This window comes from Pseudomonas syringae group sp. J248-6 (assembly GCF_032586995.1).
Classification (GTDB): Bacteria; Pseudomonadota; Gammaproteobacteria; order Pseudomonadales; family Pseudomonadaceae; genus Aquipseudomonas; species Aquipseudomonas amygdali.
The window spans coordinates 299,770-353,466 of sequence record NZ_JAWHOP010000004.1; the positions used below are offsets into that span (position 1 = coordinate 299,770).

At 58.6% G+C, this 53,697-nt stretch carries 61 protein-coding genes and 1 other RNA gene (1 of these 62 only partly in view); 34 read left to right on the top strand and 28 right to left on the bottom strand.

Annotated elements, in window-relative coordinates; translation table 11 throughout:
- Positions 1 to 273 precede the first annotated feature (273 nt).
- On the top strand, positions 274 to 1,437 hold the full coding sequence (locus RYC17_RS07700; RefSeq protein ID WP_005731470.1) for a putative zinc-binding metallopeptidase: 1,164 nt from the start codon (positions 274 to 276) through the stop codon (positions 1,435 to 1,437).
- Positions 1,438 to 1,489: 52 nt separating this feature from the next.
- Here the strand turns inward: RYC17_RS07700 and RYC17_RS07705 are convergent, their stop codons facing one another.
- Positions 1,490 to 1,978, bottom strand: coding sequence for a GNAT family N-acetyltransferase (locus RYC17_RS07705; protein WP_058401979.1), 489 nt, complete (start codon positions 1,976 to 1,978; stop codon positions 1,490 to 1,492).
- A gap of 226 nt (positions 1,979 to 2,204) precedes the next feature.
- On the opposite strand from RYC17_RS07705, the gene ffs reads away from it, so the two are divergent.
- Both ffs and RYC17_RS07715 read left to right on the top strand, forming a co-directional pair.
- An RNA gene (gene ffs, locus RYC17_RS07710) (signal recognition particle sRNA small type) lies at positions 2,205 to 2,301 on the top strand.
- A gap of 303 nt (positions 2,302 to 2,604) precedes the next feature.
- On the top strand, positions 2,605 to 3,729 hold the full coding sequence (locus tag RYC17_RS07715; RefSeq protein WP_004665849.1) for a mechanosensitive ion channel family protein: 1,125 nt from the start codon (positions 2,605 to 2,607) through the stop codon (positions 3,727 to 3,729).
- A 17-nt stretch (positions 3,730 to 3,746) separates the two neighbouring features.
- On the opposite strand, the gene acpA is transcribed toward RYC17_RS07715, so the two are convergent.
- Together acpA and RYC17_RS07725 are read right to left on the bottom strand one after the other, a co-directional pair.
- Positions 3,747 to 5,432, bottom strand: coding sequence for an acid phosphatase (acpA, locus tag RYC17_RS07720; RefSeq protein WP_058409757.1), 1,686 nt, complete (start codon positions 5,430 to 5,432; stop codon positions 3,747 to 3,749).
- Between the two features lie 93 nt (positions 5,433 to 5,525).
- Positions 5,526 to 6,311 carry a substrate-binding periplasmic protein gene (locus RYC17_RS07725; protein ID WP_193600937.1) on the bottom strand — a complete coding sequence of 262 codons (786 nt, stop codon included), beginning with the start codon at positions 6,309 to 6,311 and terminating at the stop codon, positions 5,526 to 5,528.
- A gap of 109 nt (positions 6,312 to 6,420) precedes the next feature.
- On the opposite strand from RYC17_RS07725, the gene dnaX reads away from it, so the two are divergent.
- The 4 genes from dnaX (at position 6,421) to pdxB (ending at position 10,669) form a co-directional block, all read left to right on the top strand.
- Entirely contained in the window at positions 6,421 to 8,634 is a 2,214-nt protein-coding gene (gene dnaX, locus RYC17_RS07730; protein ID WP_058401983.1) for a DNA polymerase III subunit gamma/tau, read from the top strand.
- 61 nt (positions 8,635 to 8,695) lie between these two features.
- Positions 8,696 to 9,022 (top strand): YbaB/EbfC family nucleoid-associated protein, encoded by a 327-nt coding sequence (locus RYC17_RS07735; protein ID WP_002552818.1) that lies wholly within the window; start codon positions 8,696 to 8,698, stop codon positions 9,020 to 9,022.
- 156 nt (positions 9,023 to 9,178) lie between these two features.
- A complete protein-coding gene (gene tusA, locus RYC17_RS07740; protein WP_058401984.1) occupies positions 9,179 to 9,433 on the top strand; it encodes a sulfurtransferase TusA in 255 nt (84 codons plus the stop codon).
- A 93-nt stretch (positions 9,434 to 9,526) separates the two neighbouring features.
- On the top strand, positions 9,527 to 10,669 hold the full coding sequence (pdxB, locus tag RYC17_RS07745; RefSeq protein WP_316902708.1) for a 4-phosphoerythronate dehydrogenase PdxB: 1,143 nt from the start codon (positions 9,527 to 9,529) through the stop codon (positions 10,667 to 10,669).
- 72 nt (positions 10,670 to 10,741) lie between these two features.
- Here the strand turns inward: pdxB and RYC17_RS07750 are convergent, their stop codons facing one another.
- Complete coding sequence (locus RYC17_RS07750; RefSeq protein WP_002552821.1) at positions 10,742 to 10,912, bottom strand: PA1571 family protein; 171 nt, start codon at positions 10,910 to 10,912, stop codon at positions 10,742 to 10,744.
- A gap of 281 nt (positions 10,913 to 11,193) precedes the next feature.
- Between RYC17_RS07750 and RYC17_RS07755 the strand changes: the two genes are divergently transcribed.
- The gene (locus RYC17_RS07755; protein ID WP_058401986.1) at positions 11,194 to 12,963 is read left to right on the top strand and encodes an ABC transporter transmembrane domain-containing protein; all 1,770 of its coding nucleotides are present in this window, start codon (positions 11,194 to 11,196) and stop codon (positions 12,961 to 12,963) included.
- A 63-nt stretch (positions 12,964 to 13,026) separates the two neighbouring features.
- Here the strand turns inward: RYC17_RS07755 and RYC17_RS07760 are convergent, their stop codons facing one another.
- The gene (locus RYC17_RS07760; protein ID WP_004658419.1) at positions 13,027 to 13,308 is read right to left on the bottom strand and encodes a pyrimidine/purine nucleoside phosphorylase; all 282 of its coding nucleotides are present in this window, start codon (positions 13,306 to 13,308) and stop codon (positions 13,027 to 13,029) included.
- A gap of 112 nt (positions 13,309 to 13,420) precedes the next feature.
- On the bottom strand, positions 13,421 to 13,963 hold the full coding sequence (locus RYC17_RS07765) for an exonuclease domain-containing protein (protein WP_005744336.1): 543 nt from the start codon (positions 13,961 to 13,963) through the stop codon (positions 13,421 to 13,423).
- Positions 13,964 to 14,212: 249 nt separating this feature from the next.
- Here RYC17_RS07765 and RYC17_RS07770 point away from each other — a divergent pair, with 249 nt between their 5' ends.
- Entirely contained in the window at positions 14,213 to 15,049 is an 837-nt protein-coding gene (locus RYC17_RS07770; protein WP_080396353.1) for a substrate-binding periplasmic protein, read from the top strand.
- A gap of 36 nt (positions 15,050 to 15,085) precedes the next feature.
- On the opposite strand, the gene RYC17_RS07775 is transcribed toward RYC17_RS07770, so the two are convergent.
- On the bottom strand, positions 15,086 to 15,253 hold the full coding sequence (locus tag RYC17_RS07775; protein ID WP_002552826.1) for a DUF2897 family protein: 168 nt from the start codon (positions 15,251 to 15,253) through the stop codon (positions 15,086 to 15,088).
- A 119-nt stretch (positions 15,254 to 15,372) separates the two neighbouring features.
- On the bottom strand, positions 15,373 to 16,737 hold the full coding sequence (eat, locus tag RYC17_RS07780; RefSeq protein WP_058402063.1) for an ethanolamine permease: 1,365 nt from the start codon (positions 16,735 to 16,737) through the stop codon (positions 15,373 to 15,375).
- A gap of 291 nt (positions 16,738 to 17,028) precedes the next feature.
- Here eat and pyrF point away from each other — a divergent pair, with 291 nt between their 5' ends.
- On the top strand, positions 17,029 to 17,727 hold the full coding sequence (pyrF, locus tag RYC17_RS07785) for an orotidine-5'-phosphate decarboxylase (RefSeq protein ID WP_058402064.1): 699 nt from the start codon (positions 17,029 to 17,031) through the stop codon (positions 17,725 to 17,727).
- Positions 17,728 to 17,794: 67 nt separating this feature from the next.
- On the opposite strand, the gene RYC17_RS07790 is transcribed toward pyrF, so the two are convergent.
- Positions 17,795 to 18,802 (bottom strand): NADP-dependent oxidoreductase, encoded by a 1,008-nt coding sequence (locus RYC17_RS07790; RefSeq protein WP_058401988.1) that lies wholly within the window; start codon positions 18,800 to 18,802, stop codon positions 17,795 to 17,797.
- A 231-nt stretch (positions 18,803 to 19,033) separates the two neighbouring features.
- Between RYC17_RS07790 and RYC17_RS07795 the strand changes: the two genes are divergently transcribed.
- Positions 19,034 to 19,969 (top strand): LD-carboxypeptidase, encoded by a 936-nt coding sequence (locus tag RYC17_RS07795; RefSeq protein ID WP_058401989.1) that lies wholly within the window; start codon positions 19,034 to 19,036, stop codon positions 19,967 to 19,969.
- 30 nt (positions 19,970 to 19,999) lie between these two features.
- Here the strand turns inward: RYC17_RS07795 and RYC17_RS07800 are convergent, their stop codons facing one another.
- Together RYC17_RS07800 and RYC17_RS07805 are read right to left on the bottom strand one after the other, a co-directional pair.
- Positions 20,000 to 21,193, bottom strand: a complete 1,194-nt coding sequence (locus RYC17_RS07800; RefSeq protein ID WP_058401990.1) for a benzoate/H(+) symporter BenE family transporter — start codon at positions 21,191 to 21,193, stop codon at positions 20,000 to 20,002.
- A gap of 116 nt (positions 21,194 to 21,309) precedes the next feature.
- Positions 21,310 to 21,780, bottom strand: a complete 471-nt coding sequence (locus RYC17_RS07805) for a MarR family transcriptional regulator (RefSeq protein WP_004658431.1) — start codon at positions 21,778 to 21,780, stop codon at positions 21,310 to 21,312.
- A gap of 82 nt (positions 21,781 to 21,862) precedes the next feature.
- Here RYC17_RS07805 and RYC17_RS07810 point away from each other — a divergent pair, with 82 nt between their 5' ends.
- Genes RYC17_RS07810 through RYC17_RS07820 form a run of 3 tightly spaced genes read left to right on the top strand, consistent with a single transcriptional unit; the run spans position 21,863 to position 24,088 of the window.
- Positions 21,863 to 23,029 (top strand): PLP-dependent aminotransferase family protein, encoded by a 1,167-nt coding sequence (locus RYC17_RS07810; protein ID WP_058401991.1) that lies wholly within the window; start codon positions 21,863 to 21,865, stop codon positions 23,027 to 23,029.
- A gap of 39 nt (positions 23,030 to 23,068) precedes the next feature.
- A complete protein-coding gene (locus tag RYC17_RS07815) occupies positions 23,069 to 23,671 on the top strand; it encodes a glutathione S-transferase family protein (RefSeq protein WP_058401992.1) in 603 nt (200 codons plus the stop codon).
- Positions 23,672 to 23,701: 30 nt separating this feature from the next.
- Entirely contained in the window at positions 23,702 to 24,088 is a 387-nt protein-coding gene (locus RYC17_RS07820) for a lysozyme inhibitor LprI family protein (protein WP_058401993.1), read from the top strand.
- A 21-nt stretch (positions 24,089 to 24,109) separates the two neighbouring features.
- On the opposite strand, the gene RYC17_RS07825 is transcribed toward RYC17_RS07820, so the two are convergent.
- The 5 genes from RYC17_RS07825 to RYC17_RS07845 all read right to left on the bottom strand — a co-directional run bounded on the left by RYC17_RS07825 (position 24,110) and on the right by RYC17_RS07845 (position 27,236).
- Positions 24,110 to 24,487 carry a glutathione S-transferase N-terminal domain-containing protein gene (locus RYC17_RS07825; RefSeq protein ID WP_080396354.1) on the bottom strand — a complete coding sequence of 126 codons (378 nt, stop codon included), beginning with the start codon at positions 24,485 to 24,487 and terminating at the stop codon, positions 24,110 to 24,112.
- A gap of 75 nt (positions 24,488 to 24,562) precedes the next feature.
- The gene (gene folE / locus RYC17_RS07830; RefSeq protein WP_002552836.1) at positions 24,563 to 25,108 is read right to left on the bottom strand and encodes a GTP cyclohydrolase I FolE; all 546 of its coding nucleotides are present in this window, start codon (positions 25,106 to 25,108) and stop codon (positions 24,563 to 24,565) included.
- Positions 25,109 to 25,565: 457 nt separating this feature from the next.
- A complete protein-coding gene (locus tag RYC17_RS07835; protein WP_002552837.1) occupies positions 25,566 to 26,123 on the bottom strand; it encodes a Smr/MutS family protein in 558 nt (185 codons plus the stop codon).
- A 45-nt stretch (positions 26,124 to 26,168) separates the two neighbouring features.
- On the bottom strand, positions 26,169 to 26,486 hold the full coding sequence (locus tag RYC17_RS07840; RefSeq protein WP_058401994.1) for a hypothetical protein: 318 nt from the start codon (positions 26,484 to 26,486) through the stop codon (positions 26,169 to 26,171).
- A gap of 159 nt (positions 26,487 to 26,645) precedes the next feature.
- Complete coding sequence (locus RYC17_RS07845) at positions 26,646 to 27,236, bottom strand: cysteine hydrolase family protein (RefSeq protein ID WP_002552839.1); 591 nt, start codon at positions 27,234 to 27,236, stop codon at positions 26,646 to 26,648.
- A 262-nt stretch (positions 27,237 to 27,498) separates the two neighbouring features.
- On the opposite strand from RYC17_RS07845, the gene prmB reads away from it, so the two are divergent.
- Positions 27,499 to 28,407 carry a 50S ribosomal protein L3 N(5)-glutamine methyltransferase gene (prmB, locus tag RYC17_RS07850; protein ID WP_058401995.1) on the top strand — a complete coding sequence of 303 codons (909 nt, stop codon included), beginning with the start codon at positions 27,499 to 27,501 and terminating at the stop codon, positions 28,405 to 28,407.
- A 44-nt stretch (positions 28,408 to 28,451) separates the two neighbouring features.
- Here the strand turns inward: prmB and RYC17_RS07855 are convergent, their stop codons facing one another.
- Positions 28,452 to 29,255, bottom strand: a complete 804-nt coding sequence (locus RYC17_RS07855) for a hypothetical protein (protein WP_080395078.1) — start codon at positions 29,253 to 29,255, stop codon at positions 28,452 to 28,454.
- A 111-nt stretch (positions 29,256 to 29,366) separates the two neighbouring features.
- Positions 29,367 to 30,386: an alpha/beta hydrolase gene (locus RYC17_RS07860; protein WP_058401996.1), complete on the bottom strand. Its 1,020-nt coding sequence runs from the start codon at positions 30,384 to 30,386 to the stop codon at positions 29,367 to 29,369.
- 141 nt (positions 30,387 to 30,527) lie between these two features.
- Here RYC17_RS07860 and aroC point away from each other — a divergent pair, with 141 nt between their 5' ends.
- The 6 genes from aroC to RYC17_RS07890 all read left to right on the top strand — a co-directional run bounded on the left by aroC (position 30,528) and on the right by RYC17_RS07890 (position 35,731).
- A complete protein-coding gene (gene aroC / locus RYC17_RS07865) occupies positions 30,528 to 31,619 on the top strand; it encodes a chorismate synthase (RefSeq protein WP_005744350.1) in 1,092 nt (363 codons plus the stop codon).
- A gap of 30 nt (positions 31,620 to 31,649) precedes the next feature.
- Positions 31,650 to 32,813, top strand: a complete 1,164-nt coding sequence (locus RYC17_RS07870; RefSeq protein ID WP_058401997.1) for an MFS transporter — start codon at positions 31,650 to 31,652, stop codon at positions 32,811 to 32,813.
- On the top strand, positions 32,810 to 33,424 hold the full coding sequence (locus RYC17_RS07875; protein WP_058401998.1) for a methylthioribulose 1-phosphate dehydratase: 615 nt from the start codon (positions 32,810 to 32,812) through the stop codon (positions 33,422 to 33,424). The genes RYC17_RS07870 and RYC17_RS07875 overlap by 4 nt, the downstream gene beginning before the upstream one ends.
- An 82-nt stretch (positions 33,425 to 33,506) precedes the next feature.
- On the top strand, positions 33,507 to 34,052 hold the full coding sequence (locus tag RYC17_RS07880; RefSeq protein WP_054076416.1) for a 1,2-dihydroxy-3-keto-5-methylthiopentene dioxygenase: 546 nt from the start codon (positions 33,507 to 33,509) through the stop codon (positions 34,050 to 34,052).
- A gap of 16 nt (positions 34,053 to 34,068) precedes the next feature.
- Positions 34,069 to 34,752 carry an acireductone synthase gene (mtnC, locus tag RYC17_RS07885; protein ID WP_058401999.1) on the top strand — a complete coding sequence of 228 codons (684 nt, stop codon included), beginning with the start codon at positions 34,069 to 34,071 and terminating at the stop codon, positions 34,750 to 34,752.
- 256 nt (positions 34,753 to 35,008) lie between these two features.
- Entirely contained in the window at positions 35,009 to 35,731 is a 723-nt protein-coding gene (locus RYC17_RS07890) for a response regulator transcription factor (RefSeq protein ID WP_058402000.1), read from the top strand.
- A gap of 110 nt (positions 35,732 to 35,841) precedes the next feature.
- Here RYC17_RS07890 and RYC17_RS07895 read toward each other — a convergent pair whose 3' ends face one another.
- On the bottom strand, positions 35,842 to 36,120 hold the full coding sequence (locus RYC17_RS07895; protein WP_002552849.1) for a DUF3509 domain-containing protein: 279 nt from the start codon (positions 36,118 to 36,120) through the stop codon (positions 35,842 to 35,844).
- Between the two features lie 347 nt (positions 36,121 to 36,467).
- Between RYC17_RS07895 and RYC17_RS07900 the strand changes: the two genes are divergently transcribed.
- Positions 36,468 to 37,013, top strand: coding sequence for an ankyrin repeat domain-containing protein (locus tag RYC17_RS07900; RefSeq protein WP_058402001.1), 546 nt, complete (start codon positions 36,468 to 36,470; stop codon positions 37,011 to 37,013).
- Between the two features lie 95 nt (positions 37,014 to 37,108).
- Positions 37,109 to 37,627, top strand: a complete 519-nt coding sequence (locus tag RYC17_RS07905; RefSeq protein WP_058402002.1) for a hypothetical protein — start codon at positions 37,109 to 37,111, stop codon at positions 37,625 to 37,627.
- Here the strand turns inward: RYC17_RS07905 and RYC17_RS07910 are convergent.
- Positions 37,624 to 38,550, bottom strand: a complete 927-nt coding sequence (locus RYC17_RS07910; RefSeq protein ID WP_004665830.1) for a ZIP family metal transporter — start codon at positions 38,548 to 38,550, stop codon at positions 37,624 to 37,626. The two genes, RYC17_RS07905 and RYC17_RS07910, sit on opposite strands and share 4 nt — an antisense overlap.
- 152 nt (positions 38,551 to 38,702) lie before the next feature.
- Between RYC17_RS07910 and RYC17_RS07915 the strand changes: the two genes are divergently transcribed.
- The 8 genes from RYC17_RS07915 to RYC17_RS07950 all read left to right on the top strand — a co-directional run bounded on the left by RYC17_RS07915 (position 38,703) and on the right by RYC17_RS07950 (position 46,982).
- Positions 38,703 to 38,894 carry a PLDc N-terminal domain-containing protein gene (locus RYC17_RS07915; protein ID WP_002552853.1) on the top strand — a complete coding sequence of 64 codons (192 nt, stop codon included), beginning with the start codon at positions 38,703 to 38,705 and terminating at the stop codon, positions 38,892 to 38,894.
- A 189-nt stretch (positions 38,895 to 39,083) separates the two neighbouring features.
- Positions 39,084 to 39,944: a polyamine aminopropyltransferase gene (gene speE / locus RYC17_RS07920; protein ID WP_058402003.1), complete on the top strand. Its 861-nt coding sequence runs from the start codon at positions 39,084 to 39,086 to the stop codon at positions 39,942 to 39,944.
- Positions 39,945 to 40,206: 262 nt separating this feature from the next.
- Entirely contained in the window at positions 40,207 to 42,294 is a 2,088-nt protein-coding gene (locus RYC17_RS07925; protein WP_316902709.1) for an LTA synthase family protein, read from the top strand.
- A 192-nt stretch (positions 42,295 to 42,486) separates the two neighbouring features.
- Positions 42,487 to 42,723: a hypothetical protein gene (locus RYC17_RS07930; protein ID WP_002552856.1), complete on the top strand. Its 237-nt coding sequence runs from the start codon at positions 42,487 to 42,489 to the stop codon at positions 42,721 to 42,723.
- A gap of 247 nt (positions 42,724 to 42,970) precedes the next feature.
- On the top strand, positions 42,971 to 43,312 hold the full coding sequence (locus RYC17_RS07935) for a ribonuclease E inhibitor RraB (protein WP_058409741.1): 342 nt from the start codon (positions 42,971 to 42,973) through the stop codon (positions 43,310 to 43,312).
- A 461-nt stretch (positions 43,313 to 43,773) separates the two neighbouring features.
- Positions 43,774 to 45,183, top strand: a complete 1,410-nt coding sequence (locus RYC17_RS07940) for a circularly permuted type 2 ATP-grasp protein (RefSeq protein ID WP_002552858.1) — start codon at positions 43,774 to 43,776, stop codon at positions 45,181 to 45,183.
- A gap of 12 nt (positions 45,184 to 45,195) precedes the next feature.
- Complete coding sequence (locus RYC17_RS07945; RefSeq protein ID WP_003378609.1) at positions 45,196 to 46,155, top strand: alpha-E domain-containing protein; 960 nt, start codon at positions 45,196 to 45,198, stop codon at positions 46,153 to 46,155.
- Positions 46,152 to 46,982 carry a transglutaminase domain-containing protein gene (locus RYC17_RS07950; protein ID WP_002552860.1) on the top strand — a complete coding sequence of 277 codons (831 nt, stop codon included), beginning with the start codon at positions 46,152 to 46,154 and terminating at the stop codon, positions 46,980 to 46,982. The genes RYC17_RS07945 and RYC17_RS07950 overlap by 4 nt, the downstream gene beginning before the upstream one ends.
- Positions 46,983 to 47,041: 59 nt before the next feature.
- Here the strand turns inward: RYC17_RS07950 and RYC17_RS07955 are convergent, their stop codons facing one another.
- Positions 47,042 to 47,413, bottom strand: a complete 372-nt coding sequence (locus tag RYC17_RS07955; protein WP_002552861.1) for a rhodanese-like domain-containing protein — start codon at positions 47,411 to 47,413, stop codon at positions 47,042 to 47,044.
- 608 nt (positions 47,414 to 48,021) lie between these two features.
- On the opposite strand from RYC17_RS07955, the gene RYC17_RS07960 reads away from it, so the two are divergent.
- On the top strand, positions 48,022 to 48,750 hold the full coding sequence (locus RYC17_RS07960) for an amidotransferase (RefSeq protein WP_058402005.1): 729 nt from the start codon (positions 48,022 to 48,024) through the stop codon (positions 48,748 to 48,750).
- A gap of 40 nt (positions 48,751 to 48,790) precedes the next feature.
- On the opposite strand, the gene RYC17_RS07965 is transcribed toward RYC17_RS07960, so the two are convergent.
- The 3 genes from RYC17_RS07965 to RYC17_RS07975 form a co-directional block, all read right to left on the bottom strand.
- Positions 48,791 to 49,762 carry a magnesium and cobalt transport protein CorA gene (locus RYC17_RS07965; RefSeq protein WP_058402006.1) on the bottom strand — a complete coding sequence of 324 codons (972 nt, stop codon included), beginning with the start codon at positions 49,760 to 49,762 and terminating at the stop codon, positions 48,791 to 48,793.
- A 124-nt stretch (positions 49,763 to 49,886) separates the two neighbouring features.
- Complete coding sequence (locus tag RYC17_RS07970; protein WP_044343812.1) at positions 49,887 to 50,576, bottom strand: crotonase/enoyl-CoA hydratase family protein; 690 nt, start codon at positions 50,574 to 50,576, stop codon at positions 49,887 to 49,889.
- A gap of 125 nt (positions 50,577 to 50,701) precedes the next feature.
- Entirely contained in the window at positions 50,702 to 50,995 is a 294-nt protein-coding gene (locus tag RYC17_RS07975) for a DUF6388 family protein (RefSeq protein ID WP_004664517.1), read from the bottom strand.
- Positions 50,996 to 51,157: 162 nt separating this feature from the next.
- On the opposite strand from RYC17_RS07975, the gene RYC17_RS07980 reads away from it, so the two are divergent.
- Positions 51,158 to 51,487 (top strand): EthD family reductase, encoded by a 330-nt coding sequence (locus RYC17_RS07980; protein WP_005731513.1) that lies wholly within the window; start codon positions 51,158 to 51,160, stop codon positions 51,485 to 51,487.
- A gap of 1 nt (position 51,488) precedes the next feature.
- Here RYC17_RS07980 and RYC17_RS07985 read toward each other — a convergent pair whose 3' ends face one another.
- The gene (locus tag RYC17_RS07985; protein WP_058402007.1) at positions 51,489 to 51,908 is read right to left on the bottom strand and encodes a DUF4124 domain-containing protein; all 420 of its coding nucleotides are present in this window, start codon (positions 51,906 to 51,908) and stop codon (positions 51,489 to 51,491) included.
- A gap of 151 nt (positions 51,909 to 52,059) precedes the next feature.
- Here RYC17_RS07985 and RYC17_RS07990 point away from each other — a divergent pair, with 151 nt between their 5' ends.
- A complete protein-coding gene (locus tag RYC17_RS07990) occupies positions 52,060 to 52,230 on the top strand; it encodes a DUF6021 family protein (RefSeq protein ID WP_054072234.1) in 171 nt (56 codons plus the stop codon).
- 52 nt (positions 52,231 to 52,282) lie between these two features.
- Here RYC17_RS07990 and RYC17_RS07995 read toward each other — a convergent pair whose 3' ends face one another.
- The 3 genes from RYC17_RS07995 to RYC17_RS08005 all read right to left on the bottom strand — a co-directional run.
- Entirely contained in the window at positions 52,283 to 52,651 is a 369-nt protein-coding gene (locus tag RYC17_RS07995) for a c-type cytochrome (protein WP_031599503.1), read from the bottom strand.
- Positions 52,652 to 52,717: 66 nt separating this feature from the next.
- Positions 52,718 to 53,248 carry a hypothetical protein gene (locus tag RYC17_RS08000; RefSeq protein ID WP_058402008.1) on the bottom strand — a complete coding sequence of 177 codons (531 nt, stop codon included), beginning with the start codon at positions 53,246 to 53,248 and terminating at the stop codon, positions 52,718 to 52,720.
- Between the two features lie 261 nt (positions 53,249 to 53,509).
- On the bottom strand, positions 53,510 to 53,697 hold the end of the coding sequence (locus RYC17_RS08005) for a cupin domain-containing protein (RefSeq protein ID WP_058402009.1). The gene runs 316 nt beyond the window's last position; the window shows 188 of its 504 coding nt (coding positions 317-504); its start codon lies off the right edge, out of view; it ends in the stop codon at positions 53,510 to 53,512.

A 53,697-nucleotide genomic window follows, 5' to 3' on the forward strand; every position in this document is an offset into this window, starting at 1 on the left:
CCGTGCGACGCTCTGCTTAGGCATTTGATCATCGTGCGACGCTCCGCGTCGCATGCCGTTCTGGACGCTCTGCGTCCGGTCTTGAATGTGATGGTGCGGCGTAGACTGTGACCACGCTGGAGCATGCGGAACGATAATCCCAACTACCGTGCGACGCACCGTTTTCGCCCATGCAAACGCCGTCGACGCTATCCGTCCCCGCCGTTCGATAATATTTTGAACCCCTGAAGCGTAGGCATGATCTAGTCCATGCAAGGCCAACGGGAGATCGCCATGTATCGCTTTTTCGAGCAATTGAGTTCACGCATTACCGCCCCATTTGTCGGCGAATCCAAACGTAACAGCAAGGTCTGGCAGTGCACATGCGGCCAGTCGGTGTTTTTCCCCAATTCCCAATGCCTGGCCTGTTCGGCTGCGCTGGGTTACCTGCCCGAGCAGGGTCGCGTGGCTACGCTTGAAGCAGGGCCTGAGCCTACCTGGCGCCTGAGCGACGAACCGGGTGCGGGTCTGTATCGGCGTTGCGCTAACCTCGATACCCCGGCAGCCTGTAACTGGCTGTTTCCGGAGCACAACGCCGGTGAGTTCTGCGTTGCGTGCAGCCTGAATCGCACCATTCCCGACCTGTCCATCGCCGAAAACGGCGAGCGCTGGCGCAAGGTCGAGACCGCCAAGCGTCGTCTGGTTGCGCAGCTGATTTCCCTGGGGTTGCAGGTCATCCCCAAGAGCGTCGATGAAGAAGCCGGCCTGGCCTTTGACTTTGTCGGTGTCGATCTGGAAGGCAAGCTGCCGACCACTGGCCACGCCAATGGCCTGATTACCCTGAACATCGAGGAAGCCGACGACGCACACCGCGAAGCGATGCGCGTGCAGATGCACGAACCCTACCGCACCTTGCTCGGCCATTTCCGCCATGAAGTCGGCCACTATTACTGGGATCGACTGATCGCCAATACCCACTGGCAGGACGGCTGCCGCAATCTGTTCGGCGACGAGCGCGCCAGCTATGCCGATGCGCTTGATCACCACTATAAAAACGGCGCGCCCGACAACTGGCAGGAAAGCTTCGTCAGTGCCTACGCCACCATGCACCCGTGGGAAGACTGGGCCGAAACCTGGGCTCACTACCTGCACATGATGGACGCGGTCGACACCGCCCTGGGTTTTGGCATGAGCGCCCGCGACATGGAGCTGGACTACCAGCCATTCCCGCTGGAAGTGCTCTACGATCCACAGCATCCAGGCGGCCCGGCGTTCCTGTCGTTCGTCAACGCCTGGATCGAACTGGCCAGCATGCTCAACGAGCTGTCACGCAGCATGGGGCAGCCGGACTTCTATCCGTTCGTGCTGCCTCCGGCGGTAATCGCCAAACTGCACTTCATCCACCTGGTGATTCAGGATGCGGGTGGCAAGGCCGACGAGGTGTTGCAGGCTCAGTAACCCAGGCAGCGTCTGACATCGCTGGATGTCAGGCGCGTGTTCAAACTCCGTATCAAAGCGTCAGCACCAGCCTGCGCTCAAAACCGATCCTTCCGCGGTAAGCCTCTCCGGTGTCCACCCAGCCCTGACCTGCATAAAGCCCGATAGCAGCGCTATTGTCTGCATCGACCGAGAGCATCAAGTGCGTGATGTCCGGCCACTTCAGGCGCAGCGCCGCAGGCAATGCCTGCAAGCATGCTTTGCCTAAACCCTTGCCCTGTTCGCGGTGATCGATCTGCAACGCATGCAGCGTCGCAGCCAGCGTCTCCTGAGCCCAGTTCGGCAGACAATCCCCGCGCTTGAGCAGGAAAAACCCCACCGGTTTATCGTCGCCCAGAAGCACAAAGCCGCAAACATTCGGGTTGGGGTTGACCAGCAGAGTATTGAGCGCGGTGTAAATATCGCCGGAGAACTGCACTTGCTCCTGCGTTACTTCAAGGTGTTCGAGCTGTTGACGTTGAGAGGCGTTGAGATCGTGGTAGCCGACCAATCGAGTCTGCATGGGCAACCTGCTGGCTGATTATTATTGAGGCGGGCAGGGTACAGGATCGAATGAGGGTGTTTCGAGGATTTGTCACACCCACGGCCGATACCGCTTTGCGTTTCAGCCCCGGCACACAAGTGCTTGAGCCTCCTCGAAATTTTTATCCGAACCAACGGTTGTAAACTCACGCCAGACCGGTACAATGGCGCGGCTCGCCAACTGGTGAGTGTCGTTATGGTGACCCCATCGGTCCCCCCGCAACGATTACCCGTGAACCTGGTCAGATCCGGAAGGAAGCAGCCACAGCGGGAACATTGTGTGCCGGGGTGTGGCTGGTGGGGGCACCACCTTAACGAATCCTTAGTCGGCCCTCGACGCAGTTGCACTGAAATCTCCACATCCCCGATTACCACCCAACCGTCTCCGTATGCCGAGTGCATTAGCTGTTCCTGCGCCTGCATGCCATGCCCGATGTGAAAGCTGCTGATAATGCGATCCGAATTCGTCTGAACCCTCGGCGTCATGTGCCACCTAACCCCTTACGCGTCGCTTGAAACCGTTTTACGGCAAGGGGCAATTCAAGTCGCTGCGGGTGTCACGGGCTTTTCGGTCAGGCGTCTCGTAGCAGTGGAGCCGGGGGCCGGATGGAACAGGACATCATCAGATTTTTCACAGACTCGCAATTTCTGGGCATTTCGCTCGCCAACTGGATACTCGCTGTGTTCGCCTCGACCATGAGTTTTATTCTGGTCAGGGGGGTTATCGGTTTTGTCCTCCGAAAGATGCGCTCGCGGCCTGATTCGCCCAGCACGCATATGCGCTACATCGTGGTGCAGGTGCTGTCGGGCACCAGCAATACACTGTTACTGCTGGCTTCGATTCTGATCGGGGTGGGCATGCTCGATCTGCCGGAGCGCTGGCTTGGGCGGGTCAGCAGTCTGTGGTTCGTGGTTGCTGCATTGCAGGTCGGGTTGTGGGCGAACCGGGCAATTGCGCTCGCGCTGCAGCGCTACTTTGTACGTCACAACGCTGGCGGCACCTATCAGGGCAGTGCGCTGGCAACGTTGAGCCTGTGGGGCGCGAAAGTGTTGCTGTGGGCCACGGTGGTCATGGCGATGTTGTCGAACGTCGGGGTCAACATCACCGCGTTTGTCGCCAGCCTCGGGGTGGGCGGTATTGCGGTTGCGCTGGCGGTGCAGAACATTCTGGGTGATGTGTTTGCCTCACTTTCCATCGCAGTGGACAAGCCTTTCGAAGTCGGCGATTTCATTGTTGTCGGCGCGCTGTCCGGTACGGTCGAACATGTCGGTCTGAAGACCACGCGCATCCGTAGCCTGGGCGGCGAGCAGATCGTGATGGCCAACGCCGACATGATCAACAACACCATTCAGAACTACAAACGCTTGCAGGAGCGGCGGATTGTCTTCGAATTCAGGCTTACTTATGACTGCTCTGTCGATCAGATACGGGAAGTGCCAAAGAAAGTAGAAACGATCATCAACGCGCAGAAACTCGCCCGTTTCGACCGCTCGCATTTCCGTGGTTTTGGCGAAACGTCACTGGAGTTCGAGACCGTCTTTATCGTTCTCGACCCCAGCTACAACGTTTATATGGATGTGCAGCAGGCGATCAATCTGGACATCATGGAAGCATTCGCCGAACTGGATGTGCGTTTCGCGTTCCCGTCCCGCACGGTGTATGTGGCGTCCTTGCCACCGGTCAAGACGTCGCGTCCGACTGCACTGGAGGCAGCCGACGCGAGTACCTGAGCGCTACAGCGACGGAATCAGGCAGGAAAGTGCAATGCGTTGGTCAGGTCGCCCATGGGAGCCTGGCCGCGCGCGATCATGGCGTCGTCGCGGCGCTTCAGCCCGTCGAGCTTTTCCAGGCCGTGAACACGGGTAATCAGGCGCAGAATCGAGGCCGTGTCGTATACCGTGTGGTCCACCTTGCCTTTGCGGGCGAAGGGTGAAATGACCAGCGCCGGAATACGCGTGCCGGGGCCGAAGCGGTCGCCTTTGGGCGGTGCGACGTGGTCCCACCAGCCGCCGTTCTCGTCCACAGTCACGACGATCACCATGTTGTCCCATTGCGGGCTCTTGCGCAGCACCTTGATCACCCGGTCTATGTGCCGGTCACCCGCAGCCACGTCGGCATAACCGGCGTGCATGTTCAGGTTGCCCTGGGGCTTGTAGAAGGTTACCGCGGGCAACTTGCCGGCTTCGGCATCGGCGAGGAAGCGGTTGGTGCTGGACTCGTCACCCAGGCCGCCGTCACGCAAACGTTTTTTGCGTTCTTCAGGGTTTTGCGGACCCTGTTGCTTGAAGTAGTTGAACGGCTGGTGATGGTATTGAAAGTTAGGGATTTTCGGGATTCCCGTGGAGTCCTTGAACTCGTCCAGCGTCACTTGCCAGGCCCCAGCGTACCAGGCCCAGTCGACATTTCTTTTCGACAGTTTGTCGCCGATGTGTTCGTGGCTTTGCGGAACCAGCACGTTGGGCAGATCCGGTTTCGAGTAATCAGGGTTCTGCGGGTCGCGCAGCCAGGTTGGCCAGTAGGGCGGGGCCATGGTGTTGACGGCGTAGTTGTCCGGGGTAATGGCGCTGGGACCGAACTGCGGTGGCCCCTCCATTGCGCTGGCAGGCGACTTGTCCAGTGGCTTGAGGCGCGGGTCCTGCGGGTTGAAGCTCTGCAGGGTTGCGATCTGCGATTTGGCCGGAGACTCGGCAGCGTTGGGGTAAATCGGCGCGGTGGCTGAAATCAGGTATTGGTGGTTGAGGAACGAGCCGCCGAATGCACCCTGAAAGAAGTTGTCGCACAGCACGAATTCCGAGGCAACGTCCCACAGGCGCAGCGAGTACTGAGTCTGTGCGTAGTTGCCCATGGTCAGTCCGCCGGCGTCGGCCCAGGCGACGAATCGATCATTGCGACCGTCGTTGATCTGCATCTGATTCTGATAGAAAACGTGCCACAGGTCGCGAGTGACCAGACTCAGCGGCAGGTCTTCGCCGTTCGGCCCCTTGAGCGGGAAGGGGGCGTTGGGCAGGTCTTTCTGAAACTGCTCGCCTGCCGGGTAGGTCACGCCGTCAACGGTTTGCGGCCCGACCTGTAACACACCACCCCAGGCGGGCGGCAGTTTGGACAATAGCGTGCCGTCGCGGTCGCGCTGTTCATAGTCGGAAGGTCTGAGCGAGGAGAGTGGCTTCTGGACCCCGGGGAAATCGCCGAACAGGTTATTGAAGCTGCGGTTCTCGGCGTAGATCACCACAATAGTCTTCACGTTTTCGCGCAAGGCCCGGTCCAGCGCAGGCCCGGCAAGGTGATGATGCTTGTCGTTGTCGGCGGGCGGTTTCTCGTGGGCCGACACGTAGCTGCTCAGCGTGACGCCTGCGCCCAGGGCAGCCATCCCGCCCAGAAAACGACGGCGGCTGGGGTTGTTGTTGGTGTCTTCGTCGTCTGATCTGTCGCTCATCGCCAAATACTCGCGCTGGTTAATGTATTACCAAAGATTTCAGGCGAGCGTAACGACGGAATATGACGTTATTGCTACACCGCAGATGAAGGGTCACGGGGGCGTTGGCGCGGTGTAGTGATCGATGATTTGCTGAATCTCGCCCGACAAGCGCATTTGCACCAGTGTGCGCAGGATTTTACCTGTCGGCAGCTCGGGGGTGTTGCGTATCAGGCAGGCCGCAGGCTGCTCTGCGACCAGCGATATGGGCTTCAGCCTTCTGCCGACAGGCAGGTTTCGATTGGTCCATTCAAGGATCAACTGGTTGGTCACGGCGTAGTTGTAGCGTCCAGCCATCAGCTTGCCGAGCGTCTGGTTCTGCGTGCGCGCGTCTTCACGTATCAGTTGATGATTATCGAAAAGATGCTGCAGGGCAGGGTAGTTGTAGCCAAGTACCGTGCCGACGGTTTCATTGTCGAACTGCTCCGGGTAAGGACCCGCAGCTGTTTCGGCTGAAGCGACCAGCCAGTCGCGTTGATAGAGAATCGGCAGGCTCCAGAGGTAATCCCCGGACAGATCGGGATACCACGCCTGTGAGCTGTAGCAATGCATGTCTACTTCGCCACGCTCAAGCGCCGACTGGATGCGCAGGCGCGGCATCACGTGGTACCTGGCTTCAAGGCCGACATGGTGCGCAACGCTTTGCATGATGTCGAACAGAATGCCGGATTCGGGCCGAAAGTCGGTGATATGCATCATCGGCATGGTCCACCCTTCATTGACCGCGAAGTCCAGAGTAGCTTTGGCCGCGCTGACGGTCTGCGTCGACAGCAATAGCATGCACGCCACGGCTGCACGAGGTAGCCGAGGCTCTGCAAACGTCCGTTTAAAGCGCGTCATTGGATTCATTTGCTCAGCTTAGCCACAATAGAGACGCACACCAGATGCAATTTTGCCCCTGCTCGGCTAGCATTGGCGGTCTTCCGCTTACCAGTTGCGACGGTTTTAAATGAGTTATCAGGTTCTTGCACGTAAATGGCGTCCGCGCTCGTTCCGCGAAATGGTCGGCCAGGCTCATGTGTTGAAGGCCCTGATCAACGCGCTGGACAGCCAGCGCCTGCACCATGCCTATTTGTTCACCGGCACGCGAGGCGTCGGCAAGACCACTATCGCGCGGATCATCGCCAAGTGCCTGAACTGCGAAACCGGCATCACCTCTACGCCCTGTGGCACTTGCTCGGTGTGCAAAGAGATCGATGAAGGTCGTTTCGTCGACCTGATCGAGATCGACGCCGCCAGCCGCACCAAGGTCGAAGACACACGCGAACTGCTGGATAACGTGCAATACGCGCCAAGTCGCGGTCGCTTCAAGGTCTACCTGATCGACGAAGTGCACATGCTCTCCAGTCACTCGTTCAACGCCTTGCTCAAGACGCTTGAAGAGCCGCCGCCCTACGTCAAGTTCATCCTCGCTACCACCGATCCGCAGAAGCTGCCTGCGACCATTCTGTCGCGTTGCCTGCAGTTCTCGCTGAAAAACATGACGCCCGAACGTGTGGTCGAACACCTGACCCACGTACTGGGCGTCGAGAATGTGCCGTTCGAAGACGATGCGCTGTGGCTGCTCGGGCGCGCTGCCGACGGTTCGATGCGTGACGCGATGAGTTTGACCGATCAGGCCATTGCCTTTGGTGAAGGCAAGGTCATGGCTGCCGATGTGCGCGCCATGCTCGGCACGCTGGATCACGGTCAGGTGTTTGATGTGCTGACTGCGTTGCTGGAAGGCGACGCTCGCGGTGTGCTGGAAGCGGTGCGTCACCTGGCCGAGCAGGGGCCTGACTGGAACGGCGTGCTCTCGGAAATTCTCAATGTTCTGCACCGCGTGGCGATTGCCCAGGCGTTGCCGGAAGGTGTCGACAACGGGCATGGCGACCGCGACCGGGTGTTGGCGCTGGCCCAGGCATTACCTGCCGAAGACGTGCAGTTCTATTACCAGATGGGCCTGATTGGTCGTCGTGACCTGCCGCTGGCCCCGGATCCGCGTGGCGGTTTCGAGATGGTCCTGCTGCGCATGCTGGCATTCCGCCCGGCCGATAACGACGATGCGCCGAGGCAACCGCTAAAGCCGGTGGGGATCAGCCAGGCCACGGTTGATTCCCGAAAAGCAGTGGCCGATGCGACACCTGTTGCATCGGTAGCTCCCGCAGTTTCAACAGCACCGGTTATGGCTGCGCCCGATCCGGCCTTCGAAGCGCTGCCGCCAGCCGCCGCCCCGATGCCGACCTCTGCTGCACGAGCTGAGCCCGCAGCACAGCCAGAATCACAGCCGCAAGCACAGCCCGAGCCGGTCGAAGAAGTCGATCTGCCGTGGAATGAGCCAAAGGCACCGGTTGCCGAAAAAAACGCTGAATCCGCACCTGACACTGGCACTGTTGCAGAACCGGTAGCCGAGCCGGTTCTGGAGACTGTCTCCGAACAGCCAGACCTCACCCCAATGCCGACGCCTGCGCCCGCCAGCCCAGTGCCAGATGCGCCGGAGGCGGAACCTGCGCAGCCGGTTGCCGAGCAGCAGGTTACACCGGCGATGCTTGAAGCTATCCCTGATTCCGCCTATCTGTCCATGAATCCGGATTCGATGTCTTCGAATTCCGGCCCAATGGGCCGCGATGACGAGCCGCCAGCGGATGACGATTACGTCGAGCCGGATATCGACATCGACCCGGCGTCCTACAGCTATCTGGATGAACTGGCCCACGAGAGCGTCGTCGAGCTTGAAGCGGTCGAGCCCGAGCCCGCTCCGGCCGCCAAACCAGCCACCGGCCTTGCTGCCGACTGGCTGGAGGTATTCCCCAAACTGCCGATCTCCGGCATGACCGGCAGCATTGCCGCCAACTGCACCTTGATGGCGGTCGATGGCGATAAATGGCTGCTGCACCTGGACCCGGCGCACAGCGCCCTGTTCAACTCAACCCAGCAGCGCCGCCTGAACGATGCGTTGAACCAGTATCATGGGCGCACGATCAATCTGAGTATCGAGCTGATCAAACCCGAGCAGGAAACCCCTGCCCAGGCTGCTTCGCGACTGCGTGCCGAGCGTCAGCGTCAGGCCGAAGCCTCGATCCAGGCCGACCCGTATATCCAGCAGATGCTGCAGCAGTTTGGCGCTGTTATCCGGGAAGATACGATCCAGCCTGTGGACGCGCCTGCGGTGCAGACTCAATAACTGAAGACAGGGCGCCATTGGCGCCGCGTAAACGAACCATCCATTTTCGAGGAGATATCCCATGATGAAAGGTGGCATGGCTGGCCTGATGAAGCAGGCGCAGCAAATGCAGGAAAAAATGGCCAAGATGCAGGAAGAACTGGCCAACGCGGAAGTCACCGGTCAATCGGGCGCGGGCCTGGTGAGCGTTGTGATGACCGGTCGTCACGACGTCAAGCGCATCAACCTGGATGACAGCCTGATGCAGGAAGACAAGGAAGTGCTGGAAGACCTGATCGCCGCCGCCGTCAACGACGCCGTGCGCAAGATCGAGCAAGCCAGCCAGGACAAGACCGCTTCCATGACCGCAGGCATGCAATTGCCACCGGGCATGAAACTGCCGTTCTGACGGTCGCTTGGGTCACGATCAATGCCAGGCCATGTGCCTGGCATTTTTCTGTCTGCTGTCTGGCCGCACGCCGCCGTTCGGCTTCAGGACAACCATCAGTATTTGGCCTGACCGACTGAATTGAGCGACAATCGTCACCCGCCTCTGGAGTGCCCCATGTCTGAGCCCATTGAAAACCTCACCGTCGACGCCGTGCTGGACGCTGTCGGGCTGTTCTGCCCGGAACCGGTGATGATGCTGCATCAAAAGGTGCGTGACCTGCCTGCGGGCGGCCTGCTCAAGGTGATTGCGACCGATCCTTCCACGCGCCGTGATATTCCGAAATTCTGTGTTTTTCTTGGGCATGAGCTGGTTGCGGAGCAGGCCGAAGAGGGCACATTCCTGTACTGGATACGCAAAAAGTCCGATTGATTGATTGTTACATCGCTGCAACCCGCGCCGGTTCACGACGCACCTGTTCCCGCTGGGGACCGGTCCCTGTTCGCCAGACCCAGAGAGTCTTCCATGCGCATTGTTGCTGACGAAAATATTCCCCTGCTCGACGCTTTTTTTGCCCATTTCGGTGAGATTCATCGCTTGCCGGGGCGCGCCATAGATCGCGCTGCCGTGGCGAACGCCGACATCCTGCTGGTGCGCTCCGTGACCCCCGTGACCCGTGAGCTGCTCGAAGGCAGCCCGGTGCGGTTTGTCGGTACCTGCACCATCGGCACCGATCATCTGGATCTGGACGGGTTTCAGCAAGCTGGTATCCAGTGGGCCAGCGCACCGGGCTGCAATGCGCGCGGTGTGGTGGATTACGTGCTCGGCAGCCTGTTGACCCTGGCGGAAATCGAAGGCGTCGACCTCGCGCAACGCACTTACGGTGTGATCGGTGCAGGGCAGGTGGGTGGTCGTCTGGTCGCTGTCTTGAAGGCGCTTGGCTGGAACGTACTGGTCTGCGATCCGCCACGCGAGTCTGCCGAAGGCGGTGACTTCGTCAGCCTTGACGAGATTCTGCAGCGCTGTGACGTCATCAGCCTGCACACGCCGTTGAGCAAGACCGGGGCGTTAGCCACCTGGCACCTGCTCGACGAAGCCCGTTTGCGCCAACTCAGGCAGGGTGCCTGGCTGATCAATGCCAGTCGTGGTGCCGTGGTGGACAACACAGCGCTGCACGACGTGCTGCTTGAGCGTGAAGACCTGCAAGCCGTGCTGGATGTGTGGGAAGGCGAGCCGCAGGTCAACGTTGCGCTGGCCGACTTGTGCGTTCTGGGTACGCCGCATATCGCCGGTTACAGCCTTGATGGCAGGCAGCGGGGCACTGCGCAGATCTATCAGGCGCTGTGTGCCTTTCTGGGGCAGCCTGCGGTGATAAAACTGGACGATCTGCTGCCCAAACCCTGGCTGGCACAGGTCAGCCTCGATGCTGACAGCGATCCGGTCTGGGCACTGAACATGCTGTGCCGTGGCGTGTACGACCCACGGCGTGATGATGCAGATTTTCGGCGCAGCCTGACCGGCGACACTGCCAGCCAGCGTCTGGCTTTCGATGCGTTGCGCAAGCATTACCCGCCACGTCGGGAAATCGAAGGGCTGAAGGTCCGCGTCGAAGGTGAGTCCGGGGAGCTGACGCAACTCGTGCGGGCACTGGGGGCGGTACTGGTCTGATCGTCCGGTAAACGCGGGGCATAAAAAACCCGACTCAGGGTCGGGTTTCAAGGCATTTGGCACGGTTCGGTTTTATTTTTCCGGGGTTACCCAGTTCTTGTCGCATTCCTGGCAGGCAGCCTGAACCATTGCTTCGGTGATCAGGACTTCTTGCCCATGCTCGTCGAGAATTGCACCGCCAACCGGCAGATTGGGCGTGGCTCGAACGACTGGAACTTCGTTGCTGCGCTCTTGCAGGCTCATGGTGTTTCTCCTTTCATCAGGTAACGGCGTTAAATTAACCGCGCTTGATGACCGGTCCGTGACAAGTGCTGTCAGCCGCTCAAACGCGTTCCCAGTGCAACAGAAATGATGCGAATCTGCCAGTAGACGCTTAGATCGATGTCTTATAGCGGCCCCTGTAAAGCAGTCATAACCTGACCTTTGAAGCCGGGCGCAAGTTCATTCGAAATGATGCACAGCGCGCCATGCATGACAGGTGTAGGCTTCGCCATTCAGAAAGATCGGGCAAACAGGCAGGCTTCATGATTTCACTGATTACGCGACGTCACCGCCAGGCCCTTCGCCTGGCTGCGAGTTTCATTGCGCCGTATCGCTGGCAAGCGTTCGGAGCATTGTTGGCACTGGTCATTACTGCGGGCATCACCTTGTCGATCGGCCAGGGCATCAAGCTGATGGTCGATCAGGGCTTCATGACCCGCTCGCCGCAGTTGCTCGAGCGCTCGATCGGCTTTTTCATGCTGCTGACGGTCGGCCTGGCCATCGGAACGTTCGCCCGCTTTTATCTGGTGTCATGGATCGGCGAGCGCGTGGTCGCCGATCTGCGCAAGAAAGTATTCGATCACCTGATAGAGCTGCATCCGGGCTTTTACGAGAACAATCGCAGTTCGGAAATCCAGTCGCGGCTGACCGCCGATACCACGTTGTTGCAGTCGGTGATCGGCTCGTCACTGTCGATGTTCCTGCGCAACGCACTGATGGTCATTGGCGGCATCGTGCTGTTGTTCATCACCAACCCCAAGCTCACCAGCATCGTGGTGGTGGCGTTGCCGCTGATCATCGCGCCCATCCTCATGTTCGGACGGCGGGTGCGAAACCTGTCGCGCGAGAGCCAGGACCGGGTCGCCAATGTGGGCAGCTACGTGGCCGAGGCGTTGGGGCAGATCAAGACGGTGCAGGCGTATAACCATCAGCAACAGGACAAGCAGCGTTTTTCGCATACGGTGGAGCAGGCGTTCGAGACCGCTCGCAAACGGATTTTGCAGCGCTCCTGGCTGATCACGCTAGTGATCGTTCTGGTGCTGGGTGCGGTGGCGGTGATGCTGTGGGTCGGCGGTATGGACGTGATCAGCGGCCGCATATCAAGCGGTGAGCTGGCAGCGTTCGTGTTCTACGCGCTGATGGTCGGTATGGCGTTCGGCACGTTGAGCGAGGTGATTGGCGATTTGCAGCGAGCCGCCGGTGCCGCAGAGAGGATCGGCGAACTGCTTCAGGCACGTAGCGAGATTAGTGTGCCGACCACAGACCTGCAGAGCCTGCCACGGCGTATCAGCGGGCGTCTGGCGCTGGAGAATGTCACCTTCGCCTACCCGTCGCGTCCCGAGCGCAATGCGCTGGATAACCTGACCCTGAACATCGAGCCCGGTGAAACCCTGGCGCTGGTCGGGCCTTCCGGAGCAGGTAAGTCGACCATCCTCGACCTGCTGCTGCGTTTCTACGACCCGATTCAAGGGCGCATCCTGATCGAGGGCGTGCCGATCGCACAGCTTGATCCGCACGATCTGCGCCGCTGCTTCGCGCTGGTTTCACAATCGCCCGCACTGTTTTTCGGCAGTGTCGAGGACAACATTCGTTACGGTAACGCCACTGCCAGCCTTGAGCAGGTACAGGCAGCAGCGCGTATCGCCCATGCGCACGAGTTCATTCTCGACATGGCCGACGGCTACGGTACGCACCTGGGTGAGGGCGGAGTGGGATTGTCCGGCGGACAGCGGCAGCGTCTGGCGATTGCCCGCGCGTTACTGGTCGATGCGTCGATTCTGCTGCTGGACGAGGCGACCAGTGCACTGGATGCGCAAAGTGAGCACTTGATTCAGCAAGCCTTGCCGAGCCTGATGCAGGGGCGTACCACGCTGGTTATCGCCCACCGACTGGCCACGGTGCAGAATGCCGACCGGATTGCCGTCATGGATCAGGGCCGGCTTGTGGCGGTCGGTACCCATCAGCAACTGATCGCCAGCAACCCGCTCTACGCACGTCTGGCGGCGTTGCAGTTCAATGCTGGCGTCGAATAGAAAGGCGCAGTGTAAGCAGGTGTGCGGGCAATGTGGGAGGTCAGGCCCCCCACGTTTTCAGTCTCAGCGGTATTCGCACAGGTAAGCGGTATCAACGCTGACCTTGAGCTGGAACTTGCTGTTGGCCGGGACATTGAACTGGCTGCCGGTGGAGAAAGTTTCCCAGTCGGTACTGTCCGGGAGCTTCACGTTCAACTCGCCGGAGATCACGTGCATGATTTCCCGTTGCGCTGTACCGAACTCATATTCGCCCGCCGCCATGACACCGATGGTTGCCTGACCGTCGACCTGGCTGAAGGCGATGGATTTGACGGTGCCGTCGAAGTACTCGTTGACCTTGAACATGGGCGATTCCTTTTGAAAGGGCTGGAAATGGCCCGCCAGTATGCCCAACACGGTAAAACTCGTCACGCCCCTTGCAAGTCGACGCTCAGCAAACAACGACGTGCAGCGGGATTCAATTAGGCAGTATCAACGGCAAGAGCCGGGCGGTATTGCGCGCATCAACCAGTGCCCGGTGTTGCTGACCTGTGAATTGCATGCCAGCCAGTTGCAGGGCGCTGTTCAGGCCCATCGGCTTTTGCAACTGACGCGCTTGAGCGAATCGCTGTTTGAGGTTGACGTGCGGCATGCTCGACAGTGCGCTGTCGAGGCGATGGTAGCGCCATTCCTCTTCCAGTTGCTGGCGGTCGTAATCCCCCCAGCTGGCCCATCCCAGCACGCGGGCACGGTGATGGCTCAACCAGCGCTCGAACTGAGGCCACACGGTCGTCAGGGGCGCAGCGCTGTCGATACTGCTTTGATTGATATGGGTCAGCTCCCGGCAAAAATGAGTCAGCACAGGCCTGCGTGCGGGTCGTACGAAGCGCTCGAAATGGTCCAGCTCGCGCCCGTCCTGATTGACCAGCGTCGCGCCTATTTCGATGACTTCCATTTCTGCGACCGGCCAGCCACCTTCTTCGGTGGTAGCCTCCAGATCAATCACCAGCCAATGCGGCATCATCAAGCTCCCTTACGATAGTCAATGGCTTCAGCGTAGCCAGATTAGCCTGTTGCGCCCACGCCTGACGCTGCGCCGACAATATCGTTTTTATAACTGCCCTTACAGTGACCGCTGCTAATTGCATTGGTGCCTCACGCGAGTTCATCGCAGCGGTGCACAATAGTAACCACTGTGAGCGATGCTGACGCCGTTGATTTGACAGTTGTTTAAATCATGGAAACCGCATAGCGTGGAGGGCTTTGATTGATGTCGTGTTTTATGAAAAAATTTGCAGTATTAATTGATGGCGTCGCGCGGACGTTCGCCACAGGCCTTCTGCTCTTTGTGCCGTTCATGGCAACGTCCCACGTCTATGCCGCGCAGGTCGTGCGGGTGGCCGCCGTGCATTTCCCTCCGTATATGGTGCGCCCTGAAAAGGGCGAAGACGCCGGTCTGTTGCCCAAGCTGATCGATGCCCTGAATGCTGAGCAGGACGATTACGAGTTTGTGATGATCCCCACCTCCGTGCCCCGGCGTTTTCGTGACTTTGCAGAAGGGCGTTTCGATGTTGCGATCTTCGAGAACCCTGACTGGGGCTGGAAGGATATTGCGCACGAAACCGTCGATCTGGGCCTTGAAGATGCCGAGGTCTATGTCGCAAGGCGGGTCGAAGGGCGTGATCAGAATTACTTCGATGATCTGTCTGACAAACGTCTGGCGTTGTTCAGTGGTTACCATTATGGATTTGCCAACTTCAATACCGATCAGAAGTACTTGAGTGAGCACTTCAATGTGACCTCCACCTATTCTCACGACAGTAATCTATTGATGGTGGTGCGCAATCGGGCGGATATCGCGCCTGTTACCCGTTCTTATCTGATTGATTTTATGGCACGTAACAAAGATGAAGCGGCGCAGTTAATGGTCTCCGAACGCGTTGATCAGATCTACCGTCAATACGCGTTGTTGCGCCCCAATGGCAACATTGATGTTCCACACTTCAAAGCGCTGCTGGAGAAGTTGCGCGCGGACGGCGAGTTGGAGACGATCTTTCAGCCGCTTCATATCAAGGTGCTTTCGGTCAGCGCAGAGATCGGGAAATAGGCAGGGGCAGGTTTTCAGCCTGCCACCCGGACTTATTTAACGGTCCTTGGCTTCCTTGGCGTCCATTTCGGCGTTGCGCTCATGGACGCGCTTGAGTTGTTCTTCGGTGAGAGGCAGTTTCTTGGCTGTATCGCGCAGCATCATAAGACCGCCGACGATCGAGCCGATGGCTACGAGCAGAATTAACCAGGCATACCAGGGCATAGCGCTCTCCTTGTTGTGATACCGGTTTGAGCAGCGAGGCTGCTCAATGGTTCAAGTGTATGCGCCCTGATCGGGTTGCGTGCAAAACCCTTTGCACGCAACCCTGGAAAGTCTCTGAATTATTGCCCGGTCAGCATCGCGTCGGTCGGTGCATCGGCGCGCGATTTGGCGGTCAGGCTGAAGTAGATAAAACCTATGGCCATCAGCCCGAGGAAAATCAGGCCGATCAGCATGTTGAACCAGGCCATTGCCACCAGACACACGATTGCCAGAGCCAGCGCAATGCCGGGCACCACCGGGTAGCCTGGCGCGCGGAAGCTGCGCTCAAGGTCAGGTTCAGTCTTGCGCAGCTTGAACAGGCTTAGCATGCTCATGATGTACATGACGATAGCGCCGAAAACAGCCATGGTGATCATCGCAGCGGTGAGTGTCATGCCGCTCAGGTTGATCAGGCCATCGCTGTAGATGGCCGCGATACCGATCAGGCCACCTGCGATGATCGCCCGGTGCGGTGTCTGAAAGCGTGACAGCTTGGCCAGCGAGGAAGGCAGGTAACCGGCACGGGCGAGGGCGAAGAACTGGCGCGAGTAACCCATGATGATGCCGTGGAAGCTGGCGACCAGACCGAACAGGCCGATCCACACCAGCATGTGCAGCCAGCCGGAGCTGTCACCGACCACGGCTTTCATGGCTTGTGGCAGTGGGTCGTTGATGTTGGCCAGCGTGCGCCAGTCACCCACGCCACCGGCAAACAGCATGACGCCGATAGCGAGGAATACCAGGGTCAGAATGCCGCTGATGTAAGCCTTTGGAATGGTGCGTTTCGGGTCCTTGGCTTCTTCGGCGGCCATTGCAGCGCCTTCAATGGCCAGGAAGAACCAGATCGCAAAGGGGATGGCGGCGAACATGCCGGCAATCGCTTCCGGCCCGAAGGTCTGGGAACCGGCCCAGCCGTTGAGGGCGAAGTTGCTGAAACTGAATGCGGGCGCGACCACCCCCATGAACACCAGCAGCTCGGCCACGGCCAGAATGCACACGACCAGCTCAAAGGTTGCTGCCAGCTTTACGCCGACGATGTTGAGCGCCATGAACACGATGTAAGCGCCGACAGCCGCATGTTTAGGGTCCAGCCCCGGGTATTGCACGTTAAGGTACGCACCGATTGCCATGGCAATGGCCGGTGGCGCGAATACGAATTCGATCAGGGTGGCCATACCGGCGATCAGACCGCCTTTTTCGCCAAAGGCGCGGCGGCTATAGGCAAACGGGCCGCCCGCGTGCGGGATGGCCGTAGTGAGCTCGGTAAAGCTGAAGATGAAGCAGGTGTACATGGTCGCAACCATCAAGGCTGTTACCAAAAAGCCCAGTGTACCCGCCACGCCCCAGCCGTAGCTCCAGCCGAAGTATTCGCCGGAAATCACCAGCCCGACAGCGATCCCCCATAAATGAATCGTGCCCAGCGTTGGCTTGAGTTGCGTGCTCATGGTCATCTCCCTGAGATTCGGTAATCGTTGAAACATCCTGTTGCAGAGGCCGTGCCAGTGCACTGATCATTGTCGTGTTGCTTCAAAACGGGTCGTTTACAGAACGCTGCAGTGAACCGATTCACCGGGTTGTGCAGGTTTGGTGCAGGCCGCCGAAGCAATGGTCGCTGCGAGTGCAGGGAATCATGAGTTTTTACGACAGCGGCTGGCTAAATGCCGATCTACGGGTCCCGTCTGCTCGCCGGTTCGGCTACAATGCGCGCCGATTTCGACTTACCTGAGACCACGCTCATGTCCGCCTGCCAGACTCCTGTCATCGTCGCCCTGGATTTTCCGACCCGTGAAGCCGCCTTGCGGTTGGCTGATCAGCTCGATCCCAAGCTGTGCAGGGTCAAGGTCGGCAAGGAGCTGTTCACCAGTTGCGCGGCCGATATCGTCGAGACCCTTCGCAACAAGGGCTTCGAGGTGTTTCTTGATCTCAAATTCCACGATATCCCCAATACCACGGCGATGGCGGTCAAGGCCGCTGCCGAGATGGGCGTGTGGATGGTCAACGTGCACTGCTCAGGCGGGCTACGCATGATGACGGCGTGCCGCGAAGTGCTGGAGCGGCGCAGCGGTCCTCAGCCACTGCTGATTGGCGTGACCGTTCTGACCAGTATGGAGCGGGAAGACCTTGCCGGTATCGGCCTGGACATTGATCCGCAGGTGCAGGTGCTGCGCCTTGCAGCGCTGGCCGAGAAGGCCGGTATGGACGGTCTGGTCTGTTCGGCGCTGGAAGCGCAGGCCCTGAAAGCGGCTCACCCGTCGTTGCAGCTGGTGACGCCCGGCATTCGTCCGGCGGGCAGTGCGCAGGACGATCAGCGCCGCATCCTGACTCCGCGCCAGGCCCTGGACGCCGGCTCCGATTATCTCGTCATCGGCCGCCCGATCAGCCAGGCAGCTGACCCGGCAAAGGCCCTGGCTGCGGTGGTTGCCGAGCTGGCTTGAGCGCGAGGACGCACAGCGTCAGGCAAGGCACCCCACGCCGAAGCACGAGGTGTCCGGCCCACGGGTTTTATTCCACTTTCAAGATCAGCTTGCCCTGGTTCTCACCGCTGAACAGCATCTGGAAGGTTTCCGGGAAAGTCTCGAGACCGTCGACGATATGCTCCTTGCTCTTGAGCTTGCCTTCCTTGATCCAGCCCGCCATTACCTGACCGGCTTCAGCGAAGCGCTCGGGGTGGTCGAGTACGATGAAGCCTTCCATGCGTGCACGGTTGACCAGCAGTGACATGTAGTTGGCCGGGCCTTTGATCGCCGTGGTGTTGTTGTACTGACTGATGGCACCGCAGATCACCACACGCGCGCCGACCGCCAACTGGCTGAGCGCCGCGTCCAGAATGTCGCCGCCAACGTTGTCGAAGTACACGTTCACGCCATCCGGACAATGGCGCTTCAAGCCATCCATAACGTCTTCAGACTTATAGTCGATGGCTGCATCGAAGCCCAGCTCCTCGGTCAGCAGACGGCATTTTTCTGTGCCTCCTGCGATGCCGACAACCCGGCAGCCCTTGAGCTTGGCAATTTGCCCGGCGACGCTGCCCACAGCACCCGCTGCGCCGGAGATCACTACGGTGTCACCGCTTTTTGGCTGGCCGACATCCAGCAGCGCCAGGTAGGCAGTCATGCCGGTCATGCCCAGAGCAGATAGATAAAGCGGTAGCGGGGCAAGGCTGGTATCAACCTTGTAAAAGCCTTTTGGCTCGCCCACAAAGTAATCCTGAACGCCAAGTGCGCCTTGCAGATGGTCGCCTACGGCAAATTTCGGGTTTTTCGATTCAAGCACTTCGCCCACGCCCAGGGCGCGCATCACTTCGCCCAGCTTTACGGCCGGAATGTAGGATTTTCCGTCATTCATCCAGCCACGCATCGCCGGGTCCAGCGACAGGTATTTGTTCCTGACCAGTATCTGGCCTTCGGCAAGTGCGGTGACCGGAGCCTCTTGATAGGTGAAGTCTTCACGGCGCACATCGCCCGACGGACGCTTGGCGAGCAGGAACTGGCGGTTGGAAAGATCAGTCATGGCAGGGTCTCCAGAAAATGGTTCAAAGATGGATTCAAACGCTCGCCGCGTTGCTCAGGCAAGAAGCGATCATCAAGCGAATGCTGTTTGATCCATGTGATTGATAGGAGTCCGTTGCGGCTTTGGCGTTCAGACGGATCTGCAGACGACGCATGCTGAAGGCCGATAGGGCTTGAGTCAGTTGCGGCGGTGCTCTAGATTCGTCGCTCGACAAACGCCAGGGTGACCGTAATGCCAGCTATATCCAAACCGACGCTTTACCCTCAGGTTCTGCGCGCTGGCGACGCCGTGGCGTTGGTGTCGCCTGCCGGGCCGGTTGACCCTGGCAACATCGACGCTGCGGTCGAAGTACTCAAGGGGTGGGGGCTGCGGCCGCGCGTCTATCCGCATGCGCTGGGTAAATACTCATTCTATTCGGGGACCGACGAGGAGCGGCTTGCTGACCTCAACGCCGCACTGGCTGATCCGGAGATTCGTGCGGTCATCTGCAACCGCGGTGGCTATGGCGTGCAGCGAATTGTCCAGCAGGTAAATATGGACGCCGTGCGTCGTGACCCCAAGCTGGTAACCGGCTTTTCCGATATTACCGCGCTACATGGTGCGCTGTGGAACCATGCGCGTCTGGTCACTGTTCATGGGCCGGTCGCCTCGCAGCTGGAACGCGGTGGCCTGTTCGTCAGCGGCATGCACCACGTGCTGATGAGTACCGAGCCGGTATTGCTCAAGGCTGATCCTGGCTCACCAACGGCGAAGGTCAGAACCGGCGGCAGCGCGCAGGGCCTGTTGCTGGGCGGCAATCTGTGCATCCTCGATACCTCGGTGGGCACGCCGTTCATGCCCGACATGACCGGTGCGATTTTGCTCATCGAAGAGGTCAACGAACCGGCCTATCGGGTTGATCGCATGCTGACCCATCTGGGTAACTGCGGCATCCTTGCGCGTCTGGCGGGTGTTGCGGTGGGCGAGTTCACCCCGGCCGCTAACACCGGCGGCACCATTAGCCCCGCCGATGTGCTGCTGGAACGGCTAGGCAGCCTGGGCATTCCGGTGCTGGGCGGCTTGCCGGTAGGGCATGGAGATCTCAATCAGGCCGTGCCACTCGGAACGCAGGCAATACTTGATGTAGATGCCGGAACCTTGCTGGTATCGGCCGCTGCCCGCAGTTGATTGCTGTGTTGCCATACGCTTGAGGCAGGCTTATCCGGGCTTGCGTGCATTGAGAATCAGCATGGTCAGCAGGCCCGCAACAATGCCCCAGAATGCCGAACCTATGGAAAACAGCGTCAGCCCCGAGGCCGTCACCATGAAGGTGATCAGGGCAGGTTCGCGTTCCCGGGGCTCGGCCATGGCCACGGTCAGGCCATTGGTGATCGAGCCGAGCAGCGCCAGTGCGGCAATCGAGAGCATCAGTTCCTTGGGGAACGCACTGAACAGACCTGCCAGCGTGGCGCCGAAGATCCCGGCGATTGCGTAGAAAATCCCGGCCCAGATCGCCGCTGTGTAGCGTTTGGACTTGTCTTCGTGCGCATGAGGGCTGGTACAGATGGCGGCGCTGATGGCGGCCAGGTTTATCCCGTGGCAGCCGAACGGTGCGGTAAGCAAAGAGGCAAAGCCTGTTACCGATATCAGCGGTGAGGTAGGCGGGTAGTAACCGTCGGCTCGCAACACTGCCACACCGGGCATGTTCTGCGAGGTCATAGCCACCACGAACAGTGGAATGCCGATGCTGACCGTCGCGGCCCAGGAAAACTCGGGAGTGGTCCAGACCGGCATGGCGACTTGCAGCGCCAGGCCGCTGAAGTTCAGCAAGCCCAGCGCGCCCGATATCCCGATGCCGACCAGCAATGCGAGCAGCACCGAGTAGCGTGGCGAAAGACGCTTCACCACCAGATACGTGAAAAACATGCCCAATACCAGGCTGGTGCGGTGCTGGGCGGCGATGAAGATTTCACTGCCGATCCTGAACAGGATTCCCGCCAGCAAGGCCGCAGCCAGCGAGGCTGGCAAACGCCGCACGATACGTTCGAAGCTGCCCGTTACGCCGCACAGAATAACCAGCAGCGCGCTGGTCATGAACGCGCCAATCGCCTGCGGGTATGCCACACCACCCAGACTGGTGATCAGCAGTGCGGCACCGGGTGTGGACCACGCGACAGTAATCGGCATGCGGTAGCGCAACGAAAGGCCGATGCTGCACACCGCCATGCCCATGAACAACGCCCACAGCCAGGACGAAATCTGCACGCTGCTCAGACCGGCCGCCTGTCCGGCCTGAAACATCAGCACCAGTGAGCTGGTGCAGCCAGTCATCATGGCAATGAAACCGGCAACCACCGCAGACGGCGATGAGTCGGTCAGCGGGCGCAATGGTGCCTTGAGGGTTTCGTTCATGCAGGGCGTTCCTTGAAGCGGGCAGGTAGCAAAGGACGCCAAGCCTAAACGCATGACCGCTCGGCTTTACGATACAGCGATATGAGTAAATGCCAGCACAGTTGCGCCAGTGGTATTTATTCGACGTCAGTCCCGATTGGACACGCACCGGATTGCAGTGTCTGGCCCAGCGCGAGGTTGACTGTCATCCAGCCATCCACCGCTTCCTGACCCGCTTCGGCGAACACGCGTTGCAGCAGCTTGACCTGTTCACGCCGCAACGCCTGCTCGAAACGGGCGCCTTCATCGGTGAGCCCGAGCAGTCGTTTACGCTTGTCGGTTTCCGGGGCGGTGCTGTGCACCAGGTCCATGCCGATCAATTGGCGCAGCGGGGCATTGAGCGCCTGCTTGCTCACGCCCAATACCGTGAGCAGTTCCTTGACGCTCAGTTCGGGATAGCGAGCGATAAAAAATACAATGCGCTGATGCACGCGACTGAAGCCGCGCTTGGCCAGCATTTCATCAGCCTTGGCGGTGAACGCCTGATAGCCGAAGAAGAAGGCCTCCATGGCCATTTGTTGATTGGCAGGTTTTTTTAAGTCAAGCATGTTGACGTATCCGGGCTGGGCGTCGTAATTTGAGTCAACAAGTTTGACTTATTTTCCTTCGTCTCGGCTACAGGTAAGTGCCATGGCTTTTTCCGAACGCGTTTCCCGTCTGAAAAGTTCTCTGATTCGCGAGATCCTCGCCGCCGCTCAGCGTCCGCAAGTGATGTCGTTCGCTGGTGGCCTGCCTGCCGAGTCGATGCTGCCCAAAGTCGAGTGGGCTGACATGCCTGTTTCTCTGGGCCAGTACGGCATGAGCGAGGGCGAACCTGCGCTGCGCGAAGCGCTGGCTGCCGACGCCCGCGCCCTGGGTATTGCTTGCGATGCCAGTCAGGTCATGGTGGTCACTGGTTCTCAACAGACCCTGGACCTGGCAGCCAAGCTCTACATCGACAAAGGCACCGAGATTCTGCTTGAAGCACCCACCTACCTGGCGGCGCTGCAGATATTTCAGCTATTTGGTGCCGACTGCATCACCGTGCCTCTGCAGGCCGAAGGCCCGGACCTGGTCGCCATGCGTCAGCGCCTGGAGCAGCACAGGCCCGCTTTCGCCTACCTGATCCCGACCTTCCAGAACCCCTCGGCAGTGCGCTATAGCCAGGCCAGCCGCGATGCAGTTGCGGCGTTGCTTGACGAGTTCGGCGTCACGTTGATCGAGGATGAGCCGTACCGCGAGTTGAGCTTTGACGGTGGCAGTGCCAGGCCGATTGTCAGCGGCCTGAAGACAGCCAGCTGGATCTACACCGGCACGGTCTCCAAAACGCTGTTGCCCGGCCTGCGTGTGGGTTATCTGATCGCCAGTCCCGATCTGTTTCCGCACTTGTTGCGCCTGAAGCAGTCCGCCGATCTGCATACCAATCGCCTCGGCCAATGGCAGGCCTTGCAGTGGATTGGCACTGAGCACTATCGTGAACATCTGCTGACGCTGTGCGAGTTCTACCGCGGTCGCCGGGATGCATTCGAGGATGCCTTGCAGACGCATTTTTCAGACCTGGCCGAGTGGAATAGCCCGCAAGGCGGATTGTTCTTCTGGCTGACCCTGAAACAGCCGCTGGACACCCGTACCTTGCTGGATGCCGCGTTGGCGCAGGACGTCGCGTTCATGCCGGGCGAACCTTTTTTTGCTGACCCGGACGCCAATCACGGCCATCTGCGCCTCAATTTCAGTCATATCGACCCGGCGCGTCTGAATGAAGGCATAAAACGACTGGCGTCTGTGGTCCGTGCGGCACAGAATCTGAAAGCCGCCTGATCATAGCCGGCAATACAGGCATATCGAGGGAGCAGGGCGATGTACAAGGTTTATGGCGATTACAACTCGGGCAACTGCTACAAGGTCAAGCTGATGCTTAACCTGTTGGGCTGCGAGTACGAGTGGGTACCGGTCGATATTCTTAATGGCGAAACCCAGACCCCGGCTTTTCTGGAGAAGAACCCCAACGGCAAGATCCCGGTGTTGGAACTGGAAGACGGCACTTGTCTATGGGAGTCCAATGCGATTCTCAATTTTCTGGCTGATGGTTCCAGGTATCTTCCGAGCGAACCGCGCCTGCGTACCCAGGTACTGCAATGGCAGTTTTTCGAGCAGTACAGCCATGAGCCGTCGGTGGCGGTTGCCCGTTTCATCCAGTTCTATCTGGGCTTGCCGGCTGAACGCATGACCGAGTATCGCGCCATGCAGAAGTCCGGTTATCGAGCGCTGGCGGTCATGGAGCAGCAGCTTGATCGCACACCGTTTCTGGTCGGTGAGAATTTCTCCATCGCCGATATCGCCTTGTACGCCTACACCCACGTCGCTCATCAGGGCGGTTTCGATCTGGCACCTTACACCGGAATTCGGCGCTGGCTGGATCGGGTCAAGGCGCAGCCCGGTTATGTCGGTATGCTGGATTGATGCCCCCATTGGCTGAATAAAAGGAAATTTATGCGCGTTTCAATAGTCCTTCTGGCCGCTTTCATCGCGCTGGGTATCGGCTGCTCGGCACAGGCTCAGGATTGCGATGCCAATCAGGCCAGCATGAATCAGTGTGCTGCCAATGAGCTGTCGGCGCTCGATGCTGATCTCAACAAGCAGTACAAGGCGCAGATGACGTGGCTGAAGACGCCGGCCAAAAAGCAGGCGTTCAAGGATGCACAACTGAAGTGGATAGCCCTGCGTGACGCCGATTGCCTGTATCAGGCTGGCAAGCCCGAGGATTCAGGCTCCATTTGGCCGTTGCTGCAATCGCAATGCCTGGCTGACCAGACCCGCGTGCGCCTCAAGCAGTTGCAAGCCTATGTCGCCTGCCGCGAGGAAGGTTGCCCGCGTTGAGGTACGTCGGGCACGTAGTGTTCAGATCGCGCCGAACCGTTGGTTCAGGTAGTCGATAATGACTTTGGATTCGTACATCCACACGGTTTTGTCGCCTTCTTCGATTCGCAGGCAAGGCACCTTGATTTTACCGCCCTCGTTTAGCAGCGTCTGACGGTCAAGCTCGTTGTTCTTCGCATCGCGCAAAGCAACAGGAACATTGAGACGGTGCAGGGTGCGACGGGTTTTCACGCAGAACGGGCAGGCGTGGAACTGGTACAGCGTCAGGTCTTGAGCCGCCTCAGCGACAGCCGCCTGTGCCTGCGGATCGCGCTGCTTCTTGCTCGGGCGGGTCAGGAAGTCGATACCGATGACGAGCTGGCCAAGGCCGACTCTTAACGCTTTCATGAACACGGTCATACCTCTTGCGGACAGTGGCGGAAATCGGCCGGACGTTCAGCGTGCGCCAGGGCACGTGAACGCGGGCTGAACGGGTCACTTGATCAGGCTGAGAAACTCACTGCGAGTGGCAGCGTTTTCACGGAATTCGCCGAGCATCACCGAAGTGATCATGGCCGAGTTCTGCTTCTCGACACCGCGCATCATCATGCACATGTGCTTGGCTTCGATCACTACCGCCACACCCAGTGCACCGGTAACCTGCTGGATGGCCTCGGCGATCTGACGGCTGAGGTTTTCCTGGATCTGCAGGCGGCGGGCGTACATATCAACGATCCGCGCCACCTTCGACAGGCCCAGCACCTTGCCGTTGGGAATGTAGGCGACATGTGCCTTGCCAATGAACGGCAGCAGATGATGCTCGCACAGCGAGTACAGCTCGATGTCCTTGACCATGACCATTTCACTGGCATCGGAGCTGAACAGCGCGCCGTTGGTGACTTCTTCCAGCGTTTGCGCGTAACCGCGACACAGGTACTGCATGGCCTTGGCGGCGCGCTTGGGGGTGTCCAGCAGACCTTCGCGCGAGACGTCCTCGCCCAATTGCCCGAGTATGGCGGTGTAATTCTGTTCCAGTGTCACAGGGGTGTGTTTCCGTGTGGGGTTCGATGAGTGCGAGGGCAGGCCCGTCGCCGACGGCGCACATAGTAACTTACGCAAGAGTGCGGGTGCACGGCAGCGCTGCAAATCAACCGGGCGTTATGCGTTTTGTATCGTGGCGCTTACACGTTGGCGACCAGATCGCTACCCACTTCCCCGGCACCGCGCTGTCTGAATGTGCAGGTTATTAATCAATTGCCTGTCGAGAGAGTGAATCCGGATGTTGAGTCGAGTAGCAAAAATAGCGTTGTTCGCCATCGTACTGTCGTCGGTTTCCGGCTGCTGGCCGTTTTGGCCTGGTCCGGGCGGACATGGCGGCGGCGGTGGGCATCATGAAGGGGGTGGACCTGGTGGGCCTGGTGGCCCCGGCGGTCCTGGTCCGCGCTGAGTAACACGCCGGGCAGCATATTGCTGTCCGGCAAGAGGGGCGCGAGGAGGATTACTCGTCGCGCCCTTCCATCATGGTGCGTCTGAGTATCACGTACACCGCACCCGCACCGCCATGCTTGGCCAGGCATGAACAAAAGCCCAGTACCTGCGAATGCTGACGCAGCCAGGTGTTGACGTGGCTTTTGATCATGGGGCGCTTACCGTCCAGGCGTACCGCCTTGCCGTGGGTAACACGTACGCAGCGTATTTCCAGTCGGGTCGCTTCCGCCAGAAACTCCCACAGCGTCTCACGCGCCACTTCGACGCTCATGCCGTGTAAGTCCAGGCTGCCTTCGAAGCTGATCTGCCCAAGTTTGAGCTTGCGCATCTGGCCTTCCTGCACGCCGTCGCGCGACCAGCTCAGGACATCTTCTGGACCAACATCAATTACGAATTGATCCGACAAACCGTCGACGGTCACCGAATCGGTGCGCACGGTCGCCGACTGACGCAGGCGTGCCAGCATTTTTCGATCGGTCTTGGGTTTGCCGACATCGGCGTGTTCATGCTTGAGCGGCTTTACGCCGCGCGTTTCGCTTCTGAACAGGGAAAAATCGTCGTCTTGCATGGGGCCTCCGCGAAGGAAGCCATTCTAACCGTTCATACGCGAGGGTCAGTTGTGTTTTTTCATCAGGTGCGCAGAGATACTCAAGCCGCTGGCACTGCGCTGACGACGGCAGCGGCGCCATAGCCAGACGCCCACGTACAGCACCAGCAACCCGCCGACAGCGACAAATGCGGCGCCTCCCGGGCTGGCATTCAGCTCGCCGAGCATCTGCGGGTGAATGGTCAGGCTGGATACACCGGCAACGGTCAGCAACACGCCTGACGCCACAAGAAGCAGCGCAATCAGCGTGCCGATGCGTTTGCCCCAGTTGCCCTGACCCCTGGGGCGCAGGCGACGTGCATCGAAACCATCTGACGTTTTCATGCCTTTTCCTCAATAGGTATCGGCTCAATGGAGTATCGGCGCTCTGACCCGGAGAAGAAGGGGTGGTTCCCGCCTCCGGGATGATACGGGCTGGCAAGGGATGGGCGGTTATGTGAATACGCCCACACAACCACTCGTTCCGGCGCAGATCAGATCAGATCAGATCAGGTCTTTGGTCAGCGCCAGTGTGGCGAAGTTGTCGGCCATGATCGCCATCTCGGTTCTGTGCACCACTTGTGCGCTGACGACGCCGTGCGGGCTCGGCAAGTCGCGGGTTGCGCAGGCATCGTCGACCAGTGTGCAGCGATAACCGTAGTCCTTGGTAGCGCGAACCGTGGTGCTGATGCTCGAGTGGCTCATGAAGCCGCAGACGATCAGGTCCAGATGACCCAGCTTTTGCAGAAGATCATGCAGGCCGGTGCCATTGAAAGCGTTGGGCAGGCGTTTTTCGACCAGATGTTCGTCGTCTTTTGGTAACAGCTCCGGCACCAGTTGACCGCGCTCGCCCTGTGGGTCGAACAGGCCGCCCACAGTGCCCAGATGGCGAATATGAACAATCGGGCACTTGACCGCACGTGCCTTCTCGACCAATTGGCAGATATTGGCCAGGGCTTCGTCGACGCCGGTCAGGGCCAGTGGGCCGCTGAGGTATTCTTTCTGGGCATCGATGATGATCAGCGTCGCATTGCTCAAATTGGCGGGCGCATGCACCCGGCCGCTGAGTTGGAACATGGTCTTTAAATCGGACATTCACGGGCTCCTTGGTGTGGGGCTTTTGTGACATTGTCCTCTGGCTGAGGCGTTCTGGGAATGGCAACCATCGCAGGCCACGGTTTTTATGGCCTGCAGGGCAGTTGGGGGAGGGTGTGGCTGGCGGTTTGCCTTGATGGCAGTACGCGAATCATGGAAACTTCCACGCCTATCGGGTACGAAGAATGTGCATTGTTCGGAACCAGACTTTTCACCGTGGCTCGTCTTACAGCAGCTCGTCGCCTTTTCAAGGAGTTTGTCCATGATCACTTCCCGTTTGCGTACCGTGCGCGACCATATACGGTGGGCCGTCAGCCGCTTTCACGAGGAAGACGTATTTTTTGGTCATGGCACCGACAATGCCTGGGATGAAGCGCGGCAGTTGGTGCTGGGCGCACTGCACCTGCCTTGGGAAATCGCCGACAGCTACCTCGATTGCCGCCTGGAAGTCGACGAAATATCCGAACTGCAACGCCTGATCAAACGCCGAATCGATGACCGTGTGCCAACGCCATATCTGCTGGGCGAAGCATGGTTCTGTGGCATGTCGTTCATTGTCGATGACCGCGTATTGATCCCGCGCTCGCCTATCGCCGAGCTGATCGAAGAGCGTTTCGCGCCCTGGCTGGCCAACGAACCAGCCCGGATTCTGGACCTGTGCACTGGCTCTGGTTGCATCGGTATCGCCTGTGCTGAGGTGTTTCCCGAAGCTGAGGTGGCCTTGGCCGACTTGTCCTACGACGCACTGGAGGTGGCTAACCAGAACATCGAGCGTCACGGTATGGAGGATCGCGTCTACACCGTGCAGGGCGACGGGTTCGACGGTTTGCCGGGTCAGCGCTTCGACCTGATCGTGTCCAACCCGCCCTATGTGGACGCCGAAGACTTTGCCGACATGCCCGACGAGTATCAGCACGAGCCGGAGTTGGCGCTGGCCTGTGGCAGCGATGGTCTGAACCTGATACGTCGTATGCTTGCCCAGGCAGCCGATCACCTGAACGAGAAAGGCTTGTTGATCGTCGAAGTAGGCAACAGCCAGGTGCACGTGCAGGCGCTGTACCCGGAAGTCGATTTTGCCTGGCTGGATTTCCAGCGCGGTGGTCACGGGGTGTTCATGCTGACTGCAGAACAGTGCCGCAACCATCAGGCGTTGTTCCAGTCAAAGGTTTGATAGGGAAGACTGAGAGAAGGGGGAGCTGAGATCAGCTCCTTTTTTCATCGGTGGGTCGCGATCCAGATCAGCAGTCCCGCCTGAAATACCGCGAAGGTCACCAGGCAGGCAATCGTGAAGCGCAGACCGGCGTCCTCGCGCTTGTACTTGCCGACCCGGTCCTCGTGCTGGCGAATGGTCACTTCCTGTTCGATCAGGTTCTTCTCGGCCTTCTCCAGCATTTGCGAGGCTTCGAGAATTTCGATGATCTGCACCTTGTCGTTGTTCCAGGTGCTGTGCAGGTTGCCGACGTGTACGTCCTTGATGGTGCCTTTCATGTGCTGGGCATCGGCGTACGCTACTTCAAAACCCAGGGTGCGCAGAAAGTGGTCACGACGCAGGCGTGTGTCTTCGTTCAGGCCGTCCTTGCTCGCCAGCGCTACGCCTTCAATCTTGTAGGATGACCATCTTTTCTGCGCCCAATGCACGGCATGGGCAATCATGAAACGACCGATGCCGCGGTTCCACGGCTCGATCTGCAAGCCTGATTCGGGACCGAAGCGCACAGTGCGCTTTTCGTGGTCGGCCCAGACGTCCAGATTGTTCTGTTCCTTGCGAACCCGCTGGCCTGGCAGCTGCACATTGATGCGCAACAGGCTCAATTCCTTGCTGTGCCGCTCGGCACGGCCAAACTGCACAAAACGCAAGGGTCGCCCACCCGTGGCGCGGTCGGTGGGCTGTGGTGCCAGACGCAACATCTGAAAGTTCTCGGGCAGAACGTCTTCCCACGGCTGCGGCGGTGCCTGAACCTCGGCTTCGGCGCTTTCGGGTGCTGCAGTGGTTTCAGTCATGATATTCGCGTCAGTCATAATGGTGTCCTTTCCTGGGCCTTGCACCGGAATACTTGCAACGGAACAAGAAGCCAGCAAACCGCTATCGGCCAGATATCCCAAGACTGAAGGGCCTGCAATTATCTGGCGTCAGATTTTTTTTTCCGGGTGGGGCAGGGCCTTGATGAAGGCCAGGATCCGCTTGGTCACTTCACTGGCCAGCGGCTGGGTCGGGTTGCGGTAGGACAACAACTGTTGCTGCAGATCGTCGGGCACGATACGCAGCACATGATTCATCCCGTCGATCAGGGCCAGCTCGGCATCCGGTCTGGCTTTTTGCAGCAGCAGGGCATCGCCCACGCCTACCTGAATGTCGTTGCGCCCCTGAACGATCAGCGCCGGAATGTGCACTGCAGCGAAGGCTGCGGCGGGGTCCTGGCGAAACAGCGAGATCAGATACGGCTGGACACTGGGGCGAAATACCACTTCCAGCTCGGCGGGCACGTTGTCATCGGTCTTGCCCGCCTTGAGTTCATCGAGCAACTGATTGCTGCGTTGCAGCAGGTCCGGTGGCAAGCGCTCCTGAAACTGTTCGCGCAGCACCTGATCGACAGGCCGTCCGGTGCCGGCCACGGAAATCAGCGCCGCTGCACCCACTTTTTCAGCCGCCAGCGTCGCCACCAGCGCACCCTCGCTGTGGCCCAGAAGGATCAGCTGGCCAAGGCGCGGGTTGGCTTTGAGCGCTCTGGCCCAGAGTTGAACGTCGGCCACGTAGCGCTCGACGCTCAGATTGCGTTCATCCGGCGTGACGGCCTTGCTGGCTGCGACGCCGCGTTTGTCGTAGCGCACGCTGGCGATATTGTTTTTGGCCAGAATCACCGCCAGGCGTTTCATGCTGTCGTTGCGTCCACCCTCTGGGTTGTTGCCGTCGCGGTCGGTGGGGCCGGAACCGGCGATGATCAGCACCACCGGGACCGGTTTGTCCGAACGGGGCATGAGCAGGGTGCCGTACAGTTTGCCGTTTTCGGTATCCACCGTGATCGGCCGCTGCACCACGCTGGGCGCCGCAGCACTGGCTGTTCCGGCGATAAGGCTCAGGGTCAATGTTATCGGAAGGGCCAGCAGACGCAGCGCGTTTGATACTCGAAGCAGGGAATTACCGGATAACATCGCAAGGCCATCATAGGGAGGGTCTCGCTTGGACGCACGGCGTGACAGAAGGTTCGAGGATGAACTGAACCGCGAGCCTGCGTATACTGGCGCGCTTGGTTTAACGATCTGGTTTTTTGGCTGATTTTTCGGAGCGCCCGCATGTCCGGCAACACTTTCGGCAAGCTGTTCACTGTCACCACCGCCGGCGAAAGCCACGGCCCGGCGCTGGTCGCTATCGTCGACGGCTGCCCGCCGGGGCTGGAGCTGGACCTGCAAGACCTGCAGCGCGATCTGGACCGGCGCAAGCCGGGCACCAGCCGCCATACCACGCAGCGTCAGGAGGCCGATGAGGTCGAGATCCTCTCCGGCGTCTTCGAGGGCAAAACCACCGGTGCCTCCATAGGCCTGCTGATCCGCAACACTGACCAGAAGTCCAAGGACTACTCGGCCATCAAGGACCTGTTCCGTCCAGCCCATGCCGATTACACCTACCACCACAAGTACGGTATCCGCGATTACCGCGGCGGCGGTCGCAGTTCGGCACGGGAAACCGCCATGCGCGTGGCAGCGGGGGCGATTGCCAAGAAATACCTGGCAACCCAGGGCATCGTCATTCGCGGCTACATGAGCCAGTTGGGCCCGATCCAGATCCCGTTCAAGACCTGGGATTCGGTAGAAGACAACGCGTTTTTCTGCCCCGACCCTGACAAGGTGCCGGAACTGGAGGCCTACATGGATCAGTTGCGTCGTGATCAGGACTCGGTCGGTGCGAAAATAACGGTGGTGGCCGAAGGCGTAATGCCCGGCCTTGGCGAGCCGATCTTTGATCGTCTGGACGCCGAACTGGCCCACGCGCTGATGAGCATCAACGCGGTCAAGGGCGTGGAGATCGGTGCCGGTTTCGACTGCGTTGCACAACGCGGCACCGAGCACCGCGACGAGATGACCCCACAGGGTTTCCTGTCCAATCAGGCGGGCGGCATTCTCGGCGGCATTTCCTCCGGCCAGCCGATCATTGCGCATCTGGCGCTCAAGCCAACCTCCAGCATCACCACGCCGGGGCGTTCGATCGATACCGATGGCAACGCGGCCGACGTCATCACCAAAGGCCGGCACGACCCGTGTGTCGGCATTCGCGCCACACCGATTGCCGAGGCGATGATGGCCATCGTGTTGCTCGATCATCTGCTGCGTCATCGCGGTCAGAACGCCGATGTCAGCGTCAATACGCCTGTGCTGGGGCAGTTGTAATGCACACTGTCACGGTCGCGGACTGCTAGCGTGACGCAAACATCCGGCGGGCAGCTTCCTTACTGGCGGCTGTCCGGCTTTTACGTGTGCTATTTCGCCTTGCTCGGCCTGTCTGCGCCGTTCATGGCCCTTTATCTTCATCACCTGGGTTTTTCCAGCTCACGCATAGGCGAACTGATCGCCATCCCCATGCTGATGCGCTGCGTTGCGCCCAATCTCTGGGGGTGGCTGGGTGATCACACCGGTTGGCGTCTGACCATTGTGCGTTCTGGCGCCATCTGCACGTTGTTGGCGTTTTCGCTGATTCTGGTCGAAAAAAGCTATGCCTGGCTGGCGATGGTCATGGCGCTCTATGCGTTCTTCTGGCACGCCGTCCTTCCGCAGTTCGAAGTCATCACCCTCGCGCACCTGCAAGGCCAGACCTCGCGCTACAGCCAGATCCGCCTGTGGGGCTCGATCGGTTTCATTCTGGCGGTCGTGGTGCTGGGACGGGTGTTCGAATGGTTCAGCCTGGATCTGTTTCCTTACATCGCGCTGGCGATCATGGCCGGTATCGTCGTCAGCAGCTGGTGGGTGCCGAATGCGCATCCCTCGCCGTCGAGCCGTGAAACCGTGTCAGGCGGCTTTCTCAGGCAACTGGCGCGTCCCGGTGTCTTGGCGTTCTACCTCAGTGTCGCGCTGATGGTGCTCAGCCATGGGCCGTATTACACCTTTTTGACCCTGCACCTCGAAGCGCTCGGTTACAGCCGTGGCCTGATCGGCGTGCTATGGGCGGTCGGCGTGGTGGCTGAAGTGCTGATGTTCATGGTCATGAGCCGGATTCTGCAGCGTTTCTCCGTGCGCCAGGTGCTGTTCGTCAGCTTTCTGCTGGCCGCATTGCGCTGGCTGCTGCTGGGACTGTTTGCCGATTACCTGACCGCGCTGCTGATTGCCCAGGTGATGCACGCCGCCACGTTCGGCAGCTTTCACGCCGCTGCCATTCATTTCGTGCAAAGTAGCTTTGGCCCGCGTCAGCAAGGACAGGGACAGGCGCTGTATGCCGCACTGTCAGGCGTGGGTGGCGCGTTGGGTGCTCTGTATTCCGGTTACAGCTGGAACGCGCTGGGGCCAGCCTGGACGTTTGCCATTGCCAGCCTTGTCGCCTTTGCCGCAGCCATCATGATTATCACACCCAAGAAAGAGGAAGGTGTATGAGCCGCGAACAACTTAGCGTGGAAATAATCGAGGCCGGACGCTTCCTGTATGGCCGCGGCTGGTCGCCTGCCACCAGCAGCAATTACTCCGCGCGTCTTTCAGCCACCGAGGCGCTGCTGACCGTGTCCGGCAAGCACAAGGGCCAGTTGGGTCCTGACGATGTGCTGGCTACCGATATGGCAGGCAACAGCCTGGAGCCCGGCAAAAAACCGTCTGCCGAAACCTTGCTGCATACCCAGTTGTACAGCAGCAGGCCGCAGGTCGGCGCCGTGCTGCACACCCACTCGGTGAATGCGACGGTGCTGTCCAGGCTGACTGCCGCCGATCATCTGGTGTTCGAGGATTACGAGCTGCAGAAGGCCTTTAATGGCGTGGTCACTCATCAGTCGCAGGTCGTGGTGCCGATTTTCGACAACGATCAGGATATTGCCCGTCTTGCCGCAAAAGTGCAGCCTTGGCTGGACGCTCATCCCGAGTGCGCTGGCTACCTGATCCGCGGTCACGGTCTCTACACCTGGGGGGCGAAAATGAGCGACGCCTTGCGCCAGATCGAAGCGTTCGAGTTTCTGTTCGAATGCGAGCTTAAAATGCGCGCGGTATTGAACCGTTGAAAACGTCGTATTAAAACCAGCCTGTAAGCCTGACCTGCCTGTAAAAGCCGGAAGGTGGTGCCCCAAACCGAGGATTCATGCCATGAGCAGCCTGTCCGTTTATCACGTTTCAAGCCCTGACACGCCCAACAAGGTGCTGACCCATCTGGAAGATATTGCTTCGACGCTGGCCGAGCACGGCGTGGCGTTCGACCGCTGGGAAGCGGCAGCGCCGATTACCCCCGGTGCCAGCCAGGAAGAAGTGATCAGCGCCTATCGTACCCAGATCGACAAGCTGATGACCGAGCATGGTTATGTCACCGTAGACGTCATCAGCCTCAACAGTGACCACCCGCAGAAAGCCGAATTGCGCGCCAAATTTCTTGAAGAGCATCGGCATGGTGAGGACGAAGTGCGCTTTTTCGTCGCCGGACGCGGCTTGTTCACATTGCACATCGACGACTATGTGTACGCCGTGCTGTGTGAAAAGAACGATCTGATTTCCGTACCGGCCGGCACCCGGCACTGGTTCGATATGGGCGAAAACCCGCATTTCGTTGCCATCCGCCTGTTCAACAATCCGGAAGGCTGGGTGGCGAATTTTACCGGTGAAGACATTGCTGGCCGTTTTCCACGGCTGGAAGACTGACAGGAGCCCGATTCTGATGCCCATCAAAGCTATCCTCACGGATATTGAAGGCACCACCAGCGCAGTGAGTTTCGTTTTCGACGTGCTGTTTCCGTTTGCCAAAAAGCACCTGCCCGGGTTCGTTCGGCAAAACGCCGGACAACCGGCAGTGGCGTCGCAGCTGCAAGCAGTACGCACCGAGGCCGGCGAGCCTGATGCCGATGTCGAGCGGGTTATTGCGATACTGCTGGAATGGATTGCCGAAGACCGTAAGGCCACGCCGCTCAAGGCGTTGCAGGGCATGGTCTGGGAGCAGGGCTATAACGCCGGACAGCTCAAGGGCCATGTTTATCCGGATGCTGTCGATGCCTTGAAACACTGGCATCAACAGGGCTACAGGCTTTACGTTTATTCCTCGGGCTCAATTCAGGCTCAGCAATTGATTTTCGGCTGTTCCGAGGCGGGCGATCTGTCCGGTCTGTTCAGTGGTTACTTCGATACGACGTCCGGCCCCAAGCGCGAAGCGCAGTCCTACCGGACGATTGCGCAGGCAATCGAGTGTCCTGCCGAGGACATTCTGTTCCTCTCGGATATCGTCGAAGAGCTCGACGCAGCGAAGGCCGCTGGCATGATCACCTGCGGTCTGGCGCGTGACGGCGGGGTGCTTGCGGGTCACAAACATGTGGGCAGTTTCGCGCTCATCGACCCTGCTTCTTTCTAAACGAAGTCAGCCTGTCGTGCGCGGCATTGTCCTGATGCCGCGGTATGAAAATCTGCCCGCCGCAAGGCTTGCACGCTATTTTCTGTAAGGAGCGTCCTGCTTTTGAGTGGGACGTTGCCTACCTGAAAGTGCGTTGAGTCTGTTTGTTCTGCTCGTCATTCTTCAACGCGATTATTCGTGTAAGTTCTGCGCCCATCGTCCCCTGAGTCACGGACAACACCTGTACCGATTCACGGGCGCATAAGGAGCGGCAGCGATGTGCAGTGCCATTACAGAAAGCGCAAGCAGGGACTTATTGATACAGCAGATGGTGAGCACGATCAGCGAACTCGATGGCCAGACCGCTATCGAGAATGCCCTCGAATGGCTAAGGCGCGAATGCAACAGTGAGCGGGCGATGTTCTATCAGTTCAAGGGCCCGGTGCTGCTGACGTTCATTACCTGCAATATCGATGATGCCTGGGGTCAGGCTTACCGCCAGCGCGGGTTGATCACCCAGGACCCGGTCATCCGTTGTTATCGCAACCAGCTGGGGTTTGTGAACTGGCAGGATGCATTCAGACAATATCCGGTGTCAGCGTGCTACGAAGAAATCGTCGATACGTGCGAACTGCTTCCGGCCATTTCCTACGGCTACACGAACCATTGTCGTGGTGCCGACAGCGTGACGTCGGTTTGTACGCTGGGTGAAGTAGGGCGAGCGATCTCCGCTGAACAAAAATACCTCATGAGCAGTCTCATGCCGGTGCTGCACAGTGTTGCGCGGGGTTTGAAGTTCTGTTCTCGCGGTTTGACCCATCGGGAGCTGGAGGTACTGCAGTGGGCCAGGGATGGAAAAACTGCCTGGGAGATCTCAATGATCCGCGACGTGTCGGAGTCGACGGTGAAGTATCACCTCAAGACCATCTATTCCAAGCTGGGTGTCGCCAATAGGGCGCAGGCGGTAGGCGAAGCGCTGTGCCGGGGGCTTATCAGGTAATAGACACCTGAAAACGCGGGCAAAAAAAGCCGCGAGAACAAAGTGTAATCGCGGCAAACAAGGGATGAGAGAGCGTACAGCGGGTGCCACCTGTCAAGGCGGCGGGAAAATCAACGAGTGTGGTAAGTCGGCAGGTCAAAGCGATGCTGACTTTGCAGCATCGAAATAGCTGGCAACTCGCTGGCTTGTGCAGCCAGGTCGCGGCGGATAGCGCTGATTACCCATTCCAGCTGGACCGGAGTGTGCAACTGAGCATAAGACACGGAGCGACGGATCTGCTTGCCATCGTGAGTACGCAGTGACAACAGGACACCACCATCAGGACGTGGCTGGGTGGTAACGGTGTAGTCGGAGAATACGGAAGCGAATTTTTCTTGAATAAAGGTCATGTCAGGCGGCTCCATTGCTCATGGGATAATAAGCTTGGAAGTACTATTGCAGTGTCTGTGCCAGTCTTTGCACTTGAATTAAATCCTTTAAAATCAACGACTTGAAATATTCTCTATTTTAAGGCTTCGTGCATTTTGCATGAACACCCTTCGTGCGCCCTGCATTTTGCCGTTTCCTGCACGATGGGTATCGGGCAGAAGAGGGATTGCATGGATTGCGGTGATCAGGAGCAGGCATTGCGCATCCGCATCGATGCTGATCGAACAGCTGGCGAGACTTGAGGTCAGTGTGTGTATCGACGCCGGGTCAACGCATGCCCGGAGTACCGTGCGCCAAGGAGTAGTTAATGACCGATACAGATATCAGCGCCTCGAAAACCATGACTGAAGACGAAGCCGCCGAGTTCGCCGAGCAGGTATTCGATGTGGCTCGCCAGGGAAATGCAGTCATGCTGGAGCGTCTGCTTGAAAAAGGCCTGCCCGCAGACCTGCGCAACCACAAGGGCGATACGCTGCTGATGCTGGCCAGCTACCACTGCCATGCGGATGCGGTCCGTGTGCTGCTGAACCACAAGGCTGACCCTGAAATTCGTAACGATAATGGCCAGAGCCCCATCGCTGGCGCAGCGTTCAAGGGTGATCTGGCGGTGGTCAGGTTGCTGGTCGAGGCGGGTGCCGATATAGACGGTGCTTCTGCCGATGGCCGTACCGCATTGATGATGGCGGCGATGTTCAATCGCAACGAAATAGTCGATTACCTGATCAGTCAGGGCGCGGACCCGCATGCCACTGATGCCAAGGGCATCACCGCACTGGGCGCCGCTCAGGCAATGGGCGCGACCATCACCATTGATCAACTGATCAAACTGGGCGTACAGCCGGCCCGGTCCTGATGCCGAGTGCTTTCAGGGCATGAACACATAGAGGCGCGATGGATTTACCGTTATCCTTCGCGCCTCTTTTTTTGCCCGCTATCAGGATCGCTCCCATGAAAGACTCACTGGTCGAATTAATCAGCAAAGTCAGCTCTGGCTGCATGGGCGATGATGAAATCGTGCGTATTGCCGATGAAGCCGCGCAGGCGTATGCCGACCCGCAGGCGTTTCTGGCCGCCAACCCTGATATCAACTACGACGACACCTTTCCGATTCCGCTGGGCGAATGGGTGGTGGTGGGCAGTCTGCCGGAAACCGTGCTGTTCCAGGCCGACAGCTATATGGACCTGTTCGAGCAGATCGTGCAGTCATTCGGCAAGGACGTCACGTTCAATATCAAGCCGAAACAACTGGCCAAGGTCGAACCACTGGTAGCGCTCAACCGGATTCAGATTCAATTGAGCAGCATGAACAAGGACATGGGCGGCTATGTGCTGATGAACTTCAGCCAGCCGCTGGATGACGAACTGCAAGCGGTGCTGGTGTATGGCCGTGACGAGGAGCGGGTGCTTGAACTGGCAGCGTTGGCCGGCATCCATGCCGCACCCGCGCTAAAGGCATTGCGCGGTTAACCCAGCGCCGTATCGAGAAACATCATTACCGCGAAGCCGCCCATCAGACCGAGCGTTGCCGAGGTCTGATGGCCGTTGCGGTGGGTTTCCGGGATGACTTCATGGGACACCACGAAGATCATCGCACCTGCCGCCAGCCCCATGCTCAGCGGGTAGGCGATGGCAAACCCGCTGGAAATACCCAGGCCCACCAGCGCGCCCAGCGGCTCCATGAGTCCGGAACCGATGGCCACTAGCATCGCCTTGAAGGCTGACAGGCCGGTTGCGCGCAGGGCCAGCGCAATGGCCAGGCCCTCAGGGATGTCCTGAATGGCGATGGCAGTGGTCAACGGCAGGCCGACGTTCATGTCGCCGCTGGCGAAGCTCACGCCTATCGCCATGCCCTCAGGCAGGTTATGCAGGGTAATCGCCAGGACAAACAGCCAGACCCGGCTGATTCGCTCTGAATGAGGGCCCTGACGGCCCACGCTTTCATGCTCGTGCGGGGTGAACTTGTCCAGCCCAAGCATCAACAGCACACCCAGGCCCAGACCGGTCACTACCGTCGCAGCTGCCCAGGGGCCGCTGTCGGTTATGCCCCGGGCGGCCTCCAGCCCTGGCAGTATCAGCGAGAACGAGCTGGCAGCCAGCATCATGCCAGCGGCAAAACCGAGCATGATGTCCTGAGCGCGTTGCGAAACGTTGCGCAGGGCGACCGCCATGACTGCACCCAGCGCCGTCGCCAGGAAGCCGGCCGTGCCGCCCAGCAATGCATGATTGAAGTTGACCTGGCTGGTGCCATAGAAGGCATTGTAAAGACTGATGCCGCCGAGGCCGACGACGATAAGTAGAGCAAGGGCGAAACCCAGGCTCACCAGCGGGCTGCCCTGAAGATGGTTGAACCATGTCGCCCAGGGCGTTCGGGGTTGTGCGGGCGTTGGCATGAAGAAGGCTACCTGTATAAGTGTTGAACGCGATAATGAATGAAAGCAAAGTCGACCCCCGTTGGGAGCCCGAGAATATAAGGTTGGTTCAACGGAACCCCCGAACGGCGCAACTATCCTAGGAAGGTAAGCATTCAATTAGGGGCAACACCATGGGTTCTAGCTTCAACGGCCTGGTCGGCTTGATCATTCTGGCGCTCGATATCTGGGCCATCATCAATGTCTTGAAAAGCGGCGCCGAGACCGGCAAGAAAATTCTCTGGGTATTGTTGATCGTGCTGTTGCCTGTTGTGGGCCTGATCATCTGGGCAATCCTCGGACCGCGCGGCAACGTGCGAATCTGACACGCCGGCAGGTTGGTAGCGAACGCTTGATTGCCTTGGGTAATCAGGCGTTTTTCGTTCATGGGCCAAGGCATTTGCAAGCAAGACGCTGCACAGAGGTTCGACCTGTCATGTTCCTCGACGTAGAATGCGCGCCTTTGTTGTGGGCGGTCGGCCGTCCTGTCATCAGTACCCAGCGGGAGCTTACCCATGAGCGATTATCAGGAAACGTTATACGAAGGCTACGGCCAGCGCTTTCGTATGGAAAAAATGCTTCACGAAGTGCGTACCGAGCACCAGCATCTGGTGATCTTCCAGAATCCGCGCATGGGCCGCGTCATGGCTCTGGACGGCGTCATCCAGACCACCGAGGCGGATGAGTTCATCTATCACGAAATGCTCACTCACGTGCCGATTCTGGCTCACGGCGCAGCCAAGCGTGTACTGATCATCGGCGGCGGCGATGGCGGCATGCTGCGTGAAGTGGCCAAGCACCTGACGGTGGAACATATCACCATGGTCGAGATCGATGCGACCGTGGTCGAGATGTGCAAGGAGTTCCTGCCTAATCACTCCAGTGGCGCTTTTGACGATTCGCGCTTGAATCTGGTCATCGACGACGGCATGCGCTTTGTCGCGACCACCGAAGAGAAATTCGACGTGATCATCTCTGACTCCACCGATCCGATCGGTCCGGGTGAAGTGCTGTTTTCGGAGAACTTTTATCAGGCCTGCCATCGCTGCCTGAACGAAGGCGGCATTCTGGTTACCCAGAACGGCACGCCTTTCATGCAGTTGAGCGGTGTACAGACCACGGCCGGGCGTATGAACGGTCTGTTTGCCGACTGGCATTTCTATCACGCAGCCATCCCGACCTACATCGGCGGTGCAATGACCTTTGCCTGGGGCTCGACCGACAAGAGCTATCGCAAACTGCCGCTGGAAACCCTGCGTCAGCGTTTCTCTGGCAGCGGTATTGTTACGCGTTATTACAATCCAGAAGTCCACATTGGTGCGTTCGCCTTGCCGCAGTACGTTCTGCAGGCTGTGGGCAAGGCCAGCAACGACTGATCAATCGATCTGACGTTCACCGGCCGGGTCGCCCTGAACGCCGCCTGAGAGGCGTTCAAGCGCGCAACTGGCGACAGAAATTTCACACTTTTTGTCCCAGAATTGCGCGCGAAGCTGAACAGGCACGCGTATTCATGGGCCGCCCCGGCCCCTGGCGACCTGCAATCAAGTAATATCTGCGCCCTGTCGTACACCGCCCGCCCTCAGGGAGGGCGGTGCTGCACCCTGAACCTACCCCTGAATCCACCGGATCCTGACAACCATGGCTAAAACGGACGCCCAGATTCATCGGCAAGCCCGCCTGCTAAACCCGACTGTCAAATCGCATCTGGCTTACATCCTGCTCAGCGGTTTCGCTTTGATGGTGATGTACACGCTGCTGCGTATCGGTCTGCTGGTCTACAACCGCGAGATGATTGGCGACACGCCAGCCTCGACATTCCTTGAAGCACTCTTCAATGGCACGCGTTTCGACCTGCGCCTGTCCATGTATCTGCTCATTCCGTTGGTGCTGTCGCTGTTCAGCGCCCGGGCCATGGCGGCACGCGGGTTCTTCCGGTTCTGGCTGACCCTGGTCGGCAGCATCACGCTGTTCTTCGGCTTGATGGAAATGGACTTCTACCGCGAGTTTCACCAGCGCCTGAACGGCCTGGTGTTTCAATACGTCAAGGAAGACCCAAAGACTGTCCTGAGCATGCTCTGGTACGGTTTTCCGGTGGTTCGCTACCTGCTCGCCTGGGCAATCGTGACCTGGCTGTTGAGCCTGGTGTTCAAGGGCATCGACCGCCTGACGCGGCCACGCCTCGTAACGACTAAGGGCACCCAGACGGTCAGCACAGTTGCGCCGTGGTACATGCGCGTTGGCGTTTTCGTGCTGGTATTGCTGGTTATGGTGGTGTGCATCCGTGGCACCCTGCGCCAGGGCCCGCCGCTGCGTTGGGGTGACGCTTACACCACCGACTCCAACTTCGCCAATCAGCTGGGCCTGAACGGCACACTGACCCTGATTACGGCGGCCAAGAGCCGTATGTCCGAAGATCGCGACAACATCTGGAAAGCCACGCTGCCACAGGCCGAGGCGCAACAGACTGTGCGCGACATGTTGCTGACCTCGCATGACAAGCTGGTAGAACCTGATATTGCCGCTGTGCGTCGCGACTTCACACCGCCAGTAGAGAACACGTTGCCGATCCGCAACGTGGTCGTGATCCTGATGGAAAGCTTCGCCGGTCACTCGGTAGGGGCGCTGGGCAACGATGCCAACATCACGCCGTATTTCGACAAGCTGTCGAAAGAGGGTCTGTTGTTCGACCACTTCTTCTCCAACGGCACCCACACCCATCAGGGCATGTTCGCCACCATGGCGTGCTTCCCGAACCTGCCGGGTTTTGAGTACCTGATGCAGACGCCAGAGGGCAGCCATAAGCTGTCGGGCCTTCCGCAATTGCTGAGCGCGGGTCGCAACTACGATGACGTCTATGTCTATAACGGCAACTTCGCCTGGGACAACCAGTCGGGCTTCTTCAGCAACCAGGGCATGACCAACTTTGTTGGTCGCGAGGACTTCGTCAATCCGGTGTTCTCCGATCCGACCTGGGGCGTTTCCGACCAGGACATGTTCGACCGTGGCGCTCAGGAGCTCAAAGCCCGTCAGGACGGCAAGCCGTTCTATGCGCTGCTGCAGACCCTGTCCAACCACACGCCGTATGCATTGCCGGACCCGCTGCCGGTCGAGCGCGTGACCGGGCACGGCTCGCTGGATGAGCATTTGACCGCCATGCGTTATGCCGACTGGGCGCTGGGCCAGTTCTTCGAGAAGGCCAAAAAAGAGCCTTACTACAAGAACACCCTGTTCGTGGTGCTGGGCGACCACGGTTTCGGCAATGACAAGCAGTTGACTGAAATGGACCTGGGGCGTTTCAACGTGCCATTGCTACTGATCGGGCCTGGTGTACAAGAGAAATTCGGCCAGCGCAGCAGCATTGTCGGCACACAGGTTGACGTCGTGCCAACCATCATGGGTCGTCTGGGTGGCCTGAACCGCAACCAGTGCTGGGGCCGCGATCTGCTGAACCTGCCGGAAGGCGACAAGGGTTTTGGCGTGATCAAGCCGTCGGGCAGTGAGCAGGTGGTCGCGATCATCAGCGGCAACCGCATTCTGATCGAGCCGACAGAAATGCCGGCCAAGCTGTTGACCTACACGCTCGGTGCCAAGCCGTCTGCCGAAGAAGTGCCTGATGCACCTGACACTCAGGAGCTCAAGCGCAAGCTGGAAAGCTTCCTGCAGACCGCCACCAAGAGCCTTCTGGACAACACGGCCGGTGTCGAGGCCAGCAAGAACCGTAACTGACCATGACTGACTTGTCCGGGTACCCGGCAAGTCGGATCAGCAGCATACAAAAGGCCCTCGGCATCCATTGCGAGGGCCTTTTGTTTTGCCCGTCATCGCGGGCTGTCCGGCGTAATTCGTTGGAACGAATGCGAGGGCCAAAAGGTCCTTATCACATAAGCCAGAGTGCCTGGCTTCGTTCTGGAGGCATTGATGAAACAGTGGGCCATTTCGTATCTGGACAAGGATGGTGTGCAGCAACTCCGTGAGGCTGGTTTTGACGAGCGTCCCAGTGAGGAGGAGGCCGCGCGTTTCCTGCGCAAGGACCTGTATCCAGTCACCGATGAGCTGGATCTCAATGATCTTGACGGGCGCACCGACGAGCCTACGGTGAAAACGCTCAAAGACCATAACAGTGTGCGGATCATTTCCATTACAGAAGTTGCCTGACCTGCGGTGATTCAAAAAGCTTTTCGTGGCAACCACTTGGCATTCGACCCACGATGGGTCTACTCTGCAGACGAGGCTGTTCAAACGGCCTCTGACATCTCGATACCGACCTGTGCCAAGCCTGGTCTGGTCAGCTACATGCTTGATTCCCCACGCCGGATTATCTGTCGTGCGGCGGCCCCCGATGATTCGGCGGTCGCTCTGGAAGAGTTGAAACTCTATCTATCGTTGCATAGGAGGACGTTTCATGAGCACAGCCTATCAAGAGGACATCAGCAGTAACGTACTGCGCCGCATGAAAGAAGGCGGTTTTGATTTCGCACGAATCTATCCCATCGAGTTTTACGCCATCTTCCCGGACGAGGAGCGGGCACGGCAGGCCGCAGAGCAATTTCGCGGCGAATCCCTCAATACTCAGGTAAACGTACGTGATGACGGTAACTGGCACTTGCAATTGAGCAAAGTGATGTATGCCACTTATGACGGTATCGGTGATTTCGAGCAGGACTTTCAGATGGTGATTTCACCCATGGGCGGTGAGGTCGAAGGTTGGGGCGTCACTCAGGAGATCAGAAGACTTCACGCTTGATGGCTTTTGATTGTCAGGCAACACATTACCGGCTGATTCGGGATACGTTCTGGATCGGCCGGTTCTGTTTTTGCTTCGCGCTCATAAACAGTGGTCAAAAAAAAGCCACTCAAACGAGTGGCTCAAAGGGAAGTCTGTTTAAAATCCGCATGCGTTCTTCGCCTGCTGGAGAAAATAACGGTTAGCGCAAAAACGGCGTTTGGTGCCCTGTTTGCTCGGTTGCTGTGGAGTGTGGCGAACTAATGCTGTTGGCGGAAATCAACTCTGACTATGCTGATCATAGATTTCACGGTTGAATGACGCTTCCGAATGAGGCGCGAAAGAATTGGCTTGGGCGTTTAGTGCACAGGAATGGTGCGTAGAACGTCGAGTGTTTACCTAACCTTTTGAAATCAAAGCGTTTATGCCGGTGGCACGGGCTTTGCGATGGTCTTGGTGTCCATGGTGACAAGGAGTACGGCATGATCCGCACCTTTTATGACGAGATGTACGATGCGGGCGGCGTAGTCCGTCCGCACTATCGGGAGTTTGCCCGCTGGCTGGGCGATACGCCTCCCGAGCTTTTGGCTCAACGCAGGCGCGAGGCCGATCTGCTGTTTCATCGCGCCGGTATCACGTTCACGCTATATGGCGATGAGCAGGGCACCGAGCGGCTTATTCCTTTCGACACCATCCCGCGCAGCATTCCCGCCAGCGAATGGCGTGTTGTCGAGCGTGGCTGCATTCAGCGCGTCAAGGCGTTGAACATGTTTCTGGCGGATCTTTATCACGACCAGCGGATTATCAAGGCCGGAATCATTCCTGCCGAACAGGTGCTGGCCAACGAGCAATATCAGTTGGCGATGCAGGGCCTGAACCTGCACCGCGATTTGTATTCGCACATTTCCGGCGTCGATCTGGTGCGCGACGGTGATGGCACGTATTACGTGCTGGAGGACAACCTGCGAACCCCGAGCGGCGTGAGCTACATGCTCGAAGACCGCAAGATGATGATGCGTTTGTTCCCGGAGCTGTTCTCGGCTCAGCGCATTGCACCGATCGATCACTACCCGAACCTGTTGCTCGACACGCTCAAGAGTTCCAGCCATCTGGACAACCCGAGTGTCGTGGTGCTGACGCCCGGGCGTTTCAACAGCGCCTTTTTCGAGCATGCGTTTCTGGCTCGCGAGATGGGGGTCGAGCTGGTTGAAGGTGCCGATCTGTTTGTTCGCGACGACCGCGTGTTCATGCGTACCACCGACGGTCCCAAGGCTGTCGATGTTATCTACCGTCGGCTTGACGATGCATTCCTTGATCCGCTGGCGTTCAACCCTGATTCCATGCTGGGCGTTCCCGGTCTTCTGGCAGCGTATCGCTCCGGCAATGTGGTTCTGGCCAATGCCATTGGTACTGGCGTTGCCGATGACAAGTCGGTTTATCCGTACGTCACCGACATGATTCGCTTCTATCTGGACGAAGAGCCGATTCTCAAGAACGTGCCGACCTGGCAGTGCCGTAAGCCGGAAGAGCTGTCACATGTGCTGGCCAACCTGGGCGACCTGGTCGTCAAGGAAACCCAGGGCTCCGGGGGCTACGGCATGCTGGTCGGCCCTGCAGCGACCGCCGCCGAGATAGAAGCCTTCCGGGCGCGTCTCAAGGCCAAGCCACACGCGTACATCGCCCAACCCACCTTGTGCCTGTCGACCTGTCCGACCTTTGTCGAAAATGGCATAGCCCCGCGACATATCGATCTGCGCCCCTTTGTTCTGTCCGGTCGCGAAACCCGCGTCGTACCTGGCGGGCTTACCCGAGTGGCCTTGCGTGAAGGCTCACTGGTGGTCAATTCGTCACAGGGTGGCGGAACCAAAGACACCTGGGTGGTCGAGGATTAAGGATGCCTGCCAATGTTAAGTAGAACTGCCTCTGATCTTTTCTGGATGTCGCGTTACCTGGAGCGAGCGGAGAACCTCGCCCGAATGCTGGACGTGAGCTATTCACTGTCGTTGATGCCGCAGGACGGGCGGGGCGACGGGCTGGATGAAATAGCCATGCCGTTGCTGATTACCGGAACGCTGGAAACCTACATCGAGCGTCATGGTGAACTGCATGCCGAGCGCATGCTGCATTTCTTTGCGCTGGACGCGACCAACCCGGCCAGCATCTACAGCTGCCTGGGTGCCGCAAGGGCCAGCGCGCATGCCGTGCGCGGGCGTATCACTGCCGACATGTGGGAGAACATCAACTCCACCTGGCTGGAAATTCGCGGCATTGCTCAACAGGGCCTGACCCGTTACGGCATGAGTCGCTTTTGCGAGTGGGTCAAGGAGCGTTCGCACCTGTTCCGTGGTGCGACCTACGGCACCATCATGCGTAACGATGCGTTCCGTTTCATTCGTCTGGGCACGTTCATCGAGCGCGCTGACAACACCATGCGCATGCTCGATGCCCGCTATGAGATGCTCGAACTGCGCGGGCCACAGGCCAATGCCGCGGCGGACAACTCGGCTGCCGGGTACTACCAGTGGAGCGCCTTGTTGCGCGCACTGTCCTCGTTCGAGGCTTACACTGAAGTCTATCGGGATGCGCCAGGTGCGCGTCAGGTTGCCGAACTGTTGCTGCTGCGTGCCGACATTCCGCGCTCGTTGCGCGCCTGTCTGGAAGAGATGGACGTCATTCTGGCCAGTCTGCCCGGCGTCAATGGCCGACCTGCGCAGCGCATGGCCGCCGAGATGGACGCAAGATTGCGCTACACCAGTATCGACGAGATTCTGGACGAGGGCCTGCATGAGTGGTTGAACGAATTCATTCCAATGCTGGCCCAACTGGGTGATGCCATCCACACTTCGTACCTGGAGGCTGCATGAGACTTTCCATAAGCCATGAGACCACCTATCACTACGATGATCAGGTGCGTTCAAGTATCCAGTATCTGCGCCTCACGCCTCACGACAGTGAGCGCCAGCAGGTGCTCAGCTGGCAATTGACGTTGCCGCGCCCGGTGCGCGCGCAGATTGATCCTTTCGGCAATATCCTGCATGTCCTGAGCCTGGAAGAGCCGCACGAGGCGATCATCATCGGCGCGCGCGGGCAGGTGGAAATCGACGAAACCCGCGAGGCCGAGCACGAAAGCCAGTCGGCATTACCGTTTTTGCGCGTTACCCGGCTGACCGAGCCTGACGAAGCGATTCGCAGTTTCGCGGCCAGGGAGTGTCGCAAGCGCGCTGACCGCAGCGCATTGATCGACCTGATGCAGGCGCTCAACCAGCACATGACCTACACGCAGGGGGCGACCGAAGTCGACACCAGTGCCGCTCAAGCCTTCGCCGGACGCTCGGGAGTCTGTCAGGACCATACCCACGCCTTCCTGGCCTGCGCCCGCAGTCTTGGGGTTCCGGCGCGTTATGTGTCCGGTTATCTGTGCAGCGAAGACAGCGAACATTTGTCCAGTCACGCCTGGGCCGAAGCCTGGATAGACGACGCCTGGTACAGCTTCGATGTCACTAACCAGCTGGCCATTCCCGAACGTCATTTGAAGCTGGCGGTAGGGCTGGACTATCTGGATGCTTGTCCGGTGCGCGGCATGCGCCGGGGTGGCGGGTCTGAACAGATGCACGCCAAGGTCGTGGTTTCGCCCATGACCGGTACGCCAAAAGTGAAAACCCGAGTGCAGGTCCAGGCGCAGCATCAGTAGCGCGTAAGCACTGATCTGCGCGTCACTGAAATGGCCGGAATTGAATCTCCGGTCATTGCTTATTCAGCGGGGTCGTCGGTGGTGCTGTAGAGCGCGTTGTGCAGCTCTTCGTAATTACCGCCATTGATGACGCTGAAATAGCCCGCCGCCCTGAGCTTTTCCTGAGCCTTGTCGGCTTTGCTGTCGGTGCTGCTGAAAATGACGAACACCGCATTGCGGTCGTTGAGCACCTGCTTCATCTGATTGACCAGCCGCCGGTCATCGACCCGCACTGCATTCAATACTGTGCCAGCGTCATAGTCGGTCTGGCTGCGTACATCCATCGCCAGTTTGCCTTCCTTGAGCGCAGCCACCGCGGCAGCCTGATCTACCATGCCCGCGTGGGCTGCGAAGCTGCTGACAAGTGCAAAAACAGCAATCCATTGGCGCATAGGCGCGTCTCCTTCAGTCGAGTGGAAAGAGTGGCACAGTTACACACTGACTGAAAGCGTGTCAGATCAGCCGAACAACCTGTTCAGGTTAGGCACGATCAATAACAGCGCAGTGGTAAAGAGGATTAATCCCGCCTGACGTACTTTGGAGTGTTTGAACTTGAACATGGCTGACCGCCTTTTTTTGTTATTCCTGAGCGACAGAAGCAGGTCGATTCTGCAACGCAGAGAGTCGGCCGCTGGCAAGGTTGCGCGTTGAACAGGTGGGCCCGGTCATTTGACCGCTGGCCCGTACGCTGAAAGGATTTTGCGCGCTTCCTGTTACAGATTTAACAATAGAGCCGAGGTGCCCCACGCCTTAGAACGGTTGGGAATTTAAAAGTCTACTTATCCAACTTAACGTTATCAATCAACTGCTCGCCAGAGGCACAGGCCTTTGCTAGACGCTTCATTCACATCGGTCAGCTTTGCACCGTTCGTCTGGGCCAGACTTTTCCTACGCGCATTAAACCTCTGATAAGGCGAGGGGTGCTGCTTGATTTGCCGAAGCCTTCAAGGCAGGCTCTGCCCGTGCGCTATTGCCTCATCATTGCTTCAGGGCCTCTTTTATGTCTTTACGCATCTGTATTCTGGAAACCGACAACCTGCGACCGGAACTGGTCGAGCAATATCAGGGGTACGGGCGGATGTTCGAATTACTCTTCGCTCGCCAGCCGATTGCTGCAGAATTGACCGTTTACAACGTGGTGCAAGGGGACTATCCAACTGCAGACGAGCAGTTCGATGCTTATCTGGTGACCGGCAGCAAGGCAGACTCATTTGGCACCGACCCGTGGATTCAGACCCTGAAAGCCTACCTGCTGGGGCTGTATCAGCGCGGCGAAAAACTGCTTGGTATCTGCTTCGGTCACCAGTTGCTGGCCTTGCTGCTGGGCGGCAGGACCGAGCGTGCCGTACAGGGTTGGGGCGTCGGTATTCATCACTATCAATTGGCACCCGCCAGACCGTGGATGACGCCAGCAATGGACAAGCTCACGTTGCTGATCAGCCATCAGGATCAGGTGACCGCGCTGCCCGAGAACGCAACGGTGATTGCGTCCAGCGAGTTCTGTCCATTTGCGGCCTACCATATCAATGATCAGGTGCTGTGTTTCCAAGGCCATCCCGAGTTCATTCACGAGTTTTCCCGGACCTTGCTTGATCTTCGTCAGGAAGCGCTGGGCGAGCAGGTTTACCGGCAGGGTGTTGCCAGCCTGGATCACGAGCATCACGGGGCGACGGTGGCAGAATGGATGATGCGCTTTGTGGCGCACAAGCCGGAAAAACAGTCCGTCTGACCCGGCGCATGGCCGTCTGAACGGGAATGCGGTGGCGGTGCTATAGCCAGCCAGAGCGCTTGAAGCTGGCGAACAGCGCCGTACACCCGCCCAGAATGACGCCCAGCACGATGAAGTAGCCGTATTCCCACTTGAGCTCCGGCATGTTCTCGAAGTTCATGCCATAGATGCCGGCAATTGCGGTTGGAAAGGCCAGAATCGCTGCCCAGCCAGCGAACTTGCGCTGCACGATGCTTTGCCGCGAGGACTCCAGCAACAGGCCGATTTCGATTGTCTGGCTGGCGATGTCACACAGGTTGCCCAGGTCTTCCATCTGCCGCTTGACGTGAATTTCCACGTCGCGAAAGTAGGGGCGCATGTTCTTGTCGATGAAAGGGAAACTGAGTCTTTGCAGTTCTTCACCCACTTCCACCATCGGCGCTACGTAACGGCGCATGCGTAAAAGATCACGGCGCAGTGCATGAATGTGCTGGATGTCGGACTCGCGCAATGAGCCGCCGATGACACTTTGCTCCAACAGCTCAAGTTCGGTATGGATGGCTTCGGTCACCGGTTGATAGTTCTCGGTCACGAAGTCCAGAAGGGCGTACAGCACGAAGTCTTCGCCGTGTTCCAGCAGCAGTGGTCGTGCTTCGCAGCGCTGACGCACCAGCCCGTAGGACTTGGAGTGGCCGTTGCGTGAGGTGATGATGTAGCCCTTGCCCGCGAAGATATGGGTTTCGATGAACAGCAGCTTGCCGTTTTCGCGTACCGGCGCGTAGGTCACGATAAACAGCGCATCGCCAAAGGTTTCCAGCTTTGGACGGCTGTGAACCTCCATGGCATCTTCAAGGGCCAGTTCATGCAGGTTGAACTGTTCTTTCAGGCTGGTCAGTTCCTCATTACTGGGCTGCTCCAGGCCGATCCAGACGAAATGATCGGGTTTGGCGGCCCAGGCGGCACCCTCATCAAGGGTTATATCGCGGACTTTTTTGCCTTTGCTGTACACCGCTGCTGCAACAACTCGACCCATGGCGCTATCGCTTCTTCAATATGTCAGTGGCGCAAAAAACATGCGCGGTAGCTGATCAGATTGATCAAATGCGTATGAGTTCGCCGGTAAACAAAAGCCCACGCGGGCGGGCTTCGATTGGGTATCACAGCATGTGTTGCCGATCCTGCTCGATAGCTGCATCCAGTGTATCGAGCAAGGCTTTTCTGACCTTGAGTTTGGTCTTCTTGTGCGCGCTCATGTTGATCTTCTTCAACTGTGCGGCGACCGCAAGTGCGGTGCCTTGCAGCTCATCGACGCTGACCACCTTGTCCAGGAAGCCGGCGGCCATCGCTCCTTCAGGGTCGAACATTTCGGCGTTGATCACCGAGCGATTGAAGGCTGATTTACGCAACCGGTCACGCGCCAGTTCGATGCCGGCGTGGTGCATGGGCATGCCGATCTGTACTTCGTTCAATCCGATACTGAATGGCCCTGCGACACCGATTCGATAATCGGCGGACAGCAGCAAAAAGGCACCCTTGGCAACGGCGTGGCCGGGGCAGGCGACAATGATCGGGAAGGGGTGCGACAGCATTCTGCGCGCCAGGGTGGAGCCCTGAGCAACCAGATTGATCGCCGCTTCGGCGCTCGAGGTCATCACCTTGAGATCGTAGCCACCCGAGAGAATCCCGGGCTGTCCGGTGACGATCACTATTGCCCGGTCCTGTTCGGCCTGATCCAGCGCAGCATTGAACGCGATGATTACGTCCGGGGAAATGGCATTGACCTTGCCGTTGTTCAGGGTCAGCGTGGCGACACCGTCGTCCAGATGGTACGAGACCAGATCACTCATGACGTGATTCCTTTATTGAAGTGAGCAGACGTTACTCACCCATAAGGAACAGGTAAAGCGCTGACTGATGAGTCACTCGGTAGATCGCCAATCAATGGCCGATTTACCCTCAACGGCGGCTCGGGTCACGGCTGGATATCGTTGAAGCCGCAATATTCTTCCCAGTCCATGCCCAGCGCTTCGGCTACCTGGCGGTGTGCTTCAAGGCGCATGCTCTGCAACTGTTCGGGCGACTCGGCAATCAGTTCCAGCGCCAGTTCCCAGGTCTCGATGCCCTGGCTCTCGGCCTCGTCTTCAAAAGCCCACTGTAATTGCTGCTTTTGCTCTTTCGGGCTCAACGCGCTGATTTCGTCCTTCAGGGTCGGATGGGTCGCGAGGTATTTCGCCAGCGCGGCCTCGTTCCACTCAAGCGTATTCATGCGGGGTTCCTCAAAATGGTTCGATAGCCAGGCTGCTTTTCAGGGCAGGGGGCAAGACGGCGTGATTGTGAGGGAGCACGTCATTGATGTCAGCACCCGGCCGCAATAATCGCTAGAGTGCTCAGACGAATGTATTGATCCTTCACTCAGGAGCCTATCGAGATGATTAAAGTCAGTGTGCTGTATGCGTATGAAGAGGGTGCCCGTTTCGACCACGATTACTATCGCGACAAACACTTGCCGCTGGTGCAAGAGCTGATGGGCAGTTACTGCAAGGGCTACAGCGTCGACAGAGGCATAGGCGGAGCAACGCCGGGCTCGGAGCCTCGGTATATCGGCATGTGCCACATCTATTGCGATTCCATAGAAGACTTTGAAGCCGGCATGGGGCCGCATTCAAAGCAGATCAATGCCGACATCACCAACTACACCGACCTGATCCCGGAGATACAGATCAGCGAAGTGCGTGCCGATGTGAAAACCGCGCCATAGCTTATCGAGCGGCGTCCTGGCGAGCCGCTTGTTTTTTTGAAGACATCCCACCCGACGGATCAAAACACTGGTTGTCGTAACGTGGGCTCTGGCACTGCGAAGGGATGTTCGGCGGTGGCGGGCGGTTTCGTTGATACGCCTTGTAGCGTTCCGTTTCGTAAACCGTCACGTGGGTGCGGCCGCTGATCTTCAGGTATTCAGTGGCCTTGAGATTGGTCTGGTGAACATAATCGAGAGGCTCACCCTCGCGCCGCATGTTCGGCGGGCCCTGGCGCTGCAGCGCGCTCTGTGCAGCGTTGTCACAGGGGATAGATGCATAGCTCACCTGTCCCTGCGCTGATGTGCATTTGAAGATCTCACCGTATGCCGTGCCTGCGCCCAGCAGCGCTGCCACTGCCAGCGTGATTGAAAGCCTTTTCATGGTTCTCTCCTTACATGGCGCAAGGCTACCATTTGCCTCTGAACGCCGCCATATCCTCTTGCTGCAAGGCCCCGTTCGTCAGACATATCGCACGGCTATGTTGATCCGCTTTCTGACTATCAGGTTCTGAATTTAACCAGTGGAGGCGCATATGACCGGCACCAAGCCAGGCAGCAGCAACGAAGACAAGAATGATCCGGGTTTTGACGAAGAGTCACCGAAAACCCAGGACCCGCAAATCGATCCGATCGGGCCCGCCAAGACTCCAGCCACTGACAAGGGCAGCAAGGATGATTACCCGCCGTACACCCCGGACAAGTAACTGAGCGACTGCCCTCGGTAAACACCGAGGGCGGTTTATTTACCTGTCCGTATTATTTGTTTGCGTCCAGGTATTCGAGCAGGTCTTCCATTCGCTCATCGTTGCCCATCCACCACAGTTTCATCCGCGTGCCAGGCACGACTTCGCCTGGGTCCTTGATATACGTGCGCAACTCTTCACGCGTCCAGACCAGCCCCGAGTTTTTCATTGCGTCGGTATAGACGTAGCCTTCCTGTTGCCCTGCCTGACGGCCAATAATGCCGTTGAGGGGTGGGCCAAATGCGTTGCGTGCAGAAGGGCCGATCTTGTGACAGCCGGAGCAGAGGCGGGTAAAGACTGCTTTTCCGGCTTCTGCATCACCTGCGCCATAAGCCAGCGGTTGCAGTGCCAGCGCCACTATGAATAAGGCAGTTTTTCTCATCGATATCCCACAGCGCGTGCGGCCGTCTGGTCAAAAGCGACGAATGTTAGCGCAATTATCGGAGGTTCACTTGCTGTCAGGTATCTGGCTCGACAACTCGTCGAAGTCACGCTTGTAACTCGCCATCTCTGCGGCACTGACGAAGCTCTGTTCAAGGACCACTTTCTTCGCGCCGGACTCGATAGTGTCCAGTTGATGAAGGAAGCGCTTCTTCTTTCTCGCCTCCATCCGTGCGCCAGCCTCATCGATAGCCGTGCGTAGCTCATTTGCTCGCTGGTTTACAAAATCCTGGCCTCGACGATCAACGGTAAGCCCGTCGTTTTCGACATAGCCCTCCAGCCCGGTTTTCTTCAACACCAGCCAAAGCGCCTGATCCGGCGTGAACGTACCCTTGAATTTCTTGACCTTTCTGCTGCTGTCAGCGCCCAGGTCGACGGTAACCGGGCAGCCGGATCTATGCGCCAGTTGTTGCAGCGCCTCATCCAGGCGTTGTGAAGGCATGTCATAGGAAACGGGTGCCATCTGGCATGCAGCGAAGGCCGGAGCCGCCGTCAGACACGCAACGGTGAGGACCAGTTTTTTCAGGGTGTATTTCATGTGGGAGGTTTTTCTTCCGGGAAGTAGGGCTTGGAAACCATTTTCTGCATGATGTTCCCTATCTGCCCGACGCCTGTGAAAGCAGTCGTGTTCCTGATGTCTCTGGGCGCATGTGGGGTGCCATGTGCTCAAATCGCAGACAAAGAAAAGCCCGCGATGGGGGGTAGCGGGCTTAAGGTCTTGCTGGGAATTGAGTTAACAATAAACCCGCGAACGTGAAAAAAGCGTGAACTGCCGGATACAATTTATGAACAATTGAAATCAGGGCTCGCCTTCCCAGTAATCGAGGTTTTCAGTGGTCCGCTGGTTGGCGCTAAACACCCGGGTTCCCTGCACTGAAACCATCGCCTGATACTTCCCCGAGTCCGGGTATTCACAGACCTCCGGCGTTTCCCGGGTGCTGATCGACAGGTACTTCAGCGGCGCCTGCGAGGTGTTGATTATCTGAT

Bases quoted from the DNA above. Each gene is read 5' to 3' on its own strand.
- RYC17_RS07700 (WP_005731470.1), top strand. From the start codon at position 274: ATGTATCGCTTTTTCGAGCAATTGAGTTCACGCATTACCGCCCCATTT.
- RYC17_RS07705 (WP_058401979.1), bottom strand. From the start codon at position 1,978: ATGCAGACTCGATTGGTCGGCTACCACGATCTCAACGCCTCTCAACGT.
- RYC17_RS07715 (WP_004665849.1), top strand. From the start codon at position 2,605: ATGGAACAGGACATCATCAGATTTTTCACAGACTCGCAATTTCTGGGC.
- acpA (WP_058409757.1), bottom strand. From the start codon at position 5,432: ATGAGCGACAGATCAGACGACGAAGACACCAACAACAACCCCAGCCGC.
- RYC17_RS07725 (WP_193600937.1), bottom strand. From the start codon at position 6,311: ATGACGCGCTTTAAACGGACGTTTGCAGAGCCTCGGCTACCTCGTGCA.
- dnaX (WP_058401983.1), top strand. From the start codon at position 6,421: ATGAGTTATCAGGTTCTTGCACGTAAATGGCGTCCGCGCTCGTTCCGC.
- RYC17_RS07735 (WP_002552818.1), top strand. From the start codon at position 8,696: ATGATGAAAGGTGGCATGGCTGGCCTGATGAAGCAGGCGCAGCAAATG.
- tusA (WP_058401984.1), top strand. From the start codon at position 9,179: ATGTCTGAGCCCATTGAAAACCTCACCGTCGACGCCGTGCTGGACGCT.
- pdxB (WP_316902708.1), top strand. From the start codon at position 9,527: ATGCGCATTGTTGCTGACGAAAATATTCCCCTGCTCGACGCTTTTTTT.
- RYC17_RS07750 (WP_002552821.1), bottom strand. From the start codon at position 10,912: ATGAGCCTGCAAGAGCGCAGCAACGAAGTTCCAGTCGTTCGAGCCACG.
- RYC17_RS07755 (WP_058401986.1), top strand. From the start codon at position 11,194: ATGATTTCACTGATTACGCGACGTCACCGCCAGGCCCTTCGCCTGGCT.
- RYC17_RS07760 (WP_004658419.1), bottom strand. From the start codon at position 13,308: ATGTTCAAGGTCAACGAGTACTTCGACGGCACCGTCAAATCCATCGCC.
- RYC17_RS07765 (WP_005744336.1), bottom strand. From the start codon at position 13,963: ATGCCGCATTGGCTGGTGATTGATCTGGAGGCTACCACCGAAGAAGGT.
- RYC17_RS07770 (WP_080396353.1), top strand. From the start codon at position 14,213: ATGTCGTGTTTTATGAAAAAATTTGCAGTATTAATTGATGGCGTCGCG.
- RYC17_RS07775 (WP_002552826.1), bottom strand. From the start codon at position 15,253: ATGCCCTGGTATGCCTGGTTAATTCTGCTCGTAGCCATCGGCTCGATC.
- eat (WP_058402063.1), bottom strand. From the start codon at position 16,737: ATGAGCACGCAACTCAAGCCAACGCTGGGCACGATTCATTTATGGGGG.
- pyrF (WP_058402064.1), top strand. From the start codon at position 17,029: ATGTCCGCCTGCCAGACTCCTGTCATCGTCGCCCTGGATTTTCCGACC.
- RYC17_RS07790 (WP_058401988.1), bottom strand. From the start codon at position 18,802: ATGACTGATCTTTCCAACCGCCAGTTCCTGCTCGCCAAGCGTCCGTCG.
- RYC17_RS07795 (WP_058401989.1), top strand. From the start codon at position 19,034: ATGCCAGCTATATCCAAACCGACGCTTTACCCTCAGGTTCTGCGCGCT.
- RYC17_RS07800 (WP_058401990.1), bottom strand. From the start codon at position 21,193: ATGAACGAAACCCTCAAGGCACCATTGCGCCCGCTGACCGACTCATCG.
- RYC17_RS07805 (WP_004658431.1), bottom strand. From the start codon at position 21,780: ATGCTTGACTTAAAAAAACCTGCCAATCAACAAATGGCCATGGAGGCC.
- RYC17_RS07810 (WP_058401991.1), top strand. From the start codon at position 21,863: ATGGCTTTTTCCGAACGCGTTTCCCGTCTGAAAAGTTCTCTGATTCGC.
- RYC17_RS07815 (WP_058401992.1), top strand. From the start codon at position 23,069: ATGTACAAGGTTTATGGCGATTACAACTCGGGCAACTGCTACAAGGTC.
- RYC17_RS07820 (WP_058401993.1), top strand. From the start codon at position 23,702: ATGCGCGTTTCAATAGTCCTTCTGGCCGCTTTCATCGCGCTGGGTATC.
- RYC17_RS07825 (WP_080396354.1), bottom strand. From the start codon at position 24,487: ATGACCGTGTTCATGAAAGCGTTAAGAGTCGGCCTTGGCCAGCTCGTC.
- RYC17_RS07835 (WP_002552837.1), bottom strand. From the start codon at position 26,123: ATGCAAGACGACGATTTTTCCCTGTTCAGAAGCGAAACGCGCGGCGTA.
- RYC17_RS07840 (WP_058401994.1), bottom strand. From the start codon at position 26,486: ATGAAAACGTCAGATGGTTTCGATGCACGTCGCCTGCGCCCCAGGGGT.
- RYC17_RS07845 (WP_002552839.1), bottom strand. From the start codon at position 27,236: ATGTCCGATTTAAAGACCATGTTCCAACTCAGCGGCCGGGTGCATGCG.
- prmB (WP_058401995.1), top strand. From the start codon at position 27,499: ATGATCACTTCCCGTTTGCGTACCGTGCGCGACCATATACGGTGGGCC.
- RYC17_RS07855 (WP_080395078.1), bottom strand. From the start codon at position 29,255: ATGACTGACGCGAATATCATGACTGAAACCACTGCAGCACCCGAAAGC.
- RYC17_RS07860 (WP_058401996.1), bottom strand. From the start codon at position 30,386: ATGTTATCCGGTAATTCCCTGCTTCGAGTATCAAACGCGCTGCGTCTG.
- aroC (WP_005744350.1), top strand. From the start codon at position 30,528: ATGTCCGGCAACACTTTCGGCAAGCTGTTCACTGTCACCACCGCCGGC.
- RYC17_RS07875 (WP_058401998.1), top strand. From the start codon at position 32,810: ATGAGCCGCGAACAACTTAGCGTGGAAATAATCGAGGCCGGACGCTTC.
- RYC17_RS07880 (WP_054076416.1), top strand. From the start codon at position 33,507: ATGAGCAGCCTGTCCGTTTATCACGTTTCAAGCCCTGACACGCCCAAC.
- mtnC (WP_058401999.1), top strand. From the start codon at position 34,069: ATGCCCATCAAAGCTATCCTCACGGATATTGAAGGCACCACCAGCGCA.
- RYC17_RS07890 (WP_058402000.1), top strand. From the start codon at position 35,009: ATGTGCAGTGCCATTACAGAAAGCGCAAGCAGGGACTTATTGATACAG.
- RYC17_RS07895 (WP_002552849.1), bottom strand. From the start codon at position 36,120: ATGACCTTTATTCAAGAAAAATTCGCTTCCGTATTCTCCGACTACACC.
- RYC17_RS07900 (WP_058402001.1), top strand. From the start codon at position 36,468: ATGACCGATACAGATATCAGCGCCTCGAAAACCATGACTGAAGACGAA.
- RYC17_RS07905 (WP_058402002.1), top strand. From the start codon at position 37,109: ATGAAAGACTCACTGGTCGAATTAATCAGCAAAGTCAGCTCTGGCTGC.
- RYC17_RS07910 (WP_004665830.1), bottom strand. From the start codon at position 38,550: ATGCCAACGCCCGCACAACCCCGAACGCCCTGGGCGACATGGTTCAAC.
- RYC17_RS07915 (WP_002552853.1), top strand. From the start codon at position 38,703: ATGGGTTCTAGCTTCAACGGCCTGGTCGGCTTGATCATTCTGGCGCTC.
- speE (WP_058402003.1), top strand. From the start codon at position 39,084: ATGAGCGATTATCAGGAAACGTTATACGAAGGCTACGGCCAGCGCTTT.
- RYC17_RS07925 (WP_316902709.1), top strand. From the start codon at position 40,207: ATGGCTAAAACGGACGCCCAGATTCATCGGCAAGCCCGCCTGCTAAAC.
- RYC17_RS07930 (WP_002552856.1), top strand. From the start codon at position 42,487: ATGAAACAGTGGGCCATTTCGTATCTGGACAAGGATGGTGTGCAGCAA.
- RYC17_RS07935 (WP_058409741.1), top strand. From the start codon at position 42,971: ATGAGCACAGCCTATCAAGAGGACATCAGCAGTAACGTACTGCGCCGC.
- RYC17_RS07940 (WP_002552858.1), top strand. From the start codon at position 43,774: ATGATCCGCACCTTTTATGACGAGATGTACGATGCGGGCGGCGTAGTC.
- RYC17_RS07945 (WP_003378609.1), top strand. From the start codon at position 45,196: ATGTTAAGTAGAACTGCCTCTGATCTTTTCTGGATGTCGCGTTACCTG.
- RYC17_RS07950 (WP_002552860.1), top strand. From the start codon at position 46,152: ATGAGACTTTCCATAAGCCATGAGACCACCTATCACTACGATGATCAG.
- RYC17_RS07955 (WP_002552861.1), bottom strand. From the start codon at position 47,413: ATGCGCCAATGGATTGCTGTTTTTGCACTTGTCAGCAGCTTCGCAGCC.
- RYC17_RS07960 (WP_058402005.1), top strand. From the start codon at position 48,022: ATGTCTTTACGCATCTGTATTCTGGAAACCGACAACCTGCGACCGGAA.
- RYC17_RS07965 (WP_058402006.1), bottom strand. From the start codon at position 49,762: ATGGGTCGAGTTGTTGCAGCAGCGGTGTACAGCAAAGGCAAAAAAGTC.
- RYC17_RS07970 (WP_044343812.1), bottom strand. From the start codon at position 50,576: ATGAGTGATCTGGTCTCGTACCATCTGGACGACGGTGTCGCCACGCTG.
- RYC17_RS07975 (WP_004664517.1), bottom strand. From the start codon at position 50,995: ATGAATACGCTTGAGTGGAACGAGGCCGCGCTGGCGAAATACCTCGCG.
- RYC17_RS07980 (WP_005731513.1), top strand. From the start codon at position 51,158: ATGATTAAAGTCAGTGTGCTGTATGCGTATGAAGAGGGTGCCCGTTTC.
- RYC17_RS07985 (WP_058402007.1), bottom strand. From the start codon at position 51,908: ATGAAAAGGCTTTCAATCACGCTGGCAGTGGCAGCGCTGCTGGGCGCA.
- RYC17_RS07990 (WP_054072234.1), top strand. From the start codon at position 52,060: ATGACCGGCACCAAGCCAGGCAGCAGCAACGAAGACAAGAATGATCCG.
- RYC17_RS07995 (WP_031599503.1), bottom strand. From the start codon at position 52,651: ATGAGAAAAACTGCCTTATTCATAGTGGCGCTGGCACTGCAACCGCTG.
- RYC17_RS08000 (WP_058402008.1), bottom strand. From the start codon at position 53,248: ATGAAATACACCCTGAAAAAACTGGTCCTCACCGTTGCGTGTCTGACG.